Below are 57473 nucleotides of genomic sequence, written 5' to 3'. Positions count from 1 at the left end.
CCCCGGCGTACGCGGTCTGCGCGGCGGTCGAGGTGACGAAGAGGGTGTCGGCGTGACCGTCGGATGCCGCGGCCCGCCGCAGCTGCGGCAGCAGCGCCGACACGAGCCGCTGCGCCGAGAGCACGTTGGCCTCGAACATCCACTGCCAGTCCTCGACGCGGCCGTCCTCGACGCGGTCGGTGCCGCGTGCGCCACCGGCCACGTGCACGAGCGCGTGGAGCGGTCCGGTCTCGGCCAGGAAGGCGGTGAGCGCCTCCACGTCGGCATCGGATGTCAGGTCTGCCGCGAAGGCGTCGGCACCGGTCTCGGCCTCGAGCGCTGCGAGTCGGTCGGCGCGTCGCGCCACACCGACCACGTCCCAGCCGGTCGCCCGCAGTGCGCGCACCGCCGACTCCCCGATCCCCGAGCTCGCGCCGGTCACCACTGCACGTCTGTTCGCCATGCCTCCACGCTACCCACCCGCGTGCCCGCCCCCACACTCGTTGACGTGCGCTGCCGGTAGGCGACGCGCCGGGAGCGCCGCACATCCCGCGCAAGTGAACGGGGAACGGCGGCGAGGAGAGCCGAGGAGGTTACGTCACATTTCCCGCGGGTTGTTGACAACAGGGGCGGTCCGTACTGTCGAACCCGGCTGGGGGCGCCTGCTCCCGGCATCCGATCCCGCAGGAGCAAGCCATGTCCGCACCCGAGAACTGGCGTTTCGAGACCAAGCAGATCCACTCGGGGGCGCAGCCCGATCCGGTGACGAAGGCTCGCGCGACGCCGATCTACCAGACCACGTCGTACGTCTTCGACAACGCCGACCACGCGGCGAACCTCTTCGCTCTCGCGGAGTTCGGCAACATCTACACGCGCATCCAGAACCCGACGCAGGCCGTCGTCGAGGAGCGCCTCGCCGCACTCGAGGGCGGCACCGGTGCCCTGCTCCTCGCGAGCGGGCAGGCCGCCGCCACCTCGGCCGTCCTCAACATCGCGGAGTCCGGCGACCACATCGTCTCGTCGAGCTCGATCTACGGCGGCACGTACAACCTCTTCAAGTACACGCTCGCCAAGCTCGGCATCGAGACGACGTTCGTCGAGAACCAGGACGACCCCGAGGAGTGGCGCCGCGCCGTCCGGCCGAACACGAAGCTGTTCTTCGCGGAGACCATCGGCAACCCCAAGATCAACGTGCTCGACATCCGGGCCGTCGCCGACGTCGCGCACGAGAACGGCGTGCCGCTCATCGTCGACAACACGATCGCCACCCCGTACCTCATCAAGCCGTTCGAGCACGGCGCCGACATCATCGTCCACTCCGCCACGAAGTTCCTGGGCGGCCACGGCACCACCATCGGTGGCGTGATCGTCGACGGCGGCACCTTCGAGTGGTCGAAGAACGTCGACAAGTTCCCCGGCCTGACTGTGCCCGACCCGTCGTACCACGGTGCGTCGTACACCGCGGCGGTGGGCGACGGCCTCGCCTACATCATCAAGGCGCGCGTGCAGCTGCTGCGCGACCTGGGTGCGGCGATCTCGCCGAACAGCGCCTGGCTGCTCATCCAGGGCATCGAGACGCTGTCGCTGCGCGTCGAGCGTCACGTGCAGAACGCGCAGGAGATCGCCGAGTGGCTCGAGAACCACGCCGACGTCGCGTCGGTCAACTACTCGGGCCTGCCGACCTCGCCCTGGTACGCCGCCGCGAACAACTACGCCCCCAAGGGCGTCGGCGCGGTGCTGTCGTTCGAGCTCAAGGGCGGTGTCGAGGCGGGCCGCGAGTTCGTCAACTCGCTCACGCTGTTCAGCCACCTGGCGAACATCGGCGACGTGCGCTCGCTCGTGATCCACCCCGCGTCGACGACGCACTCGCAGCTCACGCCCGAGCAGCAGCTCACGACCGGCGTCACGCCGGGCCTCGTGCGCCTCTCGGTCGGGCTCGAGAACATCGACGATCTCAAGGCCGACCTCGAGCAGGCACTCGCGGCGGCCCGGCGCGTGTCGGAGGCCGCTCGCGCCTGATACCCCTCCTCGGGACACACGGATGCCTCGGCCCGGCGCACTGCGCCGGGCCGAGGCATCCGTCATTCGCCGCCGTCGGAAGCCAGGTCGGCGGACAGCTGCTCGCGGGTGAGCTGCGCACCGGCCACCGGACGCGGCAGCGGCGCCGCTGCGGCGTTGGTGTGCCACGGCTGCGCGTCAGCAAGGGTGTCCTCGCTCGCGTCCGCGGAATCGAAGAGCACGTCGGCGTCGTGATCGATGTCGTGCTCCTCCGGCGGAGCAGACGGCGATGGCTCGTGGGCGGGCATGAAGGGCTCAGCGCTGGACATGCGCGCATCATCCCACGCGCGGGTGCACGGCCGATGTCACGCGCCGCGCCGGTACCCGTAACAGACCGCGTCGGCCCGCACCGGCACGCGAGAATGGACGAATGGACTGGCAGACCTCCGAAGACACGGTGCCCAGCGCGCCGGTGACGGAGGCCGACGCCCGGCTGCTGCTGGGGCGTCCGCCGGCGACCGGCGCGTGGCGTGACGGCGACCCCGTCGGCGACCGCCACTTCGCCGCCTTCGGCTCGTTCCGCACCGAGGGCGGTCGGGAGCTCCCCGCCTACCGCCTCGCCTATGAGACGTGGGGCGAGCTCAATTCCGCGCGCGACAACGCCGTCCTCGTGCTGCACGCCCTCACCGGCGACAGCCACGTGCGCGGACCGGCCGGGGCGGGCCATCCGACCTCCGGATGGTGGGACGACATCGTCGGCCCGGGCGCACCCATCGACACCGACCGCTGGTTCGTCATCGCTCCGAACATGCTCGGGGGCTGCCAGGGCTCGACGGGTCCGGCCTCCATCGGCCCGGACGGCTACGAGTGGGCATCGCGCTTCCCGTACCTCACGATCCGCGACCAGGTCGCCGCGCAGGTGCGCCTGGCCGACGCGCTCGGCATCGACGTCTGGGCTGCGGTCGTCGGCGGCTCCATGGGCGGCATGCACGCGCTCGAGTGGGCGGTGATGCTGCCCGATCGTGTCGCACGCGTCGGCATCCTGTCGTCGCCCCCGGTCAACACCGCCGATCAGATCGCCCTCAACTCGGTGCAGCAGGAGGCGATCCGCATCGATCCGCGCTTCCAGGGCGGCGAGTACTACGACGCGGGCGACGGGGACGGCCCGAACCGCGGACTCGCCCTCGCCCGCCGCATGGCCCTCCTGAACTACCGCTCCCCCACCGAGCTCAATCAGCGGTTCCAGCGCAGCTGGCAGTCGGGCGTGAGCCCGCTCGGCCACGACGGACGCTTCGCGGTCGAGTCCTACCTCGATTTCCACGGCAACAAGTTCACGCGGCGATTCGACGCGAACTCGTACATCACGCTCGTCGAGGCGATGAACTCCCACGACGTCGGCCGTGATCGCGGCGGCGTGGAGGACGCGCTCGCCCTCGTCACGGCCACGACGCTGGTGCTCGGCATCGACAGCGACCGGCTGTTCCCCATCGACGGGCAGCACCGCATCGCCCGCGGCATCCGTCACACCCTCGACGGGGACCGCGCCGTCGTGCTCTCGAGCGACTTCGGCCACGACGGCTTCCTGATCGAGACGCACGCGGTCGGCGCGCACCTGCGGCGCCTGCTCGAATCCTGATTCGCGTCACGGGCGTATCACCACCGCGCCTGTCCCCCTCCCACTGGGCAATGTCCCAAGGAGGGAATCATGAGCACTGATACCAGATCGGGTGCCGAGTCGCCCGAAGACGCGTTCGCCGCGCAGCCCTTCCTGCGTGAGCAGCTGGGCCTCAACGGCACCCGCGAGAGGTCGCCCGGTGAGAAGCGGCAGGCGCCACGGCTCCCCGTCGACATCCGCGCTTCGCTCGAGCTCGTCAGACCGGACCACGGCCGCTTCCACGGCGCCAAGTTCTCGCTCGGGTACTTTCCGGCACACGACGTCTTCGCGTCGGACGCCGACAAGTTCGGGTACCTGACGAAGGCCAAGGTGCGCGCGGCCAGCCGGTTGCCGCTCGACGACGCGACGCGCGACCTGCTGACTCAGCTCGGCAACCTCATGGCCAACAGCGGCCGCGAGACCGCAGCCGACTCGGCGACACCGTCGGGCTACACGTATGTCGGGCAGTTCGTCGACCACGACATCACCCTCGACGTGTCGTCGGCGCTCGATTCTCCGGCGATCGTCGACGCGACGATCATCAACAACATGCGCTCGCCGATGCTCGATCTCGACAGCGTCTACGGCAAGGGTCCGGCGGTGGACGCGTTCCTCTACGCCGCGCCCGCACCGGGAGAACCGGCATCCGCGTTCCGCATGCTGCTCGGCACGAACCTTCCCAGTGGTCCCGGCGGCGCCGGCGGCGCCGCGGGCGGCGGCGGGATGGTCGCGCACACCGATTTCGACGTGCCGCGAACGTCGGCGCTCACGGCGATCATCGGCGACCCGCGCAACAACGAGAACCTCATCGTGTCGCAGCTGCACCATGCGATGCTGCGCTTCCACAACGCCATCGTCGACCAGCTGATCGCGTCGGGCTTCACCGGCGACATCTTCGTCGAGGCGAAGCGGCAGGCGACGCTGCACTACCAGTGGGCGGTCGTGCACGACTTCCTGCCGCGCATCTGCGGTCAGGCGGCGGTCGACGACGCGCTGGCGAACGTGAAGGCGAAGCCGAACAGCAGGTTCCAGATGCCGGTGGAGTTCTCGGTCGCCGCGTACCGGTTCGGGCACAGCATGATCCGTGACGAGTACTGGCTGAACTTCGAGCTGCGGAACAAGCCGATGTCGGACGTCTTCGCCTTCATCCACGAACCGCACCTGCCGGTGCGCTCGAACTGGGTCGTCGACTTCAACGCGTTCTTCGAGACCGGCTTCGCCGTGCCCGTGTTCAACAGCGCGCGCAAGATCGACAGCGTGCTCGCGAGCGCGCTCGAGGACCTCGACGGCTCGGGCACCAACGCGCTCATGAGCATCCTCGCCACGCGCAACCTGCTGCGCGGCCTCGTGCTCGGCCTGCCGAGCGGCCAGGCGACGGCGGCGGCGCTCGGCGTGCCGGCGCTCACCACCGCCCAGCTCATCGACGGACTTCCGGCCGACGAGGTCGCGGTCCTGCAGCAGCAGAACGGCCTTCTCCTCGAGAAGACGCCGCTCTGGTACTACGTGCTGCGCGAGGCGATGGTGACGAGTGCCGGAGAGCACCTCGGACCGCTCGGCGGGAAGATCGTGGCCGATACGTTCGTTACGCTGCTGCGACGGGATGCGCTGTCGATGCTGAACGTGTCGTTCATCCCGACGCTTGGGACCGCCCCGGGGGCGTTCACGTTCGCGGACTTGGTGCGCGTCGCCGATGTGATCGGCGCCTGAGGCCGGCTCAGCCCGTGCGCTCGTAGCGCCACGGGAGAGCGCCGATCTCGAGGCGATGATGGGATCCGGATGCCGCTGCGGCGGTATCCGGATCCCATTCGTCGTCGCCGCGCCACAGCAGCACGGGTCCGTCGCCGCCCCGGCGTGCCACCGTCTCGAAATGCTGGACGCCGCCCAGTCGCGCGGCGCCGAGGACGGACGCGCTGTCGGCGTGGCCGGCCAAGCCGTGCAGCGTCACCCAGGTCGGCGGGTACAACGTGAACTCGCCGCGGCCGTGCCGCGCCAGCGCGTCGGCCGGACGCACCCACTCGGCGGCGACCGCCTCGTCGGCCGACAGCGCGAGCACGCCCGCTGCGGCGGGTGCGACGAAGAACCACGTGCGGATCCGCAGCGCGAGTCCGGGCGGCGGGTCCCAGCACGACAGGGTCACGAGGGTGTCGGGGTCGAGAGCGAGCGCCGTCTCCTCGCGCGTCTCGCGAACCCCCGCGATGCGGGCGACCGCCTCCTCCGGCTCGGCGGCGGCGCGGCGGTCCGCCGCCTCGAGCTTGCCGCCCGGAAACACCCACGCGCCGGCGAACGAGCCGCGGTCGGGCCGTTCGATCATCAGCGCCTCGAGCCCGTCGGCCCCGTCGCGCACGAGGACGACGGTCGCCGCCACGGGAACCGACGGGTCTGTCGCGTCCTCGGGACGCCGCGCCCGCGCGCCGCCCGTCGAGTCGCTCAGCGCCTGCAGCGCGCGGTCGGCGGGCGTGGGCTCCGGCATCCGCTCACTCTACCCAGCGGTCGAACCACGTCCACCGCGCCCGCGCGCGATCGTCGGACCGGGGCTGAGCGGGCGCCTGACGGCGCTCACACCATGACGAGGCTGCGGCGGCGCTCAGCCGCGATGCTCGCCAGAGCGAGCACGAGACCGGCGCCGGCGAGCGCCACGCCGACCCACGCGGGTGCGAGGAACCCCCAGCCCGCCGCGATCACGACGCCGCCGAGGAACGCGCCCAGGCTGTTGCCGATGTTGAGGGCGGAATGGTTGAGCGCGGCCGCGATCGACTGGTTGTCCTGCGCGACGTCCATCAGGCGCGTCTGAATCGTGGGGCTGAGCGCCGACGCGACGAAACCGGTCGCGAACACGAAGAAGCCCAGGGCCCAGATCCACTCCGCCGTCACCGCGAGGAGCGCGAGCACGACGGCGAGCCCGATCAGCCCGCCGACGAGCGTCCGCTTGAGGTCGACGTCGGCGAGGTGCCCGCCGACGAGGTTCCCGACGGTCATGCCGAGGCCCATGACGACGAGCACGATCGGCACGACCCACTCGGGCGAGCCCGCGACCTCCGTCACCAGCGGGGCGATGTAGCTGTAGACGGCGAAGAAGCCGCCGAAGCCGATCGCACCGACACCCAGCGCGAGCCAGACCTGCCCGATGCGGAACACCTTGAGCTCGGCCCGCATGGTGCGGCTCGGGTCACCCGGTCGCTCGGGCACGAAGGACGCGATGAGGATGGTCGCGGCGGCGAAGATCGCGGCAACGACCATGAACGCGGCGCGCCAGCCCACCTGCTGCCCCAGGTAGGTGCCGAGAGGCACGCCGACCACGTTCGCGACGGTGAGGCCGGTCAGCACGAACGCGACGCCCTTCGCGCGCATGCCGGGGCCCAGCACGTCGGCGGCGACGAGCGCGCCGATGCCGAAGTAGGCGCCGTGCGGGAGGCCCGCCAGGAACCGGGACGCCGCGACCCACTCGAACGTGGGGGCGAGGAAGGTGAGCGCGTTGAAGACGGTGAGTGCCAGGGCGAGCCCGATCATGACGCGCTGGCGCGGATACTTCGCCACGGCGCCGGCGATCGTCGGAGCACCGACGACCACGCCGAGCGCGTACAGCGAGATGAGCCAGCCTGCCTGCGCGATCGCATCTTCGGAGCGCGTGGCCCACAGCGAGGGCAGCAGGTCCACCGCGATGTTCGGCAGGAGGCCCATCACCACGAACTCGGTCATGCCGATGCCGAAGCTGCCGACGGCGAGCGACAGGAGCGCCCACATCGCGGCCTTCTTCGACAGGGAGGAGGTCGTCGGTTCCGAGGAGGGCACCGCGTCACGCTAGCGGGAGGCCCCGCCCGCTGTCGAATCGATTCGGCGCCCGACGTCGCATTGACCTGCGCGGCGGTGCGACCGGGCTCTAGTCCAGCCCGCCCTCGACCTCCTGCCGCTCGATCGCGGCTTCCAGGCGCGCGATCTTGCCGTCCAGCTCACCCGCGTGTCCGGGCCGGATGTCGGCCTTGAGCACGAGCGAGATCCGCGAGCCGTACGGTGCCACCGCGTCGGTGGCCCGCTTGACGACGTCGAAGACCTCGTCCCACTCCCCCTCGATCTCGGTGAACATCGAGGTCGTGCGGTGCGGCAGGCCGCTGTCGCGGACCACACGCACGGCGGCGGCCACGGCGTCGTGCACCGAGCCGTCGGCGCGGCCGGTCCCACTGGGGGCGACGGAGAAGGCGACGAGCATTCGAACCTCCGGTTCTCGAGGGGTGTCGCGGAGCCACGACGGTGGCGCGGCCCCGACCTACTCTGGCACGCGCAGCGGCGCCGACCGGCGCACGCGCACACGCACACGCACCAGGCGCACCACGACCCATGCGAACAGGCCGACGAGCAGCACGTTGCGCACGACGAGGAGCGCCACTCCTGCGGGCATGAGCGCCAGGATCGCGTCGTACCAGAAGGGGAAGATCAGCTGCGTGAGCACCAGGATGACCAGCGACAGGACGGCCGGCCGCCACCAGCGCCGCACCTGGAGGACGAGCCCGACGACCACCGGCGCCACGAGCCACGTCATGTACTGGGGCGAGCCGACCTTGTTGAGCACGATGAACCCCAGGACCAGTGCGGCGGCCAGTGGCGGGAACAGCGCGACGAACGACGCTCCCCGCCAGGCCTTGACGGCCCCGACCGCCGCGATCCCCAGCATCCCCGCGATGAGCACGGGCGTCATGACGGCGATCACCACGTCGATGGCGGGTCCGGTCACCTGGAACGTGATCAGGTCCCGGTCGTAGAAGACCTCCGCGCCGGGGAGTCCGGCCGCCGCGAGGAGCATGTAGGGCGTGCTGACCGGAGCCTCGATCTGGAGCCCCCGCGAGGTCTGGTCGCCGACGAAGCTCAGCAGGTGGGCGCCGCCACCGGCGAGCACGACCGTGATTATCACCACCGCCGAGACGATCGCAGCGCCACCGACGACGGCGAGTCGGCGCCGCAGCGCGATCAGAGCCGCGGCGAGCAGCGCAGCCGGCCAGACCTTGATCCAGGTGGCGACGGCGAGAAGCGCCGAGCCGAGCCACGGCCGCCCCACGAGCCACAGGGCGCCGGCGATCGCGAGCGGCACGGTGACCGCGTCGAGCCGGAACATGCCCACACCGCCGAGCGCCAGGATCGCGGCGAGCCAGAACCCGGCGGCGACCAGGCGCCCGCGTGACCTGCCGTTCCCGAGCAGCACCGCGAACGCCGCCGCGTCGACTGCTGTGACGAGCAGCCCCCACCCGAGCGTGTAGTCCACGATGCCGCTGAATGCGCCGACCAGGAGGATCGGGAGGTGAGCCGCCGGCGGGTAGACCCAGTCCTCGGTGATGCCGGGGAAGGCCTCACCCGTGAGAGTGCGACCCGCCCACCACCGGTACAGCTGGTCGACGTCCCACGAGGCGGCGTGATCGCCCGCGAAGCCGAGCCAGATCACCACGGCGTGCACGAGGACGAACGCCGCCCACATCACCACCCGTCGCGCCACCCCACCATCCTAGGGAGGGGTCGAGAAGGGACCGCGACCGCTCAGCCCCGCGCGAGGACCTCGGCGACCGCCTGCGGCAGCGCCTCGGCGACGTCGAGCGCCGTGATCGGGCCGTCCCCCAAGGGCGGCGAGCTGGAAGACCCGGCGATGCTCGCTCCCGTCGCCGCGATGGCGCCCGCCCGCCCATGCAGCCACGCCCCCGAGGCCGCGATCGCCGCGAGGGACGCGGCATCCGTGTGCTCGTCCCGCGCCACCGCGCCGGCGACGAGGGCGCCGATCACCCCAGCGAGCACGTCGCCCGTGCCGGCGGTGGCGAGCCACGGGGTTCCCGACTCGACGGTGGCGGTCCATCCGTCGGGGGCGACCACGACGGTGACAGCGCCCTTGAGCAGCACGACGGCGCCCGTGGCCTCGGCGGTCTCGCGCGCCGCGGCTGCGCGGTCGGCCGGCGCATGCCCGAGGCCGAGTGCCGAGCGCAGTCGTGCATGCTCGCGGTCGTGCGGCGTGAGGATGCGCGGCGCGGTGGCCTCGGCGGCGAGATCGAGCGCGCCCGCGTCGACGACGACGGGGTCGGTGTCGGACAGCAGGCCCCGCAACGCGTCGGTGTCGGCAACGGTACGGACCGCGGCATCCGTTCCCGATCCGATCACCCACGCCTGCACCCGCCCGTCGGCGGTCACCGTCTCGGGCCGGCGCGCCAGCACCAGATCGCTCGGGCGGTCGGGGCCGAGGTAGCGCACCATTCCCAGGCCGGTGCGCCAGGCAGCCTCGACGCCCAGCACGGCCGCACCCGGATACGCCTGGGAGCCCGTTCGCATGCCGAGCACGCCTCGGGAATACTTGTCGTCGTCGGCCGTTGGCCTCCGCAGGGCGCGAGCGGTGTCGGCGCGCGTCCACGTCCTCACCATGTGGTCACAGTACCGCGCACCCGATCCCCTCCGGAGACCCGATGACCCGCCTGTTCACTCCACTCACCCTGCGCGACGTGACGGTGCGCAACCGCCTCTGGGTCTCGCCGATGTGCCAGTACAGCGCGGTCGACGGGGTGCCGCAGGAATGGCACCACACCCACCTCGCGCAGTTCGCCTCGGGCGGTGCCGGCCTCGTCGTCGCGGAGGCGACCGCGGTCTCGCCGGAGGGGCGCATCTCGCCCGAAGACACCGGCCTGTGGAACGACGAGCAGGGCGACGCGTGGGCCCCGATCGTCGCCGCGATCCGCAGTCGCGGTGCGGTCGCCGGTGTGCAGCTGGCCCACGCGGGGCGCAAGGCGTCGACCTGGTCGCCGTTCTCGGGCCGGCGCGGCTCGGTGGCCGCGACCGATGGGGGCTGGAGCACGGTCGCGCCGTCGGCGATCGCGTTCGACGGCTACGCCGAGCCGGTCGCCCTGGACGTGGCGGGCATCGATCGTGTCGTCGTCGACTTCGCGTCGGCCGCACGCCGTGCCGTCGCCGCCGGATTCCAGGTGCTCGAGCTGCACGCCGCCCACGGCTACCTGCTGCACCAGTTCCTGTCGCCGCTGTCGAACCGGCGCGACGACGAGTACGGCGGCTCGCTCGAGAACCGCGCGCGGCTGCTGCTGCGCGCGCTGGAGGCCGTGACGGATGCCGCTCCCGGCGTTCCCGTGATCGTGCGGTTCTCGGCCACCGACTGGGCGGACGGCGGCTGGGACGCCGACGAGACGGCGACCGTCGCACGCTGGGCGGCGGACCGGGGCGCCGACTTCTTCGACATCTCCAGCGGCGGGCTCGTCGCCCACCAGAAGCTGACGACCGGTCCCGGCTACCAGGTCGCTCTCGCCGCGCGCGTGCGCCGCGAGGCCGGTGTCCCCGTGAACGCCGTCGGCATGATCGACGACGCCGCCCACGCCGAGCGCGTGCTGGCCGAAGACGCCGCCGACGCCGTGATGGCCGGCCGCGAGTGGCTGCGCGACCCGCACTACGGGCTGCGCGCCGCCGACGAGCTCGGTGCCGAGATCGACTACTGGCCGAAGCAGTATCTCCGCGCCCGCCGCTGACGGCGGGATGCGAAAGGGCGGATCCCCGGGGACCCGCCCTTCGCTCGATCTCGGATATCAGAAGCCGCGACGACGGGTCGCGTCCTGCACCTCTCCGATGAGCTCTTCGATGATGTCCTCGAGGAACAGCACCGCGGTGATCTGCCCGGCGTCGTCGCGCACCTGGGCGAGGTGTCGGCCGGCGCGTCGCATCAGGGCGAGCGCGTCCTCGAGGTCGGTCGACTCGAGCACGGGCACCATGTGGTGGATGCGTTTGGTCGGGATCGGGCGTGCCACGTCGGTGGCGGCATCCGGTCCCTCCGCGGCCCGCAGGATGTCCTTGAGGTGCACGTAGCCGACCGGCACTCCCGCCTCATCGACGATCACGTAACGCGAGAAGCCGTGCTTGGCGACCGCCCGCTCGATCTCGGCGGGAGTCGTGGTCTGCGGCAGCGTCACCAGCTGCGACAGCGGCAGCGCGACCTCGGCGGCCTTCTTGTCGGTGAACTCGACGGCGGCCGCGACCGTTCCCGCGGAGTCGTCGAGGACCCCCTCGATGCGGGACTGGTTGACGATGGTCGCCACCTCTTCGAGCGTGAAGGTCGAGGCCGCCTCGTCCTTCGGCTCGACGCGGAAGAGGCGCACCACGTGGTTCGCGATCCAGTTGAGGCTCACGATGATCGGGTGGAAGAGCTTCGACATCCACACCAGCGGCGTCGCGAGCATCAGCACGGCGCGGTCCGGCACCGAGAACGCGAGGTTCTTGGGGACCATCTCGCCGAAGACGACGTGCAGGTACGACACCAGCACGAGTGCGACGGCGAACGCGACCCCGTCCACCACGGCCTCCGACCAGCCCGTGAGCCCCAGCGGGGCGGCGAGGAGGTGGTGGATGGCGGGCTCGGAGACGTTCAGGATGAGCAGCGAGCAGATCGTGATGCCGAGCTGGCTCGTCGCCAGCATGAGCGTCGCGTGCTCCATCGCGTACAGCGCGGTCTTGGCAGACCGCGATCCCTTCTCGGCGAGCGGCTCGATCTGCGAGCGGCGGGCGGAGATGACGGCGAACTCGGCGCCGACGAAGAAGGCGTTGGCGATGAGCAGCACCAGCAGCCAGGCGATTCCGGCCCAGTCGTTCATCGGTGATCACCCGCCTCGATCGTCGCGTCCTCGTGCGGCATCGGAGTCGGCGTGAACCGGACGCGGTCGACCCTGCGTCCTTCCATGCGCTGCACCTCGAGGGTGCCGTCCTCGATCTCGACGGCGTCGCCGACGACCGGGATCCGTTCGAGCACGCTCATGATGTATCCGCCCACGGTGTCGTACACGTCCCCCTCGGGGATGCGGATGCCGGTGCGATCGCGCACCTCGTCGGGTCGGAGCTCGCCGGGGAAGATGACGGTGTCGTCGACGCGCACGATGCCCGCGCGACGGCGGTCGTGCTCGTCGAGCACCTCGCCGACGATCTCCTCGACGAGGTCTTCGAGGGTGACGACGCCCGCAGTGCCGCCGTACTCGTCGACGACAACGGCCATCTGGTAGCCGCGGGAGCGCAGCTCGGCGACGAGCACATCGAGGTGGACGGCCTCGGGGAAGCGCAGCGGCTCGGTGGCGAGCGCGGCGGCTGGCACGTCGGCGCGACGCTCGCGGGGCACGCCCACGGCCGCCTTGAGGTGCACGATGCCGGTGATGTCGTCCATGGACTCGCCGTACACGGGGAAGCGGCTGTGCCCGGTGCGGCGAGCCAGCTGGATGACGTCCTCGGCGGAGTCGTCGGCGGCGAGCGCATGGATGCTCGGCCGAGGGGTCATGACGTCGGCCGCCGACAGCCGCGCGAAGGTGAGGCTGCGGTCGAGGAGCGAGGCGGTGTCCTCCTCCAGCACGCCCGCACTGGCGGAGCGGCGGACGAGGCTCGACAGCTCCTCGGCCGTTCGCGCGCCGGAGAGCTCCTCCTTCGGCTCGATGCCGACCGCGCGCAGCACGCCGTTCGCGCTGCCGTTCAGCACGGCGACCGCAGGACGGAACACCGTCGTGAACGCCACCTGGAACGGCATGACGAGTTTGGCGGTCTGTCGCGGGATGGCGAGGGCGAAGTTCTTGGGAACGAGCTCGCCGAGGATCATCGAGAACACCGTCGCGATCGAGACGCCGATGACCGCCGCGAGAGGCCGCGAGACGCCGACCGGGATGCCCCAGGCGTCGAACACCGGTGCGAGCAGGTTCGAGATCGCCGGTTCCATCGTGTAACCGGTCAGCAGGGTTGTCAGCGTGATGCCGAGCTGCGCGCTCGAGAGATGTGTGGAGGTGATGCGCAGCGCGCTGATCGTCAGCGCGAGACGGGTCTCACCCGCCTCCTGGCGGGATTCGAGATCGGCGCGGTCGAGGTTGACGAGCGCGAACTCGCTCGCCACGAACAGGCCGGTGCCGATCGTGAGCAGAAGCCCCACGCCCAACATGACGTAATCCATCACGCATCACCCCCGTTGCGTCGGAGGAGGGGTCGGTGGGGCGATTGTCTGCAACTAGGAGGGTCGTCCATCGTGCCGACAAGTCTACGGCAGGGGGTGCGGAGCCCGACCGGTCGGCTGTCAACCCCCTCTTCGATCCGGCACGTCGACCGCACGATGGTCCGCCCCGGGTGAACAGCGCCGGGCACGACGGATCGGAGGGGCCATGACGACGACGGACCACCAGCGGGATGGACGAGGAGCCCCGGATGCCGAGCACCCCGACAAGCCCGACACCCCCGCCGAGATCGAGAAGCGCTCGTGGAAGTACGTCTTCGTCAAGACCGCGCGCGAGTTCTCGTCGGACGAGTGCACCGACATCGCCGCGGCCCTCACCTACTACTCGGTGCTGGCGATCTTCCCGGGTCTCGTCGCCGTCTTCTCGATCTTCGGCCTGATCGCAGGCAACGGCGGGGCCACCGACGCCATCCTCGGAGTCGTGGAATCCGCGGCACCCGAGACCGCCCGGACGCTGCGCGGACCGCTCGAGCAGCTGGCGGACTCTCCCGCCGCCGGCTGGGGACTGGTCCTCGGCCTTCTCCTGGCGATCTGGTCCGCCTCGGGTTACGTCGGCGCCTTCGGCCGCGCCATGAACCGCATCTACGAGATCGAGGAAGGCCGGCCGTTCTGGAAGCTGAAGCCGGCTCAGCTGCTGGTGACCGTCATCGGCGTCGCACTGATCGTCGTCGCACTGGTGATCCTCGTCGTGTCGGGACCGGTCGCCGACGCCGTCGGCTCGGCACTCGGACTCGGGGAGGTCGCCACGACCGTGTGGGAGATCGCCAAATGGCCGGTGCTCGCGGCGATCGTCGTGCTGATGGTGGCGATCCTCTATTACGCGACGCCCAACGCCAAGCAGCCGAAGTTCCGCTGGATCAGCCTCGGGTCGCTGCTGGCCATCCTCGTCCTCGTCGTCGCGTCAGTGGCCTTCGGCCTCTACGTCGCGAACTTCTCCAACTACGACCGCACGTACGGGTCGCTCGCCGGCGTCATCGTCTTCCTGCTGTGGCTGTGGATCGCGAACATCGCGCTGCTGTTCGGCGCGGAGTTCGACGCCGAGCTGGAACGCGGACGCCAGCTGCAGGCGGGTATCGCCGCCGAGGAGGACATCCAGTTGCCGCCCCGCGATACACGCAAGAGCGACAAGGCCGCCGAGAAGGAGCGCCACGACGTCGAGGAGGGTCGCCGCATCCGGGAAGAGCACGACGACGACGACGCGGACGCCACGAGTGACAAGACCTCGTCCCGCAGGCAGGGATGATCGATGCCTACCCGTGTCATCCGGTCGACGCAGTGGCTCGCTCCGCCGGTGCGGTCACCAGCTGACGGGGAGCGCCTTGCCCTCTTCGTAGCCGGCGGCGGACTGCAGGCCGACGCGGGCGCGGTCACGGAACTCGGGGACCGTGGACGCGCCGGCGTAGGTGAACGACGAGCGCACGCCCGAGGTGATCATGTCGAGCAGGTCCTCGAGGCCGGGACGCAGCGGATCGAGGTAGATCTTCGACGACGAGATGCCTTCGGCGAACAGCTCCTTACGGGCCAGCTCGTACGGGTCGAGCCGGCCGAACCGCTCGTGGACCGCCTTCGTCGAGGCCATGCCCCACGACTCCTTGTAGGCGCGGCCGGCGTCGTCGACCTGCAGCTCTCCTGGCGCCTCGATGGTGCCTGCGAACCACGAGCCGATCATGACGGATGCCGCACCCGCGGCCAGCGCCAGCGCCACGTCGCGCGGGTACCGCACGCCGCCGTCGGCCCACACGTGCGCGCCCATGACCCGTGCCGCCTCGGCGGTCTCGAGGACTGCGGAGAACTGCGGCCGCCCCACCGCCGTCATCATGCGGGTCGTGCACATCGCGCCGGGTCCGACGCCGACCTTGAGGATCGTCGCACCGGCGGTGACGAGGTCGTGCACGCCCTCGGCGGTCACGATGTTGCCGGCGGCGATCGGGATGCCGAGGTCGAGGTCGGCGACCGTGCGCAGCGCTCGCAGCATGCCCTCCTGATGGCCGTGCGCCGTATCGACGACGAGCACGTCGACACCGGCCGCCGCCAGCGCCCTGGCCTTCGCGGCGACATCGCCGTTGATGCCGACCGCGGCGGCGACGATCAGTCGTCCCGAGCCGTCCACGGCGGGACGGTAGAGCGTCGAGCGCAGGGCGCTGCGGCGCGACAGCGTGCCGACCAGGTGGCCGTGGTGCAGCACGGCCACGGTCTCGGCCTCGGCGGCGACGATGACGTCGAACGCGTGGCGCGCGCTCTCGATGTCGTCGGCGTCGACGGACGCCGCGCGCCCGCGCGCGAGGTCGCCCAGGCGCGCATCGGGCAGGGCCGTGCCCAGCCGCGTCGCCGGCACGATGCCGAGGATGTCGTCGGCATCGACATGGCCGGCGGAGGCGTCGGCGACCACGATGCCGTGCCCGTCGGTGGCGGGAAGCAGCCGGGCGGCGTCGGCGACGGTCGCGTCCGGGGGCAGCACCAACGGCGTGTCCCACTCGACCGGCTGCGCCTTCACCCAGCGGATGGCGGCGTCGAGCTCCTGCAGCGGCATGTCCTGCGGCAGCACGCCGAGTCCGCCGCGACGTGCGAGCGTCGCCGCCAGGCGAGCGCCGGTGACGGAGTTCATGTTGGCCGACACGAGCGGAAGGGTCGCGGTCGTGCCGTCGCCGGGCGACAGGTCGACGTCGAGGCGACTGGTGATCGCCGAACGCCGCGGAACGAGGAAGACGTCAGAGTAGGTCAGGTCGACGTCGGGTGTTTCGCCGTAGAACTCCATGACCGCCAAGGGTAGTGACAGTTCCTGTGCGGATAATCCTGCGGATTCTTTCAGCCGGCCCAGCCGGTGGGGCCGGAACGGCCCGCGCAGACTGGGCTAGGCTTAACTGTCGCGTGTGCGGGCTTGCAGAGCCCCGCGCGCATCCCAGAACTTCACCGATGAAAGCAGGCGATTCAGCGTGTCGAGCCAGGTGACGGGCGTCGGGGTTTCGAACGAGGGAGAGTTCGGAGCCAACGAGTGGCTCGTCGAGGAACTGTACGAACAGTTCAAAATCGACCGGAACTCCGTCGACAAGGCTTGGTGGCCCGTTCTCGAGGCCTACCACCCTGCCGACGGCGCAGCACCGACGGCGCCTTCCGCGCCGGCTCCCGAGGCACCGGCCGCGGACGCGACTCCGCCGGCGGCATCCGAGGAGCCCCGTCCGGTGACGGCCCCGATCCCCGTGATCGGCGCACAGCCGGTGGCACGCACGACCGCGCGCCCGGCCGCGCCGCAGCCGATCCCGGCTCAGGCGCCCAAGGCGCAGCCGTCGTCCTCGGCCGAGCAGCCCCAGCCGCAGGCCGACGTCGTCACGACGCTCAAGGGCCTGCCGAAGACGCTCGCGGCCAACATGGACGAGTCGCTGACGGTTCCCACCGCGACAAGCGTCCGCACCGTGCCGGCGAAGCTGATGATCGACAACCGCATCGTCATCAACAACCACATGTCGCGCACCCGCGGCGGCAAGGTGAGCTTCACGCACCTCATCGGCTGGGCGATCATCCAGGCGCTCAAGGAGTTCCCGAGCCAGAACGTGTTCTACGCGGAGATCGACGGCAAGCCGTCCGTCGTCGCCCCGGCGCACATCAACCTCGGCATCGCGATCGACCTGCCGCGCCCCGACGGCACCCGCGCCCTGCTCGTGCCCAGCATCAAGCGCGCTGAGCAGCTCACGTTCAACGAGTACCTCACGACCTACGAGGACCTCGTCGTCCGCGCACGCGGCAACAAGCTGACCGCCTCGGACTTCCAGGGCACCACGATCTCGCTGACCAACCCCGGCGGCATCGGCACCGTCCACTCGGTGCCGCGCCTCATGAAGGGGCAGGGATGCATCGTCGGCGCCGGCGCTCTCGAGTACCCCGCCGAGTTCCAGGGCGCGAGCGACAAGACGCTCAACGAGCTGGCGATCGGCAAGACGATCACGCTCACCAGCACCTACGACCACCGCGTCATCCAGGGCGCGGGCTCGGGCGAGTTCCTCAAGAAGGTGCACGAGCTGCTCATCGGCCAGCGCGGCTTCTACGACGACATCTTCGCGGCGCTGCGCATCCCGTATGCTCCGATCCACTGGGCCGCCGACATCAACGTCGACCTGGCCGAGCGCGTCGACAAGACCGCCCGTGTGCAGGAGCTCATCAACTCGTTCCGTGTCCGCGGGCACCTGATGGCCGACACCGACCCCCTCGAGTACGTGCAGCGAACGCACCCCGACCTCGAGATCGAGAACCACGGCCTGACGTTCTGGGACCTCGACCGCGAGTTCGTGACGAACGGGTTCGGCGGCAAGCGCCAGATGAAGCTGCGCGACATCCTCGGGGTGCTGCGCGACTCGTACTGCCGCACGATCGGCATCGAGTACATGCACATCCAGGACCCCGGGCAGCGCGCGTGGTTCCAGGAGAACGTCGAGATCAAGTACCAGAAGCCCGGTCACGACGAGCAGCTGCGCATCCTCGACAAGCTCAACCAGGCCGAGGCGTTCGAGACGTTCCTGCAGACGAAGTACGTCGGCCAGAAGCGCTTCAGCCTCGAGGGCGGCGAGTCGCTGATCCCCCTCCTCGATGAGATCCTGCAGGGGGCGGCCGAGGCGGGCCTCGACGGCGCGGCGATCGGCATGGCCCACCGCGGCCGCCTCAACGTGCTGACCAACATCGCCGGCAAGACGTACGGCCAGGTGTTCCGCGAGTTCGAGGGGTCCGTCGCCATCGGCTCCAAGAGCGGGTCGGGCGACGTCAAGTACCACCTCGGCACCGAGGGCACGTTCGTCGCCGACAACCAGTCCGAGCTGCCGGTGTACCTCGCCGCCAACCCCTCGCACCTCGAGACGGTCGACGGGGTGCTCGAGGGCATCGTCCGCGCGAAGCAGGACCGCAAGCCGATCGGCACCTTCACCTGGCTGCCGATCCTCGTGCACGGCGACGCCGCCTTCTCGGGCCAGGGCGTCGTGGTCGAGACGCTGCAGATGTCGCAGCTGCGCGGTTACCGCACGGGCGGCACGGTGCACGTCGTCGTCAACAACCAGGTCGGCTTCACCACCACCCCCACCGACGCGCGCACGTCGGTGTACGCCACCGACGTCGCCAAGACGATCCAGGCGCCCATCTTCCACGTGAACGGCGACGATCCCGAGGCCGTGACGCGCGTCGCCCAGCTGGCGTTCGCGTATCGCGAGCGCTTCCACCGCGATGTCGTCGTCGATCTCGTCTGCTACCGCCGCCGCGGCCACAACGAGGGCGACGACCCCTCGATGACGCAGCCGCTCATGACCAACCTCATCGAGGCGAAGCGCTCCGTCCGCCGGCTGTACACCGAGGCTCTCGTCGGCCGCGGCGACATCACCGAGGAGGAGTACGAGAAGGCGAAGCAGGACTTCCAGAACCGCCTCGAGATCGCCTTCGCCGAGACCCATGCGGCCGAGACCGGCTCGTCGCCGGTGGTCGCCCCGGAGGCGGCCTCCGCGCAGCCCGCGGCCGGCGAGCCCGACACCACGGGCGTCTCGCGCGAGATGATCAGCCTCATCGGCGACACGTTCGTCAACAAGCCCGAGAACTTCACGGTCCACAACAAGCTGCAGCAGCTGCTCGACAAGCGGCTCGACATGAGCCGCAACGGCTCGATCGACTGGGGCTTCGGCGAGCTGCTCGCCTTCGGCTCGCTGCTGCTCGAGAAGACCAACGTCCGCCTCGCCGGTCAGGACTCGCGTCGCGGCACGTTCGTGCAGCGGCACGCCGTCCTCCACGACCGCTCGAACGGCCAGGAGTGGATCCCGCTCACCAACCTGAGCGAGGACCAGGGCCGCTTCTACGTCTACGACTCGCTGCTCAGCGAGTACGCGGCGATGGCGTTCGAGTACGGCTACTCGGTCGAGCGCGCCGATTCGCTGGTGCTGTGGGAGGCGCAGTTCGGCGACTTCGGCAACGGCGCGCAGTCGGTCGTCGACGAGTTCATCTCGTCGGCGGATCAGAAGTGGGGCCAGCAGTCGAGCGTCGTGCTGCTCCTCCCCCATGGTTACGAGGGTCAGGGCCCCGATCACTCGTCGGCCCGCATCGAGCGGTACCTGCAGATGTGCGCGCAGGACAACATGACCGTCGCGCGGCCGTCGACGCCCGCCTCGTACTTCCACCTGCTGCGCCGCCAGGCGTACGCGCGTCCCCGCCGCCCGCTCATCGTGTTCACGCCCAAGGCGATGCTCCGCCTGCGCGGGGCGACCAGCCCGGTCGACGACTTCCTCACCGGCAGGTTCGAGCCGGTGCTCGACGACGACCGCGGCCTCGACAAGTCCGCCGTCAAGCGCGTGCTGCTGCACGCCGGCAAGATCCACTGGGATCTCCGCGCCGAGCTGGAGAAGAACCCGAACCCGACGATCGCGCTCGTCCGGCTGGAGCAGTACTACCCGGCCCCGGTCGACGAGCTCAACGCCGTCATCGACTCGTACCCGAATGCCGAGCTGGTGTGGGTGCAGGATGAGCCCGAGAACCAGGGCGCATGGCCGTTCATCGCGCTCGAGGTCGTGAAGCACCTGCGCGGCCGCACCATCAGCCGCGTCTCGCGCGCATCCGCCGCATCGACCGCGACCGGATCACCGAAGGTGCACGCCGCCGAGCAGGCCGCCATCATGCAGCAGGCGCTCACGGTCTAGGCCACGAGTTCGCCGATCCGGCCCCGGACGCCCTCCTTCCTGAGGACGCGTCCGGGGCCGGCTCGCGTCAGGCCGTGGTCGCCGTCGTCTTCACCTCGACGGGGACCACGGACTCGGCAGCCGGCGAGATCTCGCGGTCCTCTTCGACCTGCCGCGCGACGGGCGGCGTCGTGCGGCGCAGCCGCTGCCAGACCGACACGAGGATCGCGGCGACCGCGAGAACCGCGGCGGGAAGGAGGTTGGCGCCGGCGAGCACCAGCAGACCCACCGACAGCACCGCCGCGATCAGCGCCATGAACCAGCCCGCGCTGAAGCGCGGCAGGATGAGCGTCGCAGCGATCATGCCGGCGGTGTAGATCGACACCATGTTGCTCGTGTGGATGAGGATGAACGTCTCCAGGTGCCCGCCGGTGGCGAGCGCGATCACGCAGTAGACGACCGCGATCGCGAAGGTCAGCAGCAGCGCCCGTCGCGGCACGCGCCCGGTCTCGGCGCCGGGGGCGAGCGCGCGAGGGAGGTCGCCGGACGCAGCGAGCGACGCCCCCAGCTTGCCGAACGCGGCGAGGTAGGCGTTCATCACGCCGAGGGCGACGATCGCGGCGATGGCGCCGATCGCGGTCGGCCCGAACCCGGGTGCCACTGCTTCGGCGAGCGACAGGAGCGGCACCGCGCCGCCTCCGGCGTCTTCGCCGAGCACCCCCACCGTCACGACCTGCAACAGCAGGTAGGCGAGCCCCGTCACCACGAGCGCGATAGCGGTGGCGAGCGGGATGCTGCGGCGCGGGTTGCGGAACTCCCCCGAGATGTGGGTGCCGACCTCCCATCCGGCGAACGCCCACACGAACAGGCTGATCGCGGTGCCGACGCCTCCCCAGCCGTGCGGCAGAAAGGGGCTGAAGTGAGCAGCGTCGACAGCGGGGAACGCGGTGGCGACGACGAAGACGACGATGCCGACGAGCAGCCCGGTGAGCACGAACTGCACCCACCCGGCGACCCGGACGCCGAGCATGTTCACGGCGAAGGGTGGCACCAGGATGGCGAACATCAGGATCGGCACCGCCGAGCGGTCGATGTGCAGGATCGCGGTCAGATACTCCGCGCCCAGCGCAGCCAGCACCGGGAACCCCGCGGCCACGCCGAAGTAGAACCAGTAGCCCGTGGCGCGGGCCGCCGTGCGCCCGAGCGCGCGGCGCACGTAGCTCGCCACACCGCCCGGATCGGGGTATCGAGCGGCGAGCGCGGCGAACGTTCCCGCGAGCGGCACGGAGAGCACGATGACGGCGAACACCGAGACGATCGACGCCGGCCCCGCGACGTCTGCGGCCAGGCCGGGGAGCACCAAGAGGCCGGTGCCCAGAACGGAGGCGATGTAGAGCGCTGTGCCCTGCCGGACGCCGAGGCCTCCGCGGGGATGGCTGTGTGTCACCGGTACAGTCTGGCGGCGGCGTCAGACGCTCCGCGCCATCGCCGCCGCCGTCCTCGGGCGGATTCCTGCCAACCCCGGAGCCACGGGAAGCGCGTCCTCTACAAGCGGATCGGCACGGTCCGCTACGAGCAGACGGTGGGCGTTGTCCTCAGCCGAGGAGAACGGGCACGGTCCTCAGCTGAGGAGCTGCGCCGAGCTGCGGACTCCGCCACGCCGTGTCCCCCTCATCTCAGCTCCTGTCCTCGATTGAGGACCGCGAACGACGCGCGGTCAGTCCCCGAGCGGTTCCACGCCCGCGCGGGCGAAGGCGGCGGCAGCGGCATCAGACGACTCCTCGCGGTCCGCCGCGACCAGGCCGAGCCGTGTGCGGCGGTCGAGCAGGTCGGAGATGCTCAGCGCACCCTCGACGGCGACGCCCCACTGAAGCTCCTGCGGCGTCACACCGCACGCGGCCCCGGCCCCGCGGGGCAGCGACGCCGCGAACGGCGCCTCGGCCCCGAAGCGGCGCACGAGGCGCGGTGGCGCGGCGATCTCCGCCAGGCGAGATCGCGGCCACGCCCCCACGAGCGGGATCGACCGGGTGGGCGAGGGCCGCGACGGCAGCCCGGGATCCCGGCGGATGACGGCGTCCACCGCGTCCTCGGCCATGCGGCGGTACGTGGTGAGCTTGCCGCCGACGACGCTGAGCACGCCCGTCGAAGACTCGATGATCGCGTGGCGACGCGACAGGTCGCTGGTGTCGTCGTCGTGCTCGCCGGCCAGCAGCGGACGCAGGCCCGCGAAGGTCGCCAGCACATCGGCGCGCTCGAGGGGGTCGGCGAGCACGGTGTTGACGGTGCCGAGCAGCGTGTCGATCTCGGGCTCGGTCGCATGCGCGACATCCGGGATCGGTCCTTCGGCCGGCACGTCGGTGAGGCCGATGTAGGTGCGGCCGTGCTGCGCCGGGAGGGTGAACACGAAGCGAGTGGTCGACCCGGGGATCGGCACCGTGAGCGAGACGTCCGAGCCGCCGAGCCGCGCGGTCGACACCACGAGGTGGGTGCCCCGGCTCGGCCGCAGCCGCACCTGCGGATCCAGCTCGCCCGCCCAGACGCCGGTGGCGCTCACCACCGCCCGGGCACGGACGTCGACGGTCGCGCCGGTCACGAGGTCGCGGAGGGTGGCGGTGCGACCGGTCGCCGCGAGCGCCTCGACACGCGTGAGGACGGATGCCCCGTACCCGGCGGCGGTGCGGGCGACGGCGACGACCAGCCGGGCATCGTCGATGAGCTGACCGTCCCAGCCGCGCAGGCCTCCGCGCAGGCCTTCGGCGCGCACGGACGGAGCGAGGCGCAGGGTCTCGCCGCGGCTGACCGTCCCGGGACCGGGCAGCAGGGCACCCGGCGTTCCCACCGCGCGGCGGAGCCCGTCGCCGAGCTCGTACCCCAGGCCGATGTAGGCACCGCGCGAAAGGTGGCCCGGCCCGTGCAGCGGTACGAGCTGCGCGAGCGCGCGCGTGAGGTGCGGCGCCGTGCGCGTGAGGAGGATGTGCCGCTCGAGCGCGCTCTCGCGGGCGATCCCGACCTGCCCCGAGGCGAGGTAGCGCAGGCCGCCGTGCACGAGCTTCGAGCTGAAGCGGCTGGTCCCATGCGCGAGGTCGTGCCGTTCGACCAGTACGGTCCGCAGGCCCCGACTCGCCGCATCCAGCGCGATCCCCACCCCCGTGATGCCGCCGCCGACGACCAGCAGATCGATCTCGCGAGCGTCGGCGAGGGCTTCGAGCTCCCGTGCCCGGCGCGCGGCCGTCAGAGCCGATGCGAGTGGCGTGCGCCCGACGATCCGCGGGCTCATCTGCTGTGCCCGCGGGGTGAGAGGTAGCCGTGCACCGCGTGCCCGAGCTCGGTGCGCCACGCGTCCTCGGGCAGCCACTCCGCCACGAGCGGCGCCGACTGCACGGCCGACTGGGCGATGAGCAGCACCATCGCGGCCAGCTGGGCCGGGTCGCCGGCGCGCACGTAGCCGGCTCGCTGCCCGGCGGCGATGCGGCGGGCGGTCTCGGCGTGGATGGCGCGTTGGCTCGTCCCCAGCCGGTCGAGGATGTAGTGCGCGAACAGCTCGGGATCGGTGTCGCGCAGCCGGTCGACGAGCGGCAGCCGGCGCACTCGGTCGGCTGTCTCGACGAGCAGGCCGGCGAGCTCATCGAGGTCGGCGCATTCGCGCTCGCCCGGGGGAAGAGCCGCAACGAGTTCGCGGGTGACGAGCGCGGCGAAGACCGCCTGCGCGTCGGGCCAGTACCGGTACAGCGTCTGCCGTGCGATCCCGCAGCGACGCGCGATGTCGGATGCCGTCGTCCGGCGGATGCCGTGCGCCAGCACCTCCGCCAGGGCAGCGTCCAGGATCGCGGTCTCCGTGTCGAGCGCTCCATCGGCCATGTGACAACCATACAGAATGTGTCATACTGTCGCCATGGCTGCGACGGCGCACACCGAGACTCCGAGCGACCCTGCTCCCCCGCCCCGTCCGCTCGCGGTTCCCGCGCCGCGCGCCCGCGGCCGCTGGGACGCGTGGGGCGATGAGCCTGCGCGCCTCCCGGCGGCAGCGAAGGCGATCGTCGCGACGCTGCTTCCCGGCAAGGCGCATCCGGTGGCGCATCGCGCCGCGCCGGTCCTCACGCCCTCTCAGCTCACAGACGCCGACATCGCCGCGCTGGCGGAGATCGTCGGGGGCGCGCACGCGACGCGCGATGACGGCGTGCGGATGAGTCACCTCGGCGGGAAGAGCACGCCCGACCTGCTGCGCCGTCGGCTCGACGACCCGCAGGCCGCTCCCGACGCCGTCGTCTCCCCCGCGGGGCACGACGAGATCGGCGCCGTGCTGCGTCTCTGCACGGATCGCGGGATCGCCGTGGTCCCGTTCGGAGGCGGCACATCGGTCGTCGGCGGGGTCGATCCGGTGCGCGGAGCACACCGCGCGGTCATCGCGCTGGACCTCAGCCGGACCGCCGCCCTCCTCGCGCTCGACGAGGTCTCGCTCCTGGCGACCTTCGGGGCCGGCACCACCGGTCCGCAGGCCGAGGAGCTGCTCGCCGAGCACGGCTTGACCCTCGGCCACTTCCCGCAGAGCTTCGCGTACGCCTCGCTCGGCGGCTACGCCGCGACGAGGTCGAGCGGCCAGGCTTCGCGGGGCTATGGCCGCTTCGACGACCTCGTCCACGCCCTCCGCGCCGCCACACCGGCCGGTGATCTCGACCTGGGCCGATCCCCCGCAAGCGCGGCCGGCCCCGACCTGCGGCAGCTCCTCCTGGGCTCCGAGGGCGCGTTCGGTGTCCTCACCGAGGTCACCGTGCGCGTCAGGCCGGCCCCCGCGGCGACCGCCTACCGGGCATGGACCTTCCCCGACTTCGCGTCGGGAGCGGCGGCGGTCCGCGAGGCCACGCAGCGCGGCATCCGTCCCACCGTGCTCCGACTCAGCGACGAGACCGAGACGCGCGTGAACGCCGCGATGGGCGGCCACGTCACCCGGCTGCGCGGATGCCTGGCCGTCGCGACCTTCGAGGGCGCGACCTTCGCGGCGGCCCACGGCGAGCGGGACGACCTCGACGCCGTCTTCACCGCTCACGGAGCGATGTCCCGCGGCGAGGACCCGGCCCGCTCGTGGGAGCGAGGGCGCTTCGCGTCACCGGCGCTGCGCGACACGCTGATGGACGTCGGCGTCCTCGCCGAGACGCTGGAGACGGCGACGACGTGGGCGAGCCTGCCGGCGCTCAAGCGCGCCGTCACCGTCGCGCTGACCGAGAGCCTCACCGCGGCAGGAACCAAGCCGATCGTCCTGTGCCACATCTCGCACGTGTACCCGGCGGGCGCCTCGCTCTACTTCACCGTGGTCGCCGCGCTCGCCGACGAACCGCAGACGCAGTGGGCGCGGGCGAAGGATGCCGCCTCCCGGGCCATCGGAGCCGCTCAGGGCACGATCACCCACCACCATGCGGTCGGCCGCGACCACCGCCCGTATCTCGAGGCGGAGATCGGCGCGCTCGGCGTCGAGGTGCTCCGCGCGGTGAAGGCCGTCCTCGACCCCGCGGGAATCATGAACCCGGGCGCCCTCGTCATCACGCCCGCCGATCCCGCATGAAGGTCGCCCTCCTGGTCAACCCTGCGGCGCGCGCCGGGGCGCACACCGGCGCCGCGACGCAGGCCGCCGAGCGGCTGCGCACCCATGGGGTGCAGACGTCCATCCTCAGCGGCGGGAGCGCTGCGGAGTCGTCCGCGCTGCTGCGGGCCGCCATCCAGGTAGGAGTGGATGCCGTCGCCGTCGCGGGCGGCGACGGCACCGTGAACCTCGCGATCCAGGAGGTCGCCAGCACCGGCATCCCACTGGGAATCGTGCCGTCCGGCAGCGGCAACGACTTCGCGGCCACGCTCGGCCTGCGCGAGCTCGACGTCGCCGCGGCAGCCGACGCGATCGCAGGCGGCCGCACACGGCGCATCGACCTGGGGCGCGTCACGCGCGACGACGGCTCGAGCCAGTACTTCGGGTCGGTTCTCGCCAGCGGCTTCGACTCGAAGGTCAACGACCGCGCCAACGCGATGCGGTGGCCGCGAGGCGGCTCGCGGTACAACATCGCGATCCTCGTCGAGTTCCTGACTCTGATCGGCATCCCGTACGAGGTCGAGCTCGAGCTCGCCGACGGCACACGGGTGCAGCAGCGCGGCGACCTCGTGATGGCCACGGTGGGAAACGGGCGGACGTACGGCGGCGGCATCCCGATCTGCCCCGACGCCGACCCGGCGGACGGCCTGCTCGATCTCGTGCTGGTCCGCCCCTCCGGCCGCCTGCGTCTGCTGCGGCTTCTTCCGCGCGTCTACCGGGGCACGCACGGCGCGGTGCCGGAGGTGTCGATCCGGCGGGTGCGCTCGGTGCGACTCTCGTCGCCCGGCGTGACCGCCTACGCGGACGGAGACCCGATCGGCGCGCTCCCGCTGACGGTCGACGTCGCGCCCGGCGCGCTCACGATCTTCACGCCCGCGGGCTGACCGCCGGCGCGAGCGCGCGCGGCGTCAGTGCGCCGCCTGGACCGCCCGCAGCTTGGCCAGCACCTGATCGCGCAGCTCTTCGGGTGCGCTCTCCTTGCATGCACGCGCCAGCACCTCGGTGAGGGTGCGCGCCACCAGCGCCTCGTCGCGGCAGCCCGCGCAATGCTCCAGGTGCTCGGCGATGTCGCTCTGCTCGGTCTTGCAGACCTCGTGGCGCAGGTACTCCTCCAGGTCGCGCCGCGCCTTCTCACAGCCGCAGTCGGTCATTTCGTGCTCCTCGTGGCGGCAGTCGCGATGCCGCGCTCTTTTGCGTAGTCGGCCAGCAGCTCACGAAGCATTCGCCTGCCACGATGCAGACGGCTCATGACCGTGCCGATGGGGGTCTTCATGATGTCGGCGATCTCCTGGTAGGCGAAGCCCTCGACGTCGGCGAGGTACACCGCCAGCCGGAAGTCCTCCGGGATGGACTGCAGCGCGTCCTTCACGACCGACGCGGGCATGTGGTCGATCGCCTCCGCCTCGGCCGAGCGTGTGCTCGACGCGGTGGTCGACTCGGCGCCGCCGAGCTGCCAGTCCTCGAGGTCGTCGATGGTGCCCTGGTACGGCTCGCGCTGCTTCTTGCGGTACGTGTTGATGTAGGTGTTCGTCAGGATGCGGTACAGCCACGCCTTGAGGTTCGTCCCCTGCGTGAAGGTCTTCCACGACGCGAACGCCTTGACGAAGGTCTCCTGCACCAGGTCGGCCGCATCCGCGGGGTTGCGAGTCATGCGCATGGCGGCGGCGTACAACTGGTCCATGAAGGGCAGTGCCTGCTCTTCGAACTGCGCACGCGGATCCTGCACCTGGTCCGTCGGGTCGATCGGGTCGCTCATCACGCGCCAGTCTACGGTGGCGGCTTGCGCGCCGCCTGGGACCCGCACGACGGGCGCGCTGTGCAGCGGGGCCTCGAGATCGAGGCGATCGAGAGTGGCGAACATCCGGCTCCGCTCTGTGGGTGGCTCCCGGCACTGTCGACCGGGTTCAGTAGGGTAGAACCCGATGACAGCCGACGCGTATTCCCCGAGCTCCGCGCCGATCGAGCGCGGCCATTGGCACGCGCCCGTGGCGGACGGACCGCTGCACGCGACGGTGACCGTCCCCGGCTCGAAGTCCCTGACGAATCGCGAGCTCATCCTCGCCTCCCTCGCCGACGGTCCGAGCCGCCTGATCGCACCGCTGCACTCCGACGATTCGGCACGCATGATCGACGCGCTGCGCTCGCTGGGCGTCGGGATCGAGCTGGTCCCAGGCACCGGGCGGTACGGCGACGACATCGAGGTCACGCCGGTGTGGCCGCTGCACGGCGGCACCGAGGTGGACTGCGGACAGGCCGGCACCGTCATGCGCTTCGTCGCCGGACTCGGCGGGTTCGCCCGCGGCGACGTCACCCTGACGGCGCACGAGAGCGCCCTGCACCGCCCCATGGGCGCGATGATCACGGCACTCCGCGACGTCGGGGTCGACATCGACGACGGCGGCCACTGGGCACTGCCGTTCATCATCCGCGGGCACGGCCACGTCCGCGGGGGCGAGGTCGCGATCGACGCCAGCGCCTCGAGCCAGTTCGTGTCGGGTCTGCTGCTCGCCGCTCCGCGATTCGACGTCGGCCTGCAGCTCCGCCACGCCGGCGAGCGGCTTCCGAGCATCCCCCACATCGACATGACGGTCGAGGCCCTCGCCCACCGCGGCGTGCACGTCGAGCGTCCGGGCGTCGGCGAATGGATCGTGCCGGCGGGCCCTGTCCGCGGCAAGGACGTCGCCATCGAGCCCGACCTGTCGAACGCCGCGCCGTTCCTCGCCGCCGCGATGATCGTCGGCGGCTCCGTGTCGGTCACCGGCTGGCCGGCCCACTCGACGCAGCCGGGCGCCATGCTCACCGACATCCTCTCGCTGATGGGAGCCCGCGTGGTCCGCCGCGGTGGCGCGCTCACCGTCACCGCGGGCGCCGGCATCCAGGGCGTCGACCTCGACCTGTCGGCCGCCGGGGAGCTCACCCCCACGATCTTCGCGCTGGCCGCCTTCGCCGACTCGCCCTCGACGCTCCACGGGATCGGCCACATCCGCGGACACGAGACCGACCGCATCGCGGCGCTCGTCGCCGAGCTGCGCGGCCTCGGCGGAGAGGCGGAGGAGCTTCCCGACGGCATCCGCATCGTGCCGCGCCCGCTCCGCGGCGGCGTGTGGCATGCCTCCCACGACCACCGCATGGCGACCACCGGTGCCCTGATCGGCCTGGCCGTCCCGGGCGTCGAGGTCGACGACATCGGCACCACCGCCAAGACGATGCCCGAGTTCCCGCAGATCTGGCAGCGCATGCTCGACGGAGAGCACTCCGAAGGCGGCCTCTCCGAGGAGACGATGCGCGCCTCGTGAACGGGCGAGCGCGGTCGGTGGCGGAGCTGACGGGATGACCACGGTGAAGCAGCCGAGGACGACGGCATGAGCTGGCTCGACGATCTCGACGACGACGATGACGAGTCGGAGTTCGACGAAGCCGACATCCGTGTACGGCCGAACCCCAAGGCGAACCGGCCGCGCACCAAGCGGCGGCCCGCGCACAGCGACGCCCAGATCGCCCGCGTGCTCGGTGTGGATCGCGGCCGCTACACGGTGCTGCTCGACGAAGACCTGCCCGACGAGCGCACCGTGCTGGGAGTGCGAGCCCGCGAGCTGCGCAAGACGCCGATCGTCACCGGCGACCGCGCTCGCGTGGTGGGCGACGCCTCGGGCGACGACGGCACCCTCGCCCGCATCGTCGGCATCGAAGAGCGCACGTCGCTGCTGCGGCGCAGCGCCGACGACACCGACCAGGTCGAGCGGATCGTCGTCGCCAACGCCGACCAGATGCTCGTGGTCGTGGCGGCGGCCGATCCGGAGCCGCGACCGCGGCTCGTCGACCGCTACCTCGTGGCGGCGCTGGATGCAGGCATCCGTCCCCTTCTCGTCGTGACGAAGACGGACCTGGCCGACCCGGCCGAGTTCCTGGCGCATTTCGAGGGCCTCGACCTCATGGTGTTCACGAGCGGGCGCGACGAGATGCCGCTCGAGCGGATCGGCGCCGCCCTCGAGGGGCACTCGACGGTGTTCGTGGGACACTCCGGCGTCGGCAAGTCGACACTCGTCAACGCCCTCGTGCCCGACGCCCGGCGCGCAACGGGCCACGTCAACGTCGTCACCGGGCGCGGGCGTCACACCTCGAGCTCGACGGTGTCGCTGCGCTACCGAGGCGCGGGCGGCAACGGCTGGGTCATCGACACGCCGGGCGTCCGCTCGTTCGGCCTCGGCCACGTCGATCCCGCGAACATCCTCCGAGCGTTCACGGACCTCGCCGAGGTCGCCGAGGAGTGCCCGCGCGGCTGCACGCACCTGCCGGACGCCCCGGACTGCGCGATCGTCGAGGCCGTCGAGGCGGGGAGGCTCGGACCCGGCGGGCCTGCGCGCCTCGACTCGCTGCAGCGGCTGCTCGAGACCTTCGCCGACAAGTCGCACAAGTCCGGCGCCTGAGCGCCCGCGACCGGTTCCCGCGCGTCTCCGGGACGTCCTCGTCCGCTCGGCCGAGGACCGCCCCGCCTAGAGTGGAACGGTGACCACGACGCGCCTCGAACCCGGATCCGCCGCCCCCGACTTCACCCTCGTCGATCAGGACGACAAGGCCGTGACGCTCAAGGACCTGCGCGGCGGACGCGTGATCCTCTTCTTCTATCCCGAGGCGATGACGCCGGGCTGCACCAAGGAGGCGTGCGACTTCCGCGACAGCCTGGCACCGCTGCAGGCGGCGGGATACACGATCCTCGGCATCTCGCGCGACGCGCCCGAGAAGCTCCGCCGGTTCCGCGAACGCGACGGCCTCACGTACGACCTCCTGAGCGATCCTGACCACAAGGTGCACGAGGCGTACGCCGTGTGGGGCGAGAAGGTGAACTACGGCAAGACGTTCATGGGCGTGATCCGCTCCACGTTCGTGGTGGACGAGGAGGGCCGCATCTCTGACGCCCTGTACAACGTTCGCGCCACCGGGCACGTCGCACGCCTGCGCACCCTGCTGGGCGCCTAGTCGGTCGCGCCGGCTGCGGGTCGGTCACGCCGGGTGCGGGTCGGTCACGCCGGGTGCGGGTGGGGCCACACCGGGTGGCCTCGACTCGCCACGGTGGATTCAGCGGGATGCGGTGCCGCGCGCCTCGTCGTCGGCGCTGCCGTCCTGGCGGCGGGCCGCACGACCGGCGTCACGCACGGCCAGTACGAGCAGCACGAGCGTGACGAGGGCCGGGACGGCCAGCGCCAGGGCGATCGACGGGTCGGCGAAGGACCCCGTGGCCGCGCCGAACGCGACCGCGAGGATCAGAAGCTGGGTGACGATGCCGCCCGACCGGCCCCACGACTGGCCGCGCCAGATGGCGACCGAGAACGCCACCACGGCCGCAGCGCCCACGAGCGTCAGCACCGCCAGCGCGATCGCACTCTCGATGGACCCGGTGTCGCCCGCCGCGATTGCGAGCACCTCACGCACCATCAGCGCTGCCAGGCCGACTCCCTCGAGCCCCACCAGCACCGCCGCGATCCTTCCGGACAGGTTTGTCCGCATTCTCCGTCGACTCCCTCTCGCACGACCAGGGGTTTTGTGCGAACTCTCCACACCACAGGGGGAACACTCAGCAAGTCCTACACAAACCCGCCGATCAACCCTTGATTCAGGTAAACCGCTATGGGACGATTGGTGAAGCCGTGTGCTCCCACAGCGACGTGGGGCGAGTCAATCTCGCACATCCCACAGGGTATCGGACCCGAACCGACCCAAAACCCCATCCCCTCTGTTGCAAGGAGCACCACCATGGACTGGCGCGACAAGGCCGCCTGCCTGACCGTCGACCCCGAACTGTTCTTCCCCGTGGGGAACACTGGACCGGCCGTCGATCAGATCGAGAAGGCCAAGTCGGTCTGTGCGCGTTGCACAGTGACCGAGATCTGCCTCCAGTACGCCCTCGAGACCGGACAGGACTCGGGCGTGTGGGGAGGCCTCTCCGAGGACGAGCGCCGCGCGCTCAAGCGCCGCGCCGCCCGCGCCCGACGCGCGTCCTGACCTGGATCGTCGAGAGAGCGGATGCCCCCCTCGGGGCATCCGCTCTTCTTCGGTCACCGCTCGGCGTCCGAGAAAGCCGCCGCGTACCGGCATCCTCCGGGGGTCAGCTCTTGGCGCGCTCGATGTAGCGCAGCGGGATGTCGATCGTGACCTCGGTACCGCTGCCCATGATCGTGTGCCAGTCGATCGTGCCGCCGAGCTCGCCCTGGATGAGGGTGCGCACGATCTGCGTGCCGAGACCGCGGCCGACCTGACCCTCGGGCAGGCCAGACCCCGTGTCGCGGACCCGCACCTCGAGGCGATCGTCGCCGCGCTCGGCGATGATCTCGACGTCGCCCTCCTGGCCGGCCAGCCCGTGCTCGACCGCGTTCGTGACGAGCTCGGTGAGCGCGAGGGCGAGCGGCGTCGCGTACTCGCTCGGAAGCGTGCCGAAGCGGCCCGTCGAGTGCGTGCGCGCCCGCGTGTTGGGAGCCGCGGCGACTTCGGCGACCAGCTTCAGGACGCGGGCGAAGACCTCGTCGAAATCGACGTTCTGCGCGAGGCCCTCCGACAGCGTGTCGTGCACGACCGCGATGGCAGACACGCGCCGCATGGCCTGCGTCAGCGCCTCGCGCGCCTCTTCGGTGTGCGAGCGGCGGGCTTGGATGCGCAGCAGCGAGGCCACGGTCTGCAGGTTGTTCTTGACGCGGTGGTGGATCTCGCGGATCGTCGCGTCCTTGGTGATGAGCTCCTGCTCCTGGTGGCGGATCTCGGTCACATCGCGGCACAGCACGATGGCGCCGATCCGCGTGCCCTTGTCGCGAAGCGGGATCGTGCGCAGCGACACCGTGACGCCCCGCGCCTCGAGGTCGGCGCGCCAGGGCGCGCGCCCGGTCACCACGACGGGAAGGGACTCGTCGAACTGGCGCTTCGTCGGCAGGATGCCGGTCACCACCTCGACGAGGGACTCCCCCTCGAGTTCGTCGTCGAAGCCGAGGCGATTGAACGCCGAGAGCGCGTTGGGGCTCGCGAAGGTCGTGATGCCGTCGACATCGAGCCGGATGAGGCCGTCGGACGCGCGTGGTGCGCCCCGGCGCGGCGAGGTGGGCGCGGCGAGGTCGGGGAAGTCGCCGGACGCGATCATGCCGAACAGGTCGTCGGCGCAGTCGTTGAAGGTGATCTGCTGGCGCGACGGGATACGCGCCTCCCCCAGATTCGTGTGCCGGGTCAGCACGCCGATCACCGTGACCGCCGTGCCGGCCTTGCGCGAGACAGGCACCGCGCGCACGCGTGTCGGCGTCTCTTCGAACCAGTCGGGCGACGCCGAGTCGACGATCCCGCCGGTGTGGAACGCCTCACGCACCTGCGTGCGCCACTGCGGCCGCACCCGGTCGCCGACGATGTCGCGGTAGAACAGCGTCGCGGCACCGCCCGGTCGCGTGTGGGCGACCGCGACGAACGAGTCATCGGATGTCGGCACCCACAGCACGATGTCGGCGAACGCCAGGTCGGCGAGGAGCTGACCATCCCCCGCGAGACGGTGCAGCCACTCCACGTCCTCTTCACTGGAGCGGCCCTGGGCGTAGACGAGATCGCTGAGGGTCGACACCCGTCTAGCCTAGGGCGCTGAGCTCACGCGGCCGGCGCACCGAGCCTGGCGGCCTCGTCGGCCGCCGCTCGTGCGGCTCGGCGGCCGCGCCCTGTCCCGAGGGCACGCCGTCGGCCGGTGGCCGCGCGCTGCGGCTCAGGTGCGGGCACGACCGCCTCGCCGACGAACCGGCGCAGCGCCAGCGTGAGCGGAGAGCGCGGCGCGACCTCGGCGATGGGAAAGGACGCGAGGATCGCGGCATCCGTCGACCTCGGGTCCTGCGGGAGGAACCACACATCCTCGATACCGCCGAACCGATCGAGGGTGCGTCGCACCTGCCCGCGGGCATCGATGCCGAGGGTGCCGGGGCGCAGGCGGTTCGCGACGACGGCCACCGGCGTCGCCCCGATGGTCGCGCGCAGGTCGGCGTGCCCGCGGAGGAAGCGGGCGATGCCGACGGGGTCGGCGGCGACCACGGCGACGACGAGGTCCGCGCTCCGCAGCGCGGCGAGGGTGGCGGCGTTGCGCCGCGGACCGTCGAGGTCGCTCACGATCTCCTCGTCGCGCTCGAGCGACGACGCGACGTCGACGACGGTGTAGTCGGCCCATTCGCGGCAGGCGGCGAGCGCGGCGACGACGCGCCGATCGCTCAGCTCGGGCCAGCGCGACGGGCGGTTGATGCCGGTGAGCACGTCGACGCCGGTGCGGCCGAGCGGCACCGAGATGCGGGTGAGCTCGCGGACGTCGAGTCCGCCGAGCTCGGCCTGCCGGCAGGCGGCGGCGAAGCCAGGCCCCTCGTCGGCGAGGCCGAGGGTGAGAGCGAGGGACGGAGCATGCGTGTCGGCGTCGACCAGTCCCACGTGCCGGCCGCCGCGCGCGAGTTCGACAGCCAGCTCGGTGGCGACGGTGGAACGTCCGGGCGCCCCGGCCGGCCCCCAGACAGCGATCACTTTCGCCTGCGGGCGCGATTCTCGCGGCGCAGCCGTCGCGGTCGCGGGGCCGGACGAGAGCGCCTCGGCGATGCGCCACGGCTCGGTGTGCCGGCTCAGCGGAGCCTCCAGCCCGCACGCCGCGGCCACGCGCTCCCCCGCCGCGTCCTCGACGAGCGGCATGACACGCGTCCCCGCCCGATCGCACAGCGCGACCACGGTGGGCGACATCGTGGCGTGCGACACCGAGACGACCAGGGCGTCGGCGTCAGCGAGTGCCCGCAGCAGCGCTTCGGCATCGGCGCCCAGCATCCCGTCCGCCGCGGCGAGTGCGGGAGTGGCGGCCGCGACCTCGGCGATGACGTCGATCCCCTCGCGACGCAGTCCCTCGACGAGGAGCCCGGCGTCGTCGACGGCGACCACGACCCTCACGAGCCGGTGCCCGTCGTCGGCACGATCGACAGTGCGGACTCGTCCGCCATGGCGGCCAGCGTCGCCGCGACATCGGCGCGTGGGATGACGAGCTCGAGAGCAGCGGCCCCGCCGCCGATCATCGAGTCGTCGCGCGTGACGGAGACGACGGTGGCATCGGCGACGAGGATGCGCGGCTCGTCGTACGCGCCCTGCTCCAGGAGCGGGGCGGACCACAGTTCGACGACGGTACCCGCCTCGACCGAGGCCGGCACGTCGACGGCACTGCGGACGACGACGCTCGTGGTGCGCGCGGCGGCCGGGTCGCCCACGGACGCCGCCGCGGGCACGAGTTCACCCGCCTCGATCGTGCGGGTCGCGACCTGCGTCCCCTCCAGGTCCTCCGCAGTGAGATAGGTGCCCGCCAGCGACCCGAGGGCGACGTCGACGACCCTGAGGTCGCCGGTGCCGATCGCCTCGCCGGGCACGATCGTGTGCGCCGCGGCGTACACGGGCACGGTCTGCCGTGCGGCCGAGACGACCAGCCAGACGCCGGCGACGGATGCCGCCACGAGCAGCACACCGAGGAAGAACCGCGCATCGCCCCAGAAGGCTCGTCGCGGGGTGCGGACAGGGTCGCTGTGGGCCGTCATGGCACCCATCGTCGCCGACTCGGCGCAACGACGTCGGGCGTTATCCACAGGGCTCTCGGGCCCCGGCCCGCACCCGGGAGGCGGGTCCATAATGGGGGCATGTCCGATGACCCGACGTCGAACGTGCGTCTGCTCGCCCCTGCCCAGGTGGGCGAGGTGCTCGGCGTCACCGTCGACGAGGTCATGGCGCTCGTGCACGAGGGACGGCTGCGCGGTCTGCGGGTGGGCTCCCCGGCGCGCTGGCGCGTGGACGCGGCGAGCATCGATGAGTACCTCGACGACCAGGCCGAGGAGGCACGGCGGATGGCGCTCTGGCGGCAGTCGCAGACGGCCAGCTTCCCCGAGTTGTGGGGCAGCGGCATCGTCCGCCGACCGGACTGAACCCGGCGATCGGTAGGGACTCCCCACCCTTCGCGCCTGCCGATGAGCGCGGGCCCCGGATCAGGGCAGCGCGCGCCACGAACGCACGGGCTCAGGACGCACGCACGGGCTCAGGGCAGCGCGGGCGCCTCGTCGGCGCGCAGCCAGGCGATCGCGACGAACGGCACCAGGCGGTAGCCCGCGACGGCGTCGGCGCGCCGGGGCGCACCCGGCTCGTGCAGCGCGAGGTCCAGGTGATCCGCGCCCGCGCGATCGATCGTGCCGGTGAGCACGCGTCCCGAGACGAGGTGCACCGCGACCCCGGCCCGGCGGCGCACGAGGTCGCGCAGCACGAACCCGAAGGTGAGGCGGTCGGCGAGCGGCGATCGCGTCGGCGCGGGGCGGGCGGTGCGCAGCAGGTCGGCGTGCGGCATCCCGATCGAGGAGATGGCCGCGAACGGCACGATCACCGCGCCGCGCGGACCCTCGGCGAGTGCCAGCGAGACCCAGTCGGCGCCCACGCCGGTGACGCCGGCGCGCACGGTGGCACCATCGGCCAGGTCGAACGACGCGACCACCGGGGCGGCGGGATCGCGTGCCGTCAGCTGGGTCAGCCGCTCCGCCAGCTGGACCCGCGACAGCCGCAGGCGCTCGGCCTCGGTGTCGAGCGCGGCCCGTTCCGCCTCCCATTCGGAGGCGAGCTGATCCTCGAGGTCGTCGAAGAAGCGGTCCCAGCGCACTCAGTGAGAGTAGGGCACCACAGGCGTTCTGCCCGCGAGTTATCCACAGGCGGGTCGGTTCGATTTTCCTGTGAGTTCGCCGTGTGTTCTACTGTCCGGAAGACATCCCCCTGTCGAGATAGGCACCCATGGCAACGACGCCCGCGGGCACCGCCCGCGCACCACACGCGTTCCGCAGCACGCAGCTCGCAGAGTTCTTCGCGCCGCAGCGGACGCCTTCCACCGCGCTCCCACTTCCGGAACCGTTCCTGCGCAACCTCACGCTCGGCGTGCTCGAGGTCTTCGCCGGAGTCCGTGAGGTCGATCAGCTGGCCCGCTGGCTCACCGAAGACGCCTACCGCAAACTCGTCACGCGCGCGAACCTCGCGACGCGCGCCCGCAGCGCACGCGGCGTCGCGGCGAAGCGGCCGGTGCACACGATCCTCTCCGTGCACGAGTCGTCGCCCGCCGACGGCATCGTCGAAGCGGTCGTGGTCGTCCGCGGTCCCGCGCGCACGCGCGCGCTCGCGGTGCGCATCGAGGGCATGGACGGGCGCTGGCGCGCCACCTCCCTCGCGCTCCTCTGAGACGCAGGCGCTCCGAGCCGCGCCCCGACGGGGCGCACCCGACGGCGGAGCCGGTCCCGACGATGCGGCCGGCCCCGTCAGTCCTTCTCGCCCTTGTCGTCCTTGTCGATGAGGTCGAGCAGCGCCCGCAACGCGTCGCGGATCTCGTAGTGGTCGTGCTGGCCGGCCCGGCTCTCCGCCGAGATCACCCCCGACCGGTGCACTCGTGTGAAGTCGCCGAACGGGAAGGAGTACGCCTGTTTCGTCTCCCCGTCCTCCCGCCGGTCGACGCCGAGATGCCAGTGGGAGTACTCGGTCCAGCCTTCGCGCTCGATGAACGAGTTCTCCTCATCGGCGGTGGGGGCCGCTTCCGACCAGTCGTCGCGTTCATCGCGCACGACCTTGCCGTCCCGGATGAGCGCTCGCGCGTGGCGCAGCGCCGGCTGGTTCAGTTCGATGGACATGTCGCGACGCTACGTCGCGTGCTGCCCGCCGGCGAGGGTCTTGACGGATGCCGTGGCCGGCGGCACCCTACGCCTCACTGCTTGTACGACGACAGGAAGTTGCCGAGGCGCTCGATCGCCTCCGAGAGCACGCGGGCCTCCGGCAGCGTGACGATGCGCAGGTGGTCGGGAGTCGGCCAGTTGAAACCCGTCCCCTGGACCAGGAGCACGTGCTCGGCGACGAGGAAGTCGTAGACGAGCTTGGCGTCGTCACGGATCTCGTACACGTCGGGGTCGAGCCGCGGGAAGGCGTAGAGGGCGCCCTTCGGCTTGGAGCACGTCACGCCGGGGATGCGCTCGAGGCCCTCCCATGCGGCATCCCGCTGCTCGTGAAGCCGGCCCTCGGGGGCGATGAGCGCATCGATCGACTGCACCCCCGACAGCGCCGCCTGTACCGCGTGCTGCGCAGGCACGTTGGGGCACAGGCGCGTCGACGCGAGCAGCTGGATGCCCTCGAGGAAGCCCGCCGCGTGGCGCTTGGGCCCGGTGATCACCAGCCAGCCCGACCGGTAGCCCGCGACCCGATAGGTCTTGGACAGGCCGTTGAAGGTGAGGCAGAGCAGGTCGGGCGCGAGCGTCGCGAGGGGGATGTGCTGGGCGTCGTCGAAGAGGATGCGGTCGTAGATCTCGTCGGACAGCAGCAGCAGCGAGTTCTCGCGCGCGATCTCGACGATGCCCTGGAGCACCTCACGCGTGTACACCGCGCCCGTCGGGTTGTTGGGGTTGATGACGACGATCGCCTTGGTGCGGGGCGTCACCTTCGCGCGGATGTCTTCGAGGTCCGGCTGCCAGTCGTCGTCGGGGTCGCAGCGGTAGTGGACCGGGGTGCCGCCCGCGAGGCTCGTCATGGCGGTCCACAGCGGATAGTCCGGCGCCGGGATGAGGACCTCGTCGCCCTCGTCGAGCAGCGCCTGCATCGTCATCGTGATCAGCTCGGAGACGCCGTTGCCGAGGTAGACGTCGTCGGGGTCGAACTGCGGGAAGCCGGGCACCTGCTCGTAGCGCGACACCACGGCGCGTCGCGCCGACATGATGCCCTTGCTGTCGCTGTAGCCGTGCGCGTGCGGGACCGCCTCGATCATGTCGCGGACGATCTGGAACGGCGCCTCGAAGCCGAACACCGCGGGGTTGCCCGTGTTCAGCTTGAGGATCGTGTATCCCTCGTCCTCCAGCCGGTCTGCCTCGGCCAGCGCCTGCCCACGGATCTCGTAGAGAACGTTCTGGAGCTTGCTCGACTGGTCGAGGGTACGGAGGGGACTCATCGCTTCAGGATATCCGCGGCCGGCGGAGGCCAATGGACTCCGCGTGGCCCGGCCGGCTCGGCCGCCGGGACCGTGATCGAGATCAGGCGTTCGGGCGGGCGCAGGAGGATCCGCGTGAGGTCGTCCTGCGTGCGCCGGAACACCTGTTCCGGGCGAGCGGATGCCGCGGCCCGGCGCTCACCCCGGGCCGCGACGCCGCTACTTCTTGCGCTGCTCGGCGGCGCGGCGCTGGGCGCGGTTGAGCGGAGCCTGCTGCGCGGCCGGGGCCTCGCCGTCCGTGCGCTGGCCGAAGGCGCCGCGCTGCTGCTCGGCCGCGGGCTGCGCCTGAGGCTGGGCGGGAGCGGCGGCAGCGGCAGCGGCCGCCTGACGCAGACGGGTCGCCGCCTGCTGCACCTGTCCGCGGTCGTTGCGCACCTCGACCTCGCCGGCGTCGTTCGCCGCGGTGTACTGCAGGCGCTGGCCCTCGACCGGCTGGGCGCCCAGGCCCTTGGCCTCGACCTGCGTGACCTGCTCGGCTCCGGCTTCGCCCTGACGGCGCACCTCGACCTCGAGGTTGTAGAGGTAGCCGACCGACTCCTCCTTGATCTGCCCCATCATCGCCTGGAACATCTGGTAGCCCTCGCGCTGGTACTCGATGAGCGGGTCGCGCTGGGCCATGGCACGCAGGCCGATGCCGTCCTTGAGGTAGTCCATCTCGTACAGGTGGTCGCGCCAGCGGCGGTCGAGCACCTGCAGCACCACGCGGCGCTCGAGCTCGCGCGTCGCGGCCTCGCCGAGCGTGGTCTGGCGCGTCTCGTACGCGATGCGGGCGTCGGAGAGGATCTCGCGCTTGAGGCCCTCCGCAGTGATGCCGCCCTTGCGACCCGCAGCCTCGGCCACGACCTCGTCGATCGTGACACCGACCGGGTAGAGCGTCTTCAGCTCGGTCCACAGGGCGTCGAAGTCCCAGTTCTCGCTGTGCCCCGACCCGGTGTGGTCGTCGATCACGGTGTTGATGGCGTCTTCGATGAAGTGCTGCACGCGGTCGGCGATGTCGTCGCCCTGCAGGATGTGGCGGCGGTCGGAGTAGATCGCCTCGCGCTGCCGGTTGAGGACGTCGTCGTACTTGAGGACGTTCTTGCGGATCTCGGCGTTGCGCGCCTCGACCTGGCTCTGCGCCGACTTGATCGCACGCGTGACCATGCCCGACTCGATCGCGACGTCGTCGGGGAAGTTGGTGCGCGCGATGATGGCCTCTGCGGCACCGGACTGGAACAGCCGCATCAGGTCGTCGGTCAGCGACAGGTAGAAGCGGCTCTCACCGGGGTCGCCCTGACGGCCCGAGCGACCGCGCAGCTGATTGTCGATGCGGCGGGACTCGTGGCGCTCCGTACCGAGCACGTACAGGCCGCCCGCCTCGACGACCTTGGTGGCCTCCGACGCGACATGGTCGCGGGTCGCCTCGTAGACCGAGCCCCACGCGGCCTCGTACTCCTCGGGCGTCTCCTCCGGGTCGAGCCCCTGGGCCTTGAGCTCCTGCACCGCGAGGAACTCGGCGTTTCCGCCGAGCATGATGTCGGTGCCGCGGCCGGCCATGTTCGTGGCCACCGTGACGGCGCCCAGGCGCCCGGCGCGGGCGACGATCTCGGCCTCACGGGCGTGGTTCTTGGCGTTCAGGACCTCGTGCTTGATGCCCTTCTTCGCGAGCAGGCGAGACAGGTACTCGCTCTTCTCGACGCTGACGGTGCCCACGAGCACCGGCTGGCCTGACTCGTGGCGCTGCGCGATGTCTTCGACGACCTGGGCGAACTTCGCCGTCTCGTTCTTATAGACGAGGTCGGGCTGGTCCTTGCGGATCATCGGCTTGTTCGTCGGGATCGGCACGACGCCGAGCTGGTAGGTCGACATGAACTCGGCCGCCTCGGTCTCGGCGGTACCCGTCATGCCGGCGAGCTTGTCGTAGAGGCGGAAGTAGTTCTGCAGGGTCACGGTGGCGAGAGTCTGGTTCTCAGCCTTGACCGGCACCGACTCCTTGGCCTCGATCGCCTGGTGGATGCCCTCGTTGTAGCGGCGGCCGACCAGGATGCGGCCGGTGTGCTCGTCGACGATCATGACCTCGTCGTTCATCACGACGTAGTCGGTGTCGCGCTTGAAGAGCGCGAGGGCCTTGATGGAGTTGTTGAGGAACGAGATCAGCGGGGTGTTCGCCGACTCGTACAGGTTGTCGATGCCGAGGTAGTCCTCGACCTTCTCGATGCCGGGCTCGAGCACGCCGATGGTGCGCTTCTTCTCGTCGACCTCGTAGTCGACACCCGGCTCGAGCGTTTTGGCGATCTTCGCGAACTCGACGAACCAGCGGTTCGCCTCCCCCGACGAGGGCCCCGAGATGATCAGCGGCGTGCGGGCCTCGTCGATGAGGATCGAGTCGACCTCGTCGACGATCGCGTAGAAGTGACCCCGCTGCACGAGGTCCTCCTTGCGCCACGCCATGTTGTCGCGCAGGTAGTCGAAGCCGAACTCGTTGTTCGTGCCGTACGTGATGTCGGCGTTGTACTGCTCTCGGCGCACCTCGGGCGTCTGCCCGGCGACGATCGTGCCGGTGGTCATGCCGAGCGCGCGATAGATGCGACCCATCAGCTCGGACTGGTACGACGCCAGGTAGTCGTTGACCGTGACGACGTGGACGCCTTCGCCGGCGATGGCGTTGAGGTAGACGGGGAAGGCGCCGGTGAGCGTCTTGCCCTCACCGGTCTTCATCTCGGCGATGTTGCCGAGGTGGAGGGCTGCGCCGCCCATGATCTGCACGTCGTACGCGCGCTGGCCGAGGGTGCGCTTGGCCGCCTCGCGCACCGCGGCGAACGCCTCGGGCATGAGCTGGTCGAGAGTCTCGCCTGCCTGATAGCGCGCGCGCAGTTCGGCGGTCTCGCCCCGGAGCTCTTCGTCGGTGAGGTGCTCGTAGTCCTCCTCCAGGGCGCCGACGGCCTTCACGACCTGCTGGAGCCGCCGGAGGATGCGACCCTCACCGGCGCGAAGCAGTTTCTCGAGGGGGTTGGCCACGGAGTGTCTCCATCTTCAGGCTTTCGGGTGCGGCTGCGACGCCGCCGGTGCCGCCCGGGCGCATGGCCCCAGGCATACCTGCCTATGTTATCCACCCGTGACCTTGGTGTGCGCTGGGTGTGGAAGCGCACTCACCGCCGCGGCGCGCCGGTCGCGGCATCCGTGTTCTGCATTCCCGGTATGCATATACTCGGTGACTACATACTCGGTATGCCCCGATGAGAGGTGCGGAATGGTTGTCTGGCGGCGGTGGGTCTTCCCGATCCTGATGGTGGTCATCCTCGGTGCGGCGGCGGCCGCGCTGGTCAAGATCGCGTTCTTCCCGGATCAGGCCCCCGCTGCCGCATTAGAGCCCAGCGCGCAGATCGCCGACCCCACGGTGGTCGTCGACAAGGGTGAGGTCGTCAACGCGTTGACCCTTACGGGGACGATCGCGAGGGATGCCGCATACCCGGTCCGCTCGACCGTCGACGGTGTCGTCACCTCGGTCGACGTGGGCGAGGGGCAGACCGTCGCAGCGGGCCAGAAGCTCTTCACGATCAAGCAGAACGACCCTGTGAAGAACATCGACGTCGTCGCGCCCGAGGCCGGTGAGGTGACCGAGATCGCCGTGGTGAAGGGACAGCCGGCATCGATCGGCGGCGAGCTCGTGACGCTCACCCCCGCGCGCTACCACGTGCAGGCGACGGTCGACCCGGTGCAGCTGTACCGGCTGCAGGGCGCGCCCAGCGAGGCGTCGGTGACCATCCAGGGCGGCCCCGCGCCGTTCACGTGCACCGGTCTCAAGGTCGAAGTCGCAGAGGACGGCACCACGACCGTCACGTGCGCGGTTCCGACCGACCAGACCGTGTTCGCCGGCCTCCAGGCCGAGCTCGACGTCGACCTGGGCACCGTGTCGGATGTGCTGGTCGTGCCCACGACAGCCGTCAAGGGCGGAGCCGGCACCGGTGTCGTCTGGGTGTCTGCCGGCACCGGCGATCTCGAGGAGCGCGACGTGACCCTCGGTGTCAGCGACGGGAAGCTGGTCGAGGTGACCGGCGGCCTCGAGGCGGGCGAGCAGGTGCGTCAGTATGTCCCGGGCGTCGCGGCCGGCGACGAGGAGACCTGCTACGACGACGGCATGGGCGGCCAGTACTGCGAGCCGGCGGGGTGGAACTGGTGAGCCTCGTCCGACTCGAAGGGGTCGCGAAGCACGTCATCCTGCCCGACGACTCGCGCCTGGACATCCTGCGCGACATCGAACTCGACATCCCCGCCGGCGACCACGTCGCGATCGTGGGGCGCAGCGGCTCGGGCAAGTCGACACTGCTGAACCTCATGGGCATGCTCGATCGGCCGTCCGAGGGCGCGGTGTGGTTCCGTGGTGAGCTGGTGCGGCGTATGCGGCGCAGCAAGCTCGACAAGCTGCGCGGTCGCAACGTCGGCTTCGTCTTCCAGCAGTTCAACCTGCTGTCCGGGCGCACTGCCTTGGAGAACGTGGAGATGCCCCTCGGGTACGCGTCGGGCCGCGCGTTCTGGACCCGCCGCCGCGCCGCCACCGCGATGCTCGAACGCGTCGGGCTCGGCCACCGCACCGACTCGACCCCCGAGCAGCTCTCGGGCGGCGAGCAGCAGCGCGTCGCGATCGCCCGTGCGCTGGTGCGGCGGCCGGCGCTCATCCTCGCCGACGAGCCAACGGGCGCGCTCGACGTCGAGACCGGGGGCAGCGTCATGGCGCTGCTCGATGAGATCGCCTCCGAGGCCGACGCCGCGCTGGTCACCATCACGCACGACCTGCACGTCGCCGCCCGGGCGCGTCGCCACTTCCGTCTCGAGGGCGGCGTGCTGACGCCGTTCGAGCTGTCTGCTCCGGCGGCGGGCGCTGCGGCCGCGGCCGCGTACGAGCGGATCGACATCGCTCCAGAGCTCGCCGAGAGCGTGGGCGAGCCGCGTTCCGACGGAGCGGGCGAGGCCGCGGCCGACCGGATCGAGGTCGCCTCGTGAGCGGGTTCATCGGCGCCATCGGCGAGGCGTGGTCCGAGCTGCGTCACCACAAGCTGCGCGTGCTGCTGAGCCTCATCGGCATCGCTGTGTCGGTGGGTGCGCTCACCGCTGTGGTCGCGCTCAGCGAGTATCAGCAGCAGCAGATGGCGGAGCAGTCCGACGTCAACGGCGGACGACCCGCCACCGTGTCGATCTCGGCCGCACGCACCGACGGCGCGCCCATGGACTGGGCGACGTTCGACGAGCGCGTCGCGCAGGTGTCGGAACGGTACTCGTTCACCTACCAGACCCGCCTGGTCAACACCGCAACCGCCGACGTGCAGACACCCGAGCAGGTGCGGTCGGTGTCGGCATGGCTGGTCGATCCTGCGTATCCCGTCATCCACCGCACCCCCCTGCTCGAAGGCCGCTGGTTCGAGGACTCCGACGCCGAGCTGCTCGCGCCGCCCATCGTGATAACCGAGGCGCTGTGGGACGTGTACGGCCGACCCGCGCTCGGCAACGGCTTCGCGCTCCAGCTGCAGGGCGACCTGGGCGGCTCGTACACGGTCGTCGGCGTGACGCCGAGGCAGTACGACGGCGACACCGAGAAGCGCGTGGTCATGCTGTTCGACTCGTACCAGTCGCGTGTCGAGCAGCTGCCGGCCGACACGCAGGTGATGTGGGAGGTGTGGATGCCGGAGGCCAAGGTCTCCGACATCGGCCCGCTGCTCGCCGCCGACCTCCGCGCGGGCCTCGACAAGTCCGTCGACGTCATCGTGTCGCGCACCGACTGGGCGTCGCGCCCGGAGATGAAGAACTCGAGCGCGATGTTCGAGCTCGTCACCGGCGCGATCGCGGGCCTCGTGCTGCTGCTCGGTGGTCTCGGGCTCGTCAACATCCAGCTCGTCGCGATGCGCCAGCGCATCCGCGAGATCGGCGTGCGCCGCAGCTTCGGCGCGACCGGCAGCCGCATCTTCTCGTCGGTGATGCTCGAGTCCGTCGTCGCGACGGCGGTCGCGGGCGTCTTCGGCATCGCCATCGCCGTCGCCGTCTTGAAGGCCCCGTTCGTGCTCGACATGTTCCAGGGGATGCACGACGTCCCGCCGTTCCCGATGCGCGCGGCCATCACCGGCCTCGTCGCCGCGGTGGCGATCGGCGCGCTCGCCGGGTTCATCCCTGCCCTCGTCGCAGTGCGCTCGAACGTCATCGACGCACTGCGCTTCTGACGCGAATCCGTACCTCCCACCCGAAGGAGTTCCCGTGTCCGTCCGACAGAGTCTGCTCGCCATCCTCGATCAAGGTCCCTGCTACGGCTACCAGCTGCGCGCCGAGTTCGACCGCCGCACCGGCTCCACCTGGCCGCTCAACGTCGGCCAGATCTACAACACGCTCGACCGCCTCGAACGTGACGGCCTCGTCGAGAAGGGAGACGTCGACGAGCACGGCCATGTGTACTGGCAGATCACGGATGCCGGAGCCGCCGAGGCGCACGCCTGGCTGAGCTCGCCGGTCCAGCGCAGCCAGGGCACCCGCGACGAGCTGGCGATCAAGCTGGCCGTCGCCGCGACGCTCCCCGGCGTCGACGTGTCGGACATCATCCAGACGCAGCGCCGCGCGTCGCTCACCCAGCTGCAGGAGCTCAATCGGGCCAAGTACGCGGGTGCGAACCCCGACGGCCCGGAGGAGCTCGCCTGGTCGCTCGTCGTCGACTCGATGATCTTCGCCGCCGAGGCCGAGGTGCGCTGGCTCGACCACTCCGAGCAGCGCCTGGCGCTGCATCCCGATCACGCGATGGCGCTGCAGCTGTCGACGGAGAAGCCCAAGCGCGGCCGCCCCGCGAAGGAGTCGCCGGTCGAGCCCGTCGAGACGGCGCGATGACCGACGCGGTGCTGCGGCTCATCGGGGTGACGCAGCAGTACGGCACGGGTGCCACCGCCGTCTCGGCGCTCTCCGGCGTCGACCTCGAGGTGCGCCGCGGCGAACTGGTCGCGGTGATGGGACCGTCAGGGTCGGGCAAGTCCACGCTGCTGGCGATCTCAGGTGGGCTGGCGATCCCCACGACGGGCGAAGTCGTCGTGGAAGGCGCCTACCTCAGTGAGCAGTCGCCGAAGCAGCTGGCACGCCTGCGGCGACGGTCGCTCGGTTTCGTGTTCCAGGACTTCAATCTGATCCCGACGCTCACGGCGCTCGAGAACGTGACCCTGCCACTGGAGCTCGACGGGTTCCGCGCCCGGGTCGCCCGTCGCGCCGGGCGCGACGCGCTCGCGTCGGTCGGCCTGGAGGCCAAGGCGGACTCGTATCCCGACGACCTGTCGGGCGGCCAGCAGCAGCGTGTCGCCATCGCGCGGGCCGTCGTGGGCGGGCGGCGTCTGATCCTCGCGGACGAGCCGACCGGCGCGCTCGACTCGGTGACCGGCGAGCTGGTGCTCAAGATGCTTCGCGCGCGCGTGGATGCCGGAGCCGCCGGCATCCTGGTCACCCACGAAGCCCGCCATGCCGCCTTCGCCGACCGCATCGTGTTCCTCCGCGACGGCCGGATCATCGACGAGTCGCGCCGCGCGGGCGCCGAGTCCCTGCTCGCCGGGGACCTGCGGTGAGCTTGCCGCACTCGGGCGGCGCAGCACGTCACGAGCGGAGGAGATGCGACGAGTGGAGGACGGATCGACGCCGATCCCTCCTCCTTTCCTCACATCTCCTCCGCTCCTGTCGGGCGGAGGCGCGATGACTGAGTTTCTCGAGGCGTCGATCGACGAGAGCGTGGAGCCGGATGCCGCTGCCCGGCGTGCGCGCGGGAGCGGAGGGTCTCGGTGGCGCGTCGCGGTGCGACTGGCTCATCGCCAGGTGCGCCGCACCACGCTGTCGAGCCTGCTGATCGTGACGCTCGTGGCGCTTCCGATCGCGGCGATGACCGCCTACGGCATCTTCGCCGCGAGCAGTCTCGGCACGCCGGAAGACAGAGTGCGTGCAGAGCTGGGTGAGATGCAGGCGTGGATCGCCCCCGTCGGCGTACCTGGTGAGGGGTTCTGGCAAGCGCCTACGCAGCCGCAGTGGACGGGCTATCCGCCGGGCGATGACGGCATCTGGGAGCTGCCCGACGGCGTGATCGGCGACGATCCCATCGCGGCGCTGCCGGCCGGCACCGAGACGATCCTGCTGACCAGCGCCGACGCGCGCGTCGAGACGCGCGACGGCGTGCGTCTCGTCGCGGCGTGGACGGGCGACGCCTGGGACCCGCGCTTCTCAGGTGCGTTCGACATCGTCGACGGCGAGCGCCCGACCAGCACGACCCAGGCGATGGTCACTCCGGCGACTCTCGAACGGCTCGATGTCCGTATCGGCGGAGATCTGACGCTCGCCGACGGCGCGGGCACGTTCGAGATCGTCGGAACGCTGGATGCCGCGACCCTGCCCGACGCCGCCGAGGCGGTGTTCCTGCCGAGCACCGCCGAACTGCGTGGCGTGATCGGCGGCGAGCGCCGGTGGTACCTGCCAGAGCTCGTCCTGTCGTGGGAGGGCGTGCAGGCGCTCAACGAAGACGGCATCGTCGCGTACTCGCGCGCAGTGGTCCTCGATCCGCCGACCGCGCTGCGCGAAGAGGTGCGCGGCTCGGTGCTCGACGAGTGGGCAAGCGTCTGGCCGATCGTGCTCGTGATCTCGGCGGGCGGACTCTTCGCCGCCTATGTCGTGGTCATGCTCGCCGGCGCCGCGTTCGCGGTGACGGCACGCCGTCAGCAGAGGTCGCTCGCCGTCGCCGCGAGCGTCGGAGCGAATCGCGGCGATCTGTCGCGGATCGTCCTCCTCCAGGGCACGACGCTCGGCGCACTCGGCGGCGTCACCGGCCTCATCCTCGGCGTCGGGACAGCCGCTCTCGTCGTCGCGCTCACCGCGGACGGGAGCGCCACGCAGTACTGGGGCTTCCATGTGCCCTGGCCGGGGCTCGCCGCCATCTTCGTGTTCGCGGCCGTGGTGGGCACCGTCGCAGCCCTGGTCCCGGCCCGCACCGTCGCGAGGACCGACGTCCTCCACGCGCTGAGCGGCGCTCGGCGCCCGCAGAAGCCCGGAGTGGTGCGGCCTGTGTGGGGATCCGTGGTGCTGCTCGTCGGTGTCGCGATGACGATCACGTGCGCCGTCGTGGTCGCCGCGGTGAACGTCTCCGATCTGCCGGGCGACTCCCCGCTGAGATACCTCCCCGCGCTCGGCATCGTCGTCGGCCCGATCCTCACCCAGGTGGGCATCCTCATGTCGGGCCGCTGGCTCCTGTGGACGACGTCCCGCTTCCTCTCCCGCGTCGGGCTCGCGGCCAGGATCGCGTCGCGGGATGCCGCGGCCAACGCGGGCCGCACGGTGCCGGCGTTCGCGGCCATCGCCGCGACCGTGTTCATCGGGGTGTTCGCGGTCGGACAGTCCTCGATGCAGACGGCTCAGAATGCGCGCACCTGGTACTACGCCGCGCCGCCCGGGAGTCTCTCGATCAGCATCTGGCCGGGTGCCGGCAGCACGACGGGGGTGGTAGACCTCGTCGCGGCGGAGAGCGGCAGGGCGGCCGCGGTGGACGTCGCGGAGGGTGCGGGCGCCACCGAGCTCGCCGTCGTCGCGCGGCAGCAGCCGAGTCAGTGGAGCTTCGGCTCGCCCGAGGAGGTGCCGGACGAGCTCACCCTCGCGATCGCGCTGCTTCCTCCGCAGCACCTGCTCGATCCTGAGCGGGACGACAGCTTCACCTCGAACGGCCAGGATCCCGACAATCCGCTGTCGGTGGTGGAACCCGACGATCTGGAGACGGCGCTCGGCATCACGCTGACGCCGGGCCAGCGTGCCGCCTACCGCGACGGTGCGGCGATCGTCGCGGACCGCCGCTTCGTCACCGACGGCGAGATCTCGATCGCGGCATGGTCAGGCGGCGACCTGATCGATGGGATGCCGAGCAACGTCTGGATCCCGTGGTCCGACCAGCGAATCGCCGACCCGGCGTGGAAGGAGCAGGTCGACGCGATCGTCGTCGACGCGCCCCGGCAGCCGACCGCGATCGCGATCGCCCCGGCCACGGCGGATCGGCTCGGCATCGTCGCCGTCCCCGAACGTGTGATCGCCTCGCTCGAGGTGCCCCTGTCGACGCAGGAGCGCGATCGCCTGCAGGCTCAGGTCGAGCTTGCGAGCGGTGAGGACTTCACCCTCGCGCAGACGGTCGAGACGGGGCCACCGAGCGACGCCGCCTGGATCGTCCCCCTGCTGTCGGTCGTGACCGTCCTCGTGCTGGGGGCGAGCGCCGTCGCCCTGGGGTTGGCCCGCTTCGAACGGCGGCCCGACGACGCGACGCTCGCCGCCGTCGGCGGCACGCCGGTGCTGCGCCGGAGCATCGGATTCTGGCAGGGACTCATCATCGCGGGCTTCGGCACGATGGCGGGCGCAATCGCCGGCATCCTTCCGCCCATCGGCTTCTCGATCCAGTCGCAGGGCACGCTTCTGCTCGCCGACATCCCCTGGCAGGTATTGGGCCTCTTCTGTCTCGGCCTGCCGCTCGCGATCGCACTCGTCAACTGGCTGGTTCCACCGCGGCGTCCCGACCTCACGCGCCGCACCGCGATCACGTGACGGGACTCATCCCGCGTTGGTACGGAGCCGGCGGATGCCGCGTCGTAGACGAGCGGCCCCGCATCCTCAGGCGACGCCGAGCGGCAGCGTCCTGTCGTCTCCCAGGCGGGTCCCGCTACGCTTAACTGTGCACACAGACGCCGATCAGATCGAAGTCGAGGCTCAGACCGAGCCCGCAGCGATGACCTTCTCCGACCTCGGGCTCAGCCAGCCCGTCCTCAAGGCGCTGAAGGGCATCGGCTACGAGACGCCTTCGGCGATCCAGGCGGCGACCATCCCGACGCTGCTCGGCGGGCGCGATGTCGTGGGCATGGCGCAGACCGGAACGGGCAAGACCGCCGCGTTCGCGCTGCCGATCATCGACCGGCTCGACCTGTCGCAGAAGACCCCTCAGGCGCTCGTGCTCGCACCCACGCGTGAGCTCGCGTTGCAGGTCTGCGAGGCGTTCGAGAAGTACGCCGGCCACCTGAAGGACGTGCACGTCCTCCCCGTCTACGGCGGCCAGGGCTACGGCGTCCAGCTGTCCGCTCTCCGACGCGGCGTGCACATCGTCGTCGGAACGCCGGGCCGCATCATCGACCACCTCGAGAAGGGCACTCTCGACCTCTCTGCCCTGCAGTACCTGGTCCTCGATGAGGCCGACGAGATGCTGAAGATGGGCTTCGCCGAGGACGTCGAGACCATCCTCGCGGAGACTCCCGCCACCAAGCAGGTCGCCCTGTTCTCTGCGACCATGCCCGCTCAGATCCGGCGCATCGCGTCACAGTACCTTCGCGACCCCGAAGAGATCACGGTCAAGTCCAAGACCCAGACCTCGGCGAACATCTCGCAGCGCTACCTCATCACGGCGTGGCAGCAGAAGATGGACGCCCTCACGCGCATCCTCGAGGTCGAGAACTTCGACGGCATGATCGTCTTCGGCCGTACGCGCAGCGTCACCGAGGAGATCGCCGAGAAGCTCCGCGCACGCGGCTACTCCGCCGCCGCCATCAACGGCGACATCGCCCAGCCGCAGCGCGAGAAGACGGTCAACCAGCTGAAGTCGGGCAAGCTCGACATCCTGGTCGCGACCGACGTCGCCGCCCGTGGCCTCGACGTCGAGCGCGTCTCGCACGTCGTCAACTACGACATCCCGACGGATGCCGAGTCCTACGTCCACCGCATCGGCCGCACCGGTCGTGCCGGCCGCACCGGCGACGCCATCAGCTTCGTCACGCCGCGCGAGCGCGGCCTGGTCAAGATGATCGAGCGCGCCACCCGTCAGCAGCTCACCGAGATCCCGCTGCCGAGCGTCGACGAGGTCAACGTGACCCGCCTCTCGCGCTTCGACGACCGCATCACCGCCGCCCTCGGCGAGGCCGAGCGCATCGAGGCCTTCCGCGACATCGTGGCCCACTACGTGCGCAATCACGACGTGCCCGAGGCCGACGTGGCCGCCGCCCTCGCCGTGGTGGCGCAGGGCGACACGCCTCTTCTCCTGGAGCCCGACGCCGAGCCTTCGCCCACGCGTGAGCGCGCGGACCGCGGCGAACGGCCGGATCGTGGCGACCGTCCCGAGCGCGGCGAGCGCCGGGCCCCGCGTGAAGGCTTCGCGACGTACCGCATCGCCGTCGGCAAGCGCCAGCGCGTGGAGCCGCGTCAGATCGTGGGCGCACTGGCGAACGAGGGTGGCCTCCGCCGCGACGACTTCGGCGCGATCAAGATCATGCCGGACTTCTCGCTGGTCGAGCTTCCCGCGAACCTCTCGCGCGACGCCCTCGACCGGCTCGCCGACACCCGCATCTCGGGGCAGCTCATCGAGCTGCGCCCCGACAGCGGGCGCCCGCAGCGCCGGACGGACGGCGCCTCCCGCCCCCGCCGCGACGACCGCGCTTCGGGCGGTCGCGGCTACGGCGACTCGACCGCGCGCGGCTCGTACGACGACCGGCCGGCGCGCAAGCCGCGGCACAAGCGCTCCGACGGCTGAGACAGCGCTCCGCCGTACGTGACGGCGCGCCGGGCCTCACTCACCCGGCGCGCGGCCACGCTGTGCGCGAACATTCCTCACTGCGGCCCGCTCGCATCAGCTCGCTCTCAGCGGCCCCCGTAGGATCGATCCATGGCCGGATTCTGGGGCAGACGCAAGCGCGAGCAGGAAGAGCTGAACACGCAGGACGCCGATCTGGCGCGCCGCGCACAGCAGGCGCTGGTGGCAGCCGACGAGCGCCTGCGGCTCACCACTGACGAGCTCGCATTCGCCGACGCCGAACTCGGCGCCGGTCCGACCACGGAGCTGCGCGAGGCGGTGGAGTCGGTGCGCACGCACATGCAGGAGGCGTTCCACCTGCACCAGCTGAATCACGACGAGATCCCCGACACGCCTGAAGAGCTTCGCACCCGCAACGCGCGCATCGTGCAGCTGTGCGAGTGGGCCGAGGATCTGCTCGACGACCGCACCCAGGCGCTCGCGGCGGCGATCGAGCGGGCGCGTCGCGCTCCCGAGGTCATCGCGCGGGTGCGAGCGGATGCCGCTCGGCTCCGACTGCGCCTCCCCGACGCCCGTTCGACCGTCGACCGGCTGGCCGTCCGGTACTCGGCGCACGCTCTCTCGCAGATCGAGGCGAACCCCGCCGAGGCGGAGCAGCTGCTCGGGTTCGCCGAGCACAGCGCCGGCGTGGCCGAGCGCCGCCGCGAGGCCGGGCAGCGCGAGCAGGCGAACATGGCGCTCGAGGCATCGACCGAGTCGGTCCGTCGCGCCGAGACGCTGCTCGACGCGGTGGAGACCTTCGAGGTCGAGGCGCTGCGCGCCGAGTCCACGCTCGCCGCGATCGTCGAGGACTCGCGGGGCGACCTCGTGGTCGCCCTCCGAGAGCCCCAGTCCCCCGCCGTCACCGCCGCGATCGCCGAGCTGCAGGACGCTCTGGCCGCCCTCCCGGCCGCCGGCGTCAACACCGATCCGTTCGAGCAGCTCACGCGCCTGCGCGAGGCGAACGCCGGGCTGGATGCCGCGATCGCGGCGGCCCGGGAGCGCGCCGCCCGTCCGATCCCCCCGCTCGAGCACGTCCGGCACGCGATCGACGACGCCGACCGGCAGCTGGCCGTCTCCCGTGACGTCATCGCCGGCCACCGCGGTTGGATCGGCGCCGACGCGCGGACGCGCTTCGCCGAGGCCGAGCGCGTGCGCCTCGACCTCGACCGCTACCTCGGCGCGTCGGCTGCCGCGGTCACCACGATCGACGAGGACCACCGCGAGCAGGCGTTCGCCATGGCCCGCCGCGCCGCCTTCCTGGCGAGCGAGGCGCTGCAGCTCGCCCAGCGCGACATCGACGCCGCCCGACCGCAGCCCGAGCAGTGGGGCGGGCCGGGCTACGGCCAGCAGGGCGGCTGGGGCGGCGGTCGCCGCAGCGGCGGCAGCGACCTCATGGGCGGCATCCTCGGCGGCCTGGTGATCGGCAGCATCCTCGACGGCTTCATCGACTGACGGTCGCCCCGCCCGCTCCACCGGGCGCCGGTATCCGCTCGTGGTGAACGGCGGCGGAAGCGTGCGATGCTGCGATGGCAGGGCGCGGGAGTGCCTCACCCCCGCACCGCGCCGGCTCGAGGCATCCGCTCAGCCGGTCAGCGCGCACGGCCGCCCCGTTGTCAGATCCCGAGGACACGGAGCCCGTCCGCGACGATGCGGCCGTCGTGGATGACCGTGCGATCGACGCCCCGGTCCATCACCGCGCTCGCCGGTGTCTCGCCGTCCACGAGTACGAGATCGGCGCGGTCGCCGACGGCGACGCCGGGACGATCCCCCACTCCCGCGACCCTCGGAGATTGACGGCTCATGAGGGAGGCACCGCCCATCGTGGCGACCGCGAGCGCGAGTTCGATGTGGTCATCGCGGCGGAAGCCGTTGACGAACGCGAGCTGCCACGTGCGGTCGAGCATGTCGCAGTTGCCGTAGGGGCTCCAATAGTCGCGCTGGCCGTCCTCACCCAACCCGACCCGGACGCCGGCCTCGACCAGATCGATGAGCCGCAGGTGCCCCGTCGTCGATGGGGCGACCGTCGCCATCGCGACATCCAGTTCCGCGAACTCGTCGATGAGTCGGCGGCTCACCGCCTCCGACACCGAGCCGAGGTCGTAGGCGTGCGAGATCGTGACTTTTCCCTGCATGCCGAGCGCACGCGTGCGTTCGAGGATGAGCTCGGTGCTGAACACGCCGAGTGCGCCCGGCTCGTGCAGGTGGATGTCGACCTCGACCTGATACTTCTCCGCGAGCCCGAACACGATGTCCAGGTGCCGCGCCGGATCGCGGTCGAGCTGGCTCGGGTCGATGCCGCCCATGACATCGGCGCCCTGCTTGAGCGACTCCTCGAGGTACCCCACCGTGCCGGCCTCGCGGAGGATCCCCGCCTGCGGGAACGTCATGATCTGCACGTCGGCGTGGCCCCGGAACTTCTCCTTCGCCGCGAGGACGGAGTCGAACTTCTCGAGCTTGCAGTCGACATCGACCTGCGCATAGGAGCGGACGCGGGTCGTCCCCTTCGCGATCATCTGCTCGAGCGTGCCCGCCACGATCTCGGCATGCGGCACCTCGGTGTCGCGCCAGTTGTTCCGGTCGTTGAGCATCATCCCCCACACGCCGGGTGCGCCGGTGTGGGGACGGAACGGCAGCCCGATCCGGGACGAGTCCAGGTGCACGTGCACGTCGCTGAAAGACGGGAAGACCAGTCGTCCGCGCCCGTCCACGTCGTCCGCGCCCGGCGCCCGCGTCGCGTCGTGCGGTGCGATCGCGGCGATCCTCTCGCTCTCGATGTGGATGTCGGCGGCGTCGGCGCCCCAGGGGCGCACGTTGCGGATGATCACGAGGGTCCTTCCGGATGGGGATGCCGCCGCGCGGCGTGCCGGGACCGGAAGCACGCGCGGAGACAGATGAAGGGTGCGGCCGAGACGGCCGCACCCTTCATTCTCTGCCAGGCTGCCGCCTGTCAGAACGACGTGTGCCGATTCAGGACGCCAGCTCTTCCGGCTGCGCCTGCGTGGTCAGCGAGATGACGCCGTAGTCCCAGCCCTTGCGGCGGTAGACGACGCTCGGGTGGTCGGTGCGGACGTCGATGAACAGGAAGAAGTCGTGGCCGACCAGCTCCATGCGATCGACGGCCTCCTCCACCGACATCCATTCGGGGTGGAACTCCTTCGTCCGGATGACGACGGGCGTGTAGCCCTCTTCCTCCTCGTTGCCGGTGACGATCGGGATCTCCCCGGTCGCGACGGCGCGGAGCACGTCGACGGACGCCGGCTGGACATCGATCCCCTGGATCGCGCCGCTGCCCTTCTCGAACTTGGCTCCGCGCGGGTGGTTGCGCGCGTCGACGCGCTTGTCCTTCGCGCGACGCAGCTGCTCGCACAGCTTGTCGACGGCGAGGTCCAGAGCGGTGAACTTGTCTCCGTCCGTGGCTTCGGCCCTGATCACAGGTCCTTTGCCGTTGACCGTGAGCTCGACGGTCTCATCCTCTACGCGGCCGTTGTGATAGGCGCGGTGCGTGACCTTGACATCCACGCGTTGAGCGCGCGGAGCGAGGTTCTCGATGCGGGCGGCCTTCTCCTCGACGACTCCGCGGAAGCGATCCGTGATCCCCACTCCCACGCCGACGATGCTGGTTTCCATCCCTGCCTCCTTGTTCCGGTCCGCCCGGCCAAGGGCGGACCATCAGTCGCCTTGTCACCCCCACGGTAGCCCGGCGTCCGGACTCTGTCACCTGTGAGTTTCGAATGCGACGGGTCCCGTTCATCCGGGTGTGCCACGCCGTCTTGGAGTCGCCGCGACGGTCACCGCCGCCACGACCTCCACGCCTGCCGCGCGCATCGCACGGACCGCCTCGGCGAGACTGGCGCCCGTCGTCACGACGTCGTCGACCACCACCACTCTCAGGCCTGCAGCCGACCCGACGGCGCCCGAACCGCCTCGCCGCGCCCCCGCCTCGGGTGCGGGCGCAGCAGGCATCGACGCGATGATGCTGCCCGTGACGTTGCGGCGGCGCGCGTCGCGATCGAGCCCGCGCTGGTCGTCCGTCCGCCGCGCGAGGCGGAGGATCCGTCGCCCCCGCCGCCCCGCACGGCGGAGGAGCAGCTCCGGCATCCGGAACCCGCGCCGTCGGTATGCGGCCCGTGACGTGGGCATCGGGACGAGCACGCAGCCGGCGGCGCCGGCCCGGTCCAGAGCGGCTGCGAGCGCCGGCGCGAGGGCCGTGGCGAGCCGGGTTCGCCCGTCCTCCTTGATCGCACGCAGCACCCGTGCGGCCACGCCCTCGAATGCGAGCCCGCTCCACACCTCCACGCCGCCGCCAGGTGCGTCGACGATCCGGCACCGCGGGTCGGGTCGCAATGCCACCGCGCACCGCTCGCAGAGCGCGATGTCAGGCTCGTCGCACCCCGCGCACCAGACCGGCAGGAGCAGCGCGAGCGCATCTGCGCACGCCTCGCGCAGCACGGTCGCGGTCTCCCTCATCACGGCCACAGCCTGGCCGACGTCGGACGTCTGACGAGGGCCGTGGCGCAGACTCGTGGAGAAACAGAGCGAACGTCCCTCGGTGGAGGAACGCTACTGCGGCGCCCCCTGCTGGGTCGCCAGGACGATGATCCCCGTCGCGGTCGGCTGCCAGGCGGTGCCGCGCTTGACGTAGAGCGTGCCGTCCTCCGCGCGCAGCCGCAGGCTCGAGATGCCGCTGCCGCCTGCGATGGACGCCATGTCGGACGCGCCCGTCGAGACGGACGTCGGTCCGCCGACGACCTGCTCCAGAACGGTGGTCTCCGCGTCGCCGCTGCTGAGCACCCCGACGGACGCCTCGTCGATCCACGTGACGCCGATCCGCGTGACGCCGACCACCGCGCCCCCGACCACCGCCAGCTGCGGGACGGGCGTGCCGAGCCGGATGGGCACACCGTCCTCGTCGCGCACCACCCCCGCCACCCACAGCGCCGTGCGGCCACCGGCGCTGACGACGGCGGCGATGCGCGCGCCATCGCGCGACAGCGCCATGCCCGCGATCGCGGTCGCCCCGCTCCACGCGTCAGCGACCTCCACCATGTCTCCGCCGGGCAGGTAGGCATGCAGTGCACTCGGGTCGTCGCGTGGGACGCTCCAGACCGTCCCGTACCCGTCGATCGTCGGGTCCACGAGGCCGCTGCGCGTGTCGAGGCTCTCGGGGTCGGTGCCGGCGGAGCTCAGCCGCACCACGGCGCCCGAGTCGAGTCTCGCCGCTGCGAGGTCGCGCTCGGGGCCGACCTGGACGCTGACGGCCGGCACGCTCTCGACCGCAGCCGAGAGCCCGGGGATCTTGTCGACCTCATCGCCGGTGAGGAAGCCGAAACCCGCCTCCGTGAGCACCAGCGGCGCCGCAGGCACCCGCGTCGAACGGACTGCCACCGGCTCCGCGTCGATCGGTATGGACTCGACGGTCATCACGACCTCGGTCACTCCGGCAGTCCTCAGGCTCTCCTCGAGCTGCGTGAGCATGCGGTCGAGCGCTTCCCTGTTCGCGCCCAGCACACCGTCCGACAGTGCGACCTCGGCCACTCCGTCGTCATCGACGAGAACCGACGGCACCGCCGTCACACCGTCGGGGAAGGCGGTGTAGACCGAATCCACCAGCCACTCGCTCGGGGTCTTGTTCACGAGGGCGTCGGCGATGCTCCCGGCCGCCTTGGTCACGGGGAACCAGCGGACATCCGGCACCAGATACTGCACCGAAGTATCGAAATACATGAGCGGATAGCGATGGAACACGGTGGGGAACTGCGCCTCGTCGAGCCAGATGCCGTCGGGCGTCTCGGTGATGCGCCACTCGCCGTCCGACTGCTTCTCGAGGCGGAACGGCCAGCTGCCCGGTGACAGGTCAGCGCGCTCGTACGCACCCTTGTCGTCGACGCTGGCAACCACTTCCGAGGCGAAATCGACGACGCCCTCCTGGGTCTCGACATAATCCCTCTCGGCGCGCTCGTCGACGATGACGCCGGCCTCGGGCGCCCAGTCGTCGGCGATCGAAGGCGCCAGGAACTCCCGGGCGACGTCCCAGTTGCCCGTGACGCCCGGCCCCGAGCCGGCGTCGATG

At 71.2% G+C, this 57473-nt stretch carries 49 protein-coding genes (2 of these 49 only partly in view); 22 read left to right on the top strand and 27 right to left on the bottom strand.

What is annotated here, in order from left to right:
- Positions 1-442 carry the 5' portion of an SDR family oxidoreductase gene (locus Q9R08_RS12720; RefSeq protein WP_308868412.1) on the bottom strand. Its footprint begins 347 nt before the window's first position, so only the first 442 of its 789 coding nucleotides appear in the window; its start codon is at positions 440-442; its stop codon lies off the left edge, out of view.
- A gap of 233 nt (positions 443-675) precedes the next feature.
- Here Q9R08_RS12720 and Q9R08_RS12715 point away from each other — a divergent pair, with 233 nt between their 5' ends.
- A complete protein-coding gene (locus Q9R08_RS12715) occupies positions 676-1998 on the top strand; it encodes a bifunctional o-acetylhomoserine/o-acetylserine sulfhydrylase (RefSeq protein ID WP_308868411.1) in 1323 nt (440 codons plus the stop codon).
- Positions 1999-2060: 62 nt separating this feature from the next.
- Here Q9R08_RS12715 and Q9R08_RS12710 read toward each other — a convergent pair whose 3' ends face one another.
- Positions 2061-2306, bottom strand: a complete 246-nt coding sequence (locus Q9R08_RS12710; protein WP_308868410.1) for a hypothetical protein — start codon at positions 2304-2306, stop codon at positions 2061-2063.
- A 101-nt stretch (positions 2307-2407) separates the two neighbouring features.
- On the opposite strand from Q9R08_RS12710, the gene metX reads away from it, so the two are divergent.
- Complete coding sequence (metX, locus tag Q9R08_RS12705) at positions 2408-3613, top strand: homoserine O-acetyltransferase MetX (RefSeq protein ID WP_308868408.1); 1206 nt, start codon at positions 2408-2410, stop codon at positions 3611-3613.
- A gap of 69 nt (positions 3614-3682) precedes the next feature.
- Positions 3683-5338, top strand: coding sequence for a peroxidase family protein (locus Q9R08_RS12700; RefSeq protein ID WP_308868407.1), 1656 nt, complete (start codon positions 3683-3685; stop codon positions 5336-5338).
- Positions 5339-5345: 7 nt separating this feature from the next.
- Here the strand turns inward: Q9R08_RS12700 and Q9R08_RS12695 are convergent, their stop codons facing one another.
- The 5 genes from Q9R08_RS12695 to Q9R08_RS12675 all read right to left on the bottom strand — a co-directional run bounded on the left by Q9R08_RS12695 (position 5346) and on the right by Q9R08_RS12675 (position 10018).
- A complete protein-coding gene (locus tag Q9R08_RS12695; protein WP_308868406.1) occupies positions 5346-6101 on the bottom strand; it encodes an NUDIX domain-containing protein in 756 nt (251 codons plus the stop codon).
- 86 nt (positions 6102-6187) lie between these two features.
- Complete coding sequence (locus tag Q9R08_RS12690; RefSeq protein ID WP_308868500.1) at positions 6188-7372, bottom strand: MFS transporter; 1185 nt, start codon at positions 7370-7372, stop codon at positions 6188-6190.
- 136 nt (positions 7373-7508) lie between these two features.
- A complete protein-coding gene (locus Q9R08_RS12685; RefSeq protein WP_308868405.1) occupies positions 7509-7835 on the bottom strand; it encodes a thiamine-binding protein in 327 nt (108 codons plus the stop codon).
- A gap of 57 nt (positions 7836-7892) precedes the next feature.
- Positions 7893-9110, bottom strand: coding sequence for a glycosyltransferase 87 family protein (locus Q9R08_RS12680; RefSeq protein WP_308868403.1), 1218 nt, complete (start codon positions 9108-9110; stop codon positions 7893-7895).
- A 41-nt stretch (positions 9111-9151) separates the two neighbouring features.
- Positions 9152-10018 carry an ADP-dependent NAD(P)H-hydrate dehydratase gene (locus Q9R08_RS12675; RefSeq protein WP_308868402.1) on the bottom strand — a complete coding sequence of 289 codons (867 nt, stop codon included), beginning with the start codon at positions 10016-10018 and terminating at the stop codon, positions 9152-9154.
- A gap of 41 nt (positions 10019-10059) precedes the next feature.
- Here Q9R08_RS12675 and Q9R08_RS12670 point away from each other — a divergent pair, with 41 nt between their 5' ends.
- A complete protein-coding gene (locus Q9R08_RS12670; protein ID WP_308868401.1) occupies positions 10060-11124 on the top strand; it encodes an NADH:flavin oxidoreductase/NADH oxidase in 1065 nt (354 codons plus the stop codon).
- Between the two features lie 57 nt (positions 11125-11181).
- On the opposite strand, the gene Q9R08_RS12665 is transcribed toward Q9R08_RS12670, so the two are convergent.
- Complete coding sequence (locus Q9R08_RS12665; protein ID WP_308868400.1) at positions 11182-12240, bottom strand: hemolysin family protein; 1059 nt, start codon at positions 12238-12240, stop codon at positions 11182-11184.
- Entirely contained in the window at positions 12237-13568 is a 1332-nt protein-coding gene (locus Q9R08_RS12660) for a hemolysin family protein (RefSeq protein WP_308868399.1), read from the bottom strand. Before Q9R08_RS12660 ends, Q9R08_RS12665 begins: the two co-directional genes overlap by 4 nt.
- A 205-nt stretch (positions 13569-13773) precedes the next feature.
- On the opposite strand from Q9R08_RS12660, the gene Q9R08_RS12655 reads away from it, so the two are divergent.
- On the top strand, positions 13774-14868 hold the full coding sequence (locus Q9R08_RS12655; RefSeq protein ID WP_308868398.1) for a YihY/virulence factor BrkB family protein: 1095 nt from the start codon (positions 13774-13776) through the stop codon (positions 14866-14868).
- A 54-nt stretch (positions 14869-14922) separates the two neighbouring features.
- On the opposite strand, the gene guaB1 is transcribed toward Q9R08_RS12655, so the two are convergent.
- Complete coding sequence (guaB1, locus tag Q9R08_RS12650) at positions 14923-16380, bottom strand: GMP reductase (RefSeq protein WP_308868397.1); 1458 nt, start codon at positions 16378-16380, stop codon at positions 14923-14925.
- A gap of 178 nt (positions 16381-16558) precedes the next feature.
- On the opposite strand from guaB1, the gene Q9R08_RS12645 reads away from it, so the two are divergent.
- A complete protein-coding gene (locus Q9R08_RS12645) occupies positions 16559-20281 on the top strand; it encodes a multifunctional oxoglutarate decarboxylase/oxoglutarate dehydrogenase thiamine pyrophosphate-binding subunit/dihydrolipoyllysine-residue succinyltransferase subunit (RefSeq protein ID WP_308868396.1) in 3723 nt (1240 codons plus the stop codon).
- A gap of 67 nt (positions 20282-20348) precedes the next feature.
- Here Q9R08_RS12645 and Q9R08_RS12640 read toward each other — a convergent pair whose 3' ends face one another.
- The 3 genes from Q9R08_RS12640 to Q9R08_RS12630 all read right to left on the bottom strand — a co-directional run bounded on the left by Q9R08_RS12640 (position 20349) and on the right by Q9R08_RS12630 (position 24118).
- A complete protein-coding gene (locus tag Q9R08_RS12640) occupies positions 20349-21707 on the bottom strand; it encodes an APC family permease (RefSeq protein ID WP_308868394.1) in 1359 nt (452 codons plus the stop codon).
- A 270-nt stretch (positions 21708-21977) separates the two neighbouring features.
- Positions 21978-23537, bottom strand: coding sequence for a glycerol-3-phosphate dehydrogenase/oxidase (locus Q9R08_RS12635; protein ID WP_308868393.1), 1560 nt, complete (start codon positions 23535-23537; stop codon positions 21978-21980).
- A complete protein-coding gene (locus Q9R08_RS12630; RefSeq protein ID WP_308868391.1) occupies positions 23534-24118 on the bottom strand; it encodes a TetR/AcrR family transcriptional regulator in 585 nt (194 codons plus the stop codon). The genes Q9R08_RS12635 and Q9R08_RS12630 overlap by 4 nt, the downstream gene beginning before the upstream one ends.
- A gap of 34 nt (positions 24119-24152) precedes the next feature.
- Between Q9R08_RS12630 and Q9R08_RS12625 the strand changes: the two genes are divergently transcribed.
- Entirely contained in the window at positions 24153-25817 is a 1665-nt protein-coding gene (locus Q9R08_RS12625; RefSeq protein WP_308868389.1) for an FAD-binding oxidoreductase, read from the top strand.
- Positions 25814-26719 (top strand): diacylglycerol kinase, encoded by a 906-nt coding sequence (locus Q9R08_RS12620; protein WP_308868387.1) that lies wholly within the window; start codon positions 25814-25816, stop codon positions 26717-26719. The genes Q9R08_RS12625 and Q9R08_RS12620 overlap by 4 nt, the downstream gene beginning before the upstream one ends.
- Before the next feature lie 24 nt (positions 26720-26743).
- Here Q9R08_RS12620 and Q9R08_RS12615 read toward each other — a convergent pair whose 3' ends face one another.
- On the bottom strand, positions 26744-26986 hold the full coding sequence (locus Q9R08_RS12615) for a zf-HC2 domain-containing protein (protein ID WP_308868385.1): 243 nt from the start codon (positions 26984-26986) through the stop codon (positions 26744-26746).
- On the bottom strand, positions 26983-27591 hold the full coding sequence (locus tag Q9R08_RS12610; RefSeq protein WP_308868383.1) for a sigma-70 family RNA polymerase sigma factor: 609 nt from the start codon (positions 27589-27591) through the stop codon (positions 26983-26985). Before Q9R08_RS12610 ends, Q9R08_RS12615 begins: the two co-directional genes overlap by 4 nt.
- Before the next feature lie 166 nt (positions 27592-27757).
- Here Q9R08_RS12610 and aroA point away from each other — a divergent pair, with 166 nt between their 5' ends.
- The 3 genes from aroA (at position 27758) to bcp (ending at position 30812) form a co-directional block, all read left to right on the top strand.
- The gene (gene aroA / locus Q9R08_RS12605) at positions 27758-29131 is read left to right on the top strand and encodes a 3-phosphoshikimate 1-carboxyvinyltransferase (protein WP_308868381.1); all 1374 of its coding nucleotides are present in this window, start codon (positions 27758-27760) and stop codon (positions 29129-29131) included.
- 66 nt (positions 29132-29197) lie between these two features.
- Positions 29198-30262: a ribosome small subunit-dependent GTPase A gene (gene rsgA / locus Q9R08_RS12600; protein WP_308868380.1), complete on the top strand. Its 1065-nt coding sequence runs from the start codon at positions 29198-29200 to the stop codon at positions 30260-30262.
- Between the two features lie 79 nt (positions 30263-30341).
- Entirely contained in the window at positions 30342-30812 is a 471-nt protein-coding gene (gene bcp, locus Q9R08_RS12595) for a thioredoxin-dependent thiol peroxidase (RefSeq protein WP_308868379.1), read from the top strand.
- A gap of 99 nt (positions 30813-30911) precedes the next feature.
- Here the strand turns inward: bcp and Q9R08_RS12590 are convergent, their stop codons facing one another.
- Positions 30912-31307, bottom strand: a complete 396-nt coding sequence (locus Q9R08_RS12590; protein WP_308868377.1) for a histidine kinase — start codon at positions 31305-31307, stop codon at positions 30912-30914.
- Positions 31308-31586: 279 nt separating this feature from the next.
- On the opposite strand from Q9R08_RS12590, the gene Q9R08_RS12585 reads away from it, so the two are divergent.
- Complete coding sequence (locus Q9R08_RS12585; RefSeq protein ID WP_018171995.1) at positions 31587-31835, top strand: WhiB family transcriptional regulator; 249 nt, start codon at positions 31587-31589, stop codon at positions 31833-31835.
- A gap of 103 nt (positions 31836-31938) precedes the next feature.
- On the opposite strand, the gene Q9R08_RS12580 is transcribed toward Q9R08_RS12585, so the two are convergent.
- From Q9R08_RS12580 to Q9R08_RS12570, 3 genes are read right to left on the bottom strand one after another with little or no spacing between them, the layout of a single operon-like run.
- Complete coding sequence (locus Q9R08_RS12580) at positions 31939-33423, bottom strand: sensor histidine kinase (protein ID WP_308868373.1); 1485 nt, start codon at positions 33421-33423, stop codon at positions 31939-31941.
- A gap of 23 nt (positions 33424-33446) precedes the next feature.
- Positions 33447-34754 carry a CpaE/TadZ family protein gene (locus tag Q9R08_RS12575; protein WP_308868371.1) on the bottom strand — a complete coding sequence of 436 codons (1308 nt, stop codon included), beginning with the start codon at positions 34752-34754 and terminating at the stop codon, positions 33447-33449.
- Between the two features lie 5 nt (positions 34755-34759).
- Positions 34760-35395, bottom strand: coding sequence for an SAF domain-containing protein (locus tag Q9R08_RS12570; protein ID WP_308868370.1), 636 nt, complete (start codon positions 35393-35395; stop codon positions 34760-34762).
- A gap of 99 nt (positions 35396-35494) precedes the next feature.
- Between Q9R08_RS12570 and Q9R08_RS12565 the strand changes: the two genes are divergently transcribed.
- Positions 35495-35776 carry an excisionase family DNA-binding protein gene (locus Q9R08_RS12565; protein ID WP_308868369.1) on the top strand — a complete coding sequence of 94 codons (282 nt, stop codon included), beginning with the start codon at positions 35495-35497 and terminating at the stop codon, positions 35774-35776.
- 110 nt (positions 35777-35886) lie between these two features.
- Here Q9R08_RS12565 and Q9R08_RS12560 read toward each other — a convergent pair whose 3' ends face one another.
- Complete coding sequence (locus tag Q9R08_RS12560) at positions 35887-36495, bottom strand: hypothetical protein (RefSeq protein ID WP_308868368.1); 609 nt, start codon at positions 36493-36495, stop codon at positions 35887-35889.
- Positions 36496-36623: 128 nt separating this feature from the next.
- Between Q9R08_RS12560 and Q9R08_RS12555 the strand changes: the two genes are divergently transcribed.
- Complete coding sequence (locus tag Q9R08_RS12555; RefSeq protein ID WP_308868367.1) at positions 36624-37061, top strand: Rv3235 family protein; 438 nt, start codon at positions 36624-36626, stop codon at positions 37059-37061.
- Positions 37062-37138: 77 nt separating this feature from the next.
- On the opposite strand, the gene Q9R08_RS12550 is transcribed toward Q9R08_RS12555, so the two are convergent.
- From Q9R08_RS12550 to secA, 3 genes are all read right to left on the bottom strand, one after another.
- Entirely contained in the window at positions 37139-37504 is a 366-nt protein-coding gene (locus Q9R08_RS12550; RefSeq protein ID WP_308868366.1) for a hypothetical protein, read from the bottom strand.
- 74 nt (positions 37505-37578) lie between these two features.
- Positions 37579-38805: a pyridoxal phosphate-dependent aminotransferase gene (locus Q9R08_RS12545; protein WP_308868365.1), complete on the bottom strand. Its 1227-nt coding sequence runs from the start codon at positions 38803-38805 to the stop codon at positions 37579-37581.
- 198 nt (positions 38806-39003) lie between these two features.
- Complete coding sequence (secA, locus tag Q9R08_RS12540) at positions 39004-41841, bottom strand: preprotein translocase subunit SecA (protein ID WP_308868364.1); 2838 nt, start codon at positions 41839-41841, stop codon at positions 39004-39006.
- A 232-nt stretch (positions 41842-42073) separates the two neighbouring features.
- On the opposite strand from secA, the gene Q9R08_RS12535 reads away from it, so the two are divergent.
- The 8 genes from Q9R08_RS12535 to Q9R08_RS12500 all read left to right on the top strand — a co-directional run bounded on the left by Q9R08_RS12535 (position 42074) and on the right by Q9R08_RS12500 (position 52855).
- Complete coding sequence (locus Q9R08_RS12535; RefSeq protein WP_308868363.1) at positions 42074-43003, top strand: efflux RND transporter periplasmic adaptor subunit; 930 nt, start codon at positions 42074-42076, stop codon at positions 43001-43003.
- A complete protein-coding gene (locus Q9R08_RS12530; protein WP_308868362.1) occupies positions 43000-43824 on the top strand; it encodes an ABC transporter ATP-binding protein in 825 nt (274 codons plus the stop codon). Before Q9R08_RS12535 ends, Q9R08_RS12530 begins: the two co-directional genes overlap by 4 nt.
- Positions 43821-45032, top strand: a complete 1212-nt coding sequence (locus Q9R08_RS12525; protein ID WP_308868361.1) for an ABC transporter permease — start codon at positions 43821-43823, stop codon at positions 45030-45032. Before Q9R08_RS12530 ends, Q9R08_RS12525 begins: the two co-directional genes overlap by 4 nt.
- 34 nt (positions 45033-45066) lie before the next feature.
- Positions 45067-45684: a PadR family transcriptional regulator gene (locus Q9R08_RS12520; RefSeq protein WP_308868360.1), complete on the top strand. Its 618-nt coding sequence runs from the start codon at positions 45067-45069 to the stop codon at positions 45682-45684.
- Entirely contained in the window at positions 45681-46403 is a 723-nt protein-coding gene (locus tag Q9R08_RS12515) for an ABC transporter ATP-binding protein (RefSeq protein ID WP_308868359.1), read from the top strand. Before Q9R08_RS12520 ends, Q9R08_RS12515 begins: the two co-directional genes overlap by 4 nt.
- A gap of 124 nt (positions 46404-46527) precedes the next feature.
- Positions 46528-49395: an ABC transporter permease gene (locus Q9R08_RS12510; protein ID WP_308868358.1), complete on the top strand. Its 2868-nt coding sequence runs from the start codon at positions 46528-46530 to the stop codon at positions 49393-49395.
- 181 nt (positions 49396-49576) lie between these two features.
- Positions 49577-51361 (top strand): DEAD/DEAH box helicase, encoded by a 1785-nt coding sequence (locus Q9R08_RS12505; RefSeq protein WP_308868499.1) that lies wholly within the window; start codon positions 49577-49579, stop codon positions 51359-51361.
- 132 nt (positions 51362-51493) lie between these two features.
- Entirely contained in the window at positions 51494-52855 is a 1362-nt protein-coding gene (locus Q9R08_RS12500; protein WP_308868357.1) for a coiled-coil domain-containing protein, read from the top strand.
- A gap of 161 nt (positions 52856-53016) precedes the next feature.
- Here Q9R08_RS12500 and Q9R08_RS12495 read toward each other — a convergent pair whose 3' ends face one another.
- The 4 genes from Q9R08_RS12495 to Q9R08_RS12480 form a co-directional block, all read right to left on the bottom strand.
- Entirely contained in the window at positions 53017-54228 is a 1212-nt protein-coding gene (locus Q9R08_RS12495; RefSeq protein ID WP_308868356.1) for an amidohydrolase family protein, read from the bottom strand.
- 142 nt (positions 54229-54370) lie between these two features.
- Positions 54371-55030, bottom strand: coding sequence for a ribosome hibernation-promoting factor, HPF/YfiA family (gene hpf / locus Q9R08_RS12490; protein ID WP_308868355.1), 660 nt, complete (start codon positions 55028-55030; stop codon positions 54371-54373).
- 120 nt (positions 55031-55150) lie between these two features.
- Complete coding sequence (locus Q9R08_RS12485; RefSeq protein WP_308868497.1) at positions 55151-55870, bottom strand: phosphoribosyltransferase family protein; 720 nt, start codon at positions 55868-55870, stop codon at positions 55151-55153.
- A gap of 93 nt (positions 55871-55963) precedes the next feature.
- Positions 55964-57473, bottom strand: partial view of an LpqB family beta-propeller domain-containing protein gene (locus Q9R08_RS12480; protein ID WP_308868354.1) — the 3' portion only. Its footprint extends 200 nt past the window's final position; only the last 1510 of its 1710 coding nucleotides appear in the window; the start codon falls outside the window, past its right edge; its stop codon occupies positions 55964-55966.

It is taken from the genome of Microbacterium psychrotolerans, assembly GCF_031085295.1.
Taxonomy (GTDB): domain Bacteria; phylum Actinomycetota; class Actinomycetes; order Actinomycetales; family Microbacteriaceae; genus Microbacterium; species Microbacterium psychrotolerans.
Note: the sequence above shows the minus strand (reverse complement) of the source record. Positions and strands in the feature narration are given on the sequence as shown.

What these genes read in the sequence shown, in the direction of transcription:
- Q9R08_RS12715 (WP_308868411.1), top strand. Translation starts at nt 676, where the DNA reads ATGTCCGCACCCGAGAACTGGCGTTTCGAGACCAAGCAGATCCACTCG.
- Q9R08_RS12710 (WP_308868410.1), bottom strand. Translation starts at nt 2,306, where the DNA reads ATGTCCAGCGCTGAGCCCTTCATGCCCGCCCACGAGCCATCGCCGTCT.
- metX (WP_308868408.1), top strand. Translation starts at nt 2,408, where the DNA reads ATGGACTGGCAGACCTCCGAAGACACGGTGCCCAGCGCGCCGGTGACG.
- Q9R08_RS12700 (WP_308868407.1), top strand. Translation starts at nt 3,683, where the DNA reads ATGAGCACTGATACCAGATCGGGTGCCGAGTCGCCCGAAGACGCGTTC.
- Q9R08_RS12695 (WP_308868406.1), bottom strand. Translation starts at nt 6,101, where the DNA reads ATGCCGGAGCCCACGCCCGCCGACCGCGCGCTGCAGGCGCTGAGCGAC.
- Q9R08_RS12690 (WP_308868500.1), bottom strand. Translation starts at nt 7,372, where the DNA reads ATGTGGGCGCTCCTGTCGCTCGCCGTCGGCAGCTTCGGCATCGGCATG.
- Q9R08_RS12685 (WP_308868405.1), bottom strand. Translation starts at nt 7,835, where the DNA reads ATGCTCGTCGCCTTCTCCGTCGCCCCCAGTGGGACCGGCCGCGCCGAC.
- Q9R08_RS12675 (WP_308868402.1), bottom strand. Translation starts at nt 10,018, where the DNA reads ATGGTGAGGACGTGGACGCGCGCCGACACCGCTCGCGCCCTGCGGAGG.
- Q9R08_RS12670 (WP_308868401.1), top strand. Translation starts at nt 10,060, where the DNA reads ATGACCCGCCTGTTCACTCCACTCACCCTGCGCGACGTGACGGTGCGC.
- Q9R08_RS12665 (WP_308868400.1), bottom strand. Translation starts at nt 12,240, where the DNA reads ATGAACGACTGGGCCGGAATCGCCTGGCTGCTGGTGCTGCTCATCGCC.
- Q9R08_RS12660 (WP_308868399.1), bottom strand. Translation starts at nt 13,568, where the DNA reads ATGGATTACGTCATGTTGGGCGTGGGGCTTCTGCTCACGATCGGCACC.
- Q9R08_RS12655 (WP_308868398.1), top strand. Translation starts at nt 13,774, where the DNA reads ATGACGACGACGGACCACCAGCGGGATGGACGAGGAGCCCCGGATGCC.
- guaB1 (WP_308868397.1), bottom strand. Translation starts at nt 16,380, where the DNA reads ATGGAGTTCTACGGCGAAACACCCGACGTCGACCTGACCTACTCTGAC.
- Q9R08_RS12635 (WP_308868393.1), bottom strand. Translation starts at nt 23,537, where the DNA reads ATGAGCCCGCGGATCGTCGGGCGCACGCCACTCGCATCGGCTCTGACG.
- Q9R08_RS12630 (WP_308868391.1), bottom strand. Translation starts at nt 24,118, where the DNA reads ATGGCCGATGGAGCGCTCGACACGGAGACCGCGATCCTGGACGCTGCC.
- Q9R08_RS12625 (WP_308868389.1), top strand. Translation starts at nt 24,153, where the DNA reads ATGGCTGCGACGGCGCACACCGAGACTCCGAGCGACCCTGCTCCCCCG.
- Q9R08_RS12620 (WP_308868387.1), top strand. Translation starts at nt 25,814, where the DNA reads ATGAAGGTCGCCCTCCTGGTCAACCCTGCGGCGCGCGCCGGGGCGCAC.
- Q9R08_RS12615 (WP_308868385.1), bottom strand. Translation starts at nt 26,986, where the DNA reads ATGACCGACTGCGGCTGTGAGAAGGCGCGGCGCGACCTGGAGGAGTAC.
- Q9R08_RS12610 (WP_308868383.1), bottom strand. Translation starts at nt 27,591, where the DNA reads ATGAGCGACCCGATCGACCCGACGGACCAGGTGCAGGATCCGCGTGCG.
- aroA (WP_308868381.1), top strand. Translation starts at nt 27,758, where the DNA reads ATGACAGCCGACGCGTATTCCCCGAGCTCCGCGCCGATCGAGCGCGGC.
- rsgA (WP_308868380.1), top strand. Translation starts at nt 29,198, where the DNA reads ATGAGCTGGCTCGACGATCTCGACGACGACGATGACGAGTCGGAGTTC.
- Q9R08_RS12585 (WP_018171995.1), top strand. Translation starts at nt 31,587, where the DNA reads ATGGACTGGCGCGACAAGGCCGCCTGCCTGACCGTCGACCCCGAACTG.
- Q9R08_RS12570 (WP_308868370.1), bottom strand. Translation starts at nt 35,395, where the DNA reads ATGACGGCCCACAGCGACCCTGTCCGCACCCCGCGACGAGCCTTCTGG.
- Q9R08_RS12565 (WP_308868369.1), top strand. Translation starts at nt 35,495, where the DNA reads ATGTCCGATGACCCGACGTCGAACGTGCGTCTGCTCGCCCCTGCCCAG.
- Q9R08_RS12555 (WP_308868367.1), top strand. Translation starts at nt 36,624, where the DNA reads ATGGCAACGACGCCCGCGGGCACCGCCCGCGCACCACACGCGTTCCGC.
- Q9R08_RS12550 (WP_308868366.1), bottom strand. Translation starts at nt 37,504, where the DNA reads ATGTCCATCGAACTGAACCAGCCGGCGCTGCGCCACGCGCGAGCGCTC.
- Q9R08_RS12545 (WP_308868365.1), bottom strand. Translation starts at nt 38,805, where the DNA reads ATGAGTCCCCTCCGTACCCTCGACCAGTCGAGCAAGCTCCAGAACGTT.
- Q9R08_RS12535 (WP_308868363.1), top strand. Translation starts at nt 42,074, where the DNA reads ATGGTTGTCTGGCGGCGGTGGGTCTTCCCGATCCTGATGGTGGTCATC.
- Q9R08_RS12515 (WP_308868359.1), top strand. Translation starts at nt 45,681, where the DNA reads ATGACCGACGCGGTGCTGCGGCTCATCGGGGTGACGCAGCAGTACGGC.
- Q9R08_RS12510 (WP_308868358.1), top strand. Translation starts at nt 46,528, where the DNA reads ATGACTGAGTTTCTCGAGGCGTCGATCGACGAGAGCGTGGAGCCGGAT.
- Q9R08_RS12505 (WP_308868499.1), top strand. Translation starts at nt 49,577, where the DNA reads ATGACCTTCTCCGACCTCGGGCTCAGCCAGCCCGTCCTCAAGGCGCTG.
- Q9R08_RS12500 (WP_308868357.1), top strand. Translation starts at nt 51,494, where the DNA reads ATGGCCGGATTCTGGGGCAGACGCAAGCGCGAGCAGGAAGAGCTGAAC.
- hpf (WP_308868355.1), bottom strand. Translation starts at nt 55,030, where the DNA reads ATGGAAACCAGCATCGTCGGCGTGGGAGTGGGGATCACGGATCGCTTC.
- Q9R08_RS12485 (WP_308868497.1), bottom strand. Translation starts at nt 55,870, where the DNA reads ATGAGGGAGACCGCGACCGTGCTGCGCGAGGCGTGCGCAGATGCGCTC.